Here is a 57,671-nt window from a genome sequence, read left to right on the forward strand (position 1 = left end):
ATATCTGGGAATTGCTCTAACAGTCTCAACCAATTCACTAAAAGGTCATCAAAGTCCATCACGTTGGCAACTTTTTTCTTTTTATTATAAATAAAAGCAATCTCTTCACATTTTTCCGCAATAAAATCAGGGTAAGAATAATACACTTCAACCACCTCACGAATATCTTGATTGGTGTTTCGGGAATAACTAATCATACCTTGAACAATACTGGCCTTAGGAAAATTCTGCCCTTTAACATTCAACGCCAATTCTTCCATCGCGGCCTTAACCAAACTGATTGAATCAGCTTGATCTAAAATATTGAAGTTTCGATTATAATCTAGCTTGTCAGCGTATTTACGAAGAACTCTATTGGCAATACGATGAAATGTACCGCCCCACAAATGATCAGGGTTAAATCCTAACAAATTTTCTACTCTGGCTAACATTTCATTGGCCGCTCTATTGGTAAACGTAACCAACAATATACTTTCAGGTTTTATCCCACATTCTACTAAATAAGCCACACGAAAAACTAAAGTGCGTGTTTTTCCTGACCCGGCGCCCGCCAAAACCAAACAAGGGCCGTCCGATTCGGTAACGACTTGATATTGTTCTTTATTTAGTAGTTTTTTATACTCAATCATTTGGATTACGAGATTACAAGATTATTCCTGTCACGTTGCCATTTTTGGGGATTGCAACGAATATACCAACGAACTTGCTCTAATTCCTCCTGACTTCGAATTATCCGATCGTAAAATCTCCCCTGCCAAAACCTTTCACCAACTGTCCCCCTTATTTTATTAATTTGTTTAGCTGACTGCATTTTAAATCGTCCAATCATTTTGGGCAATAACATATGGCGACGAATCATTCGACGACACGTTGTGTCGTCTGCATACATTCGTAGAGACAATTCATGAATTGTCTCTACATCACGGTCGTCGCCATTAACAATTCTAATTATCCCATGAAAATGATTGGGCATAATTATATATTTATCTATTTCACATTGTGGATAATGCCGAAACGCATCTTGCCAACATTGCTCAACAATTTCACCAAAGTCATTTAGAAACATCTTTTCATTCCTAACTTTCCCTAGCCACTCAATCATATAAGATGTACACATCGTAACATAATAGAATCCATCAGACGAATAATTCCAATACGGCAAACGTGTTGATTTAATTCTATACCTGTTTTTATATAATTCCTCACTCATATTGGTATTATTTTACCACAAAAATAGCCAAAACAAAAAAAGGGCCTAATGTAGACCCTTATAATATTCAACAACCTAAGTACCAAGCTTAGTGGCAATGGCACTCACATAAGTATCGATATTTACTTCTCCGAAAACAGTATGCTCAAACAACCGTCCATCAAACAACTTCCGAGTATCATCAGTAACTGAATGTCCGATACAAATCAAGACCTGCCGTTGTTCTTCAGTCAAAAGATCATAAACACGCCTTGAAAACCCAGGAGTCATCGGGCGCAAACACAGAAAAATCAAGTCAAACTTTTTTCCCCTAAAATGTTGAATCGCGGCTTCATCAGTTGGCAGTGGCCACAAAAAATCATTTTCAAATTCTATACCATCTCTTGTAAAAAACCCAAACAATGTTGTTATCGCCTGAAAAAAACTATCGTCTGGTGCCATTTCACTAGTTGTAAAAAACAAAACCCTCTTTGTTTCTTTCATGGGGGCCTCCTTTGCCTTCCAATAATAGAGATTAACAAAGAAGTTGAATTTTGTCAATATATAAACAAAGAGTATCAAGCATTGTAAAATAAAAAAATCCCACCATCGGCAAGATTATATCCGCTTTATCCACGTGTAATCCGTTCTATCCGCGCTGACTAAATTCACAACCACAATAGTCCTGCCTGTGGAAATCTTCTTGCGAACTTAATTCACAAGATTTTTTGAAGCCTTCGTTCTTACGCCAAATCGTATCAATGAATTTTAGATTATAAAACTCTGCGAACTCCTGGCCGATCTGATTTATCATTTCCGCGGGTTTATGTGGACTAATAGTTAAAGTTGAAGCAAACGCGTCAAAGCCATCCTCCATCGCTCGTTGCGCCACCTCACCAAGTCGATGCATAAAACATTTGCGACAGCGCTCACCCTTTTCTGGTTCATTTTCCAAACCTTTAATTAACTCTAACCATTCATCATGTACGTATTTTCCTTCAATTAATTTAATCCCCAATTTTTCAGTGTAACGCTTAACCTCATCTAAACGTAGTTTATATTCCTCTTCTGGAAAAATATTTGGATTATAAAAATAAACAGAGACCTCATGTCCCTCTTTTTGCAATTCATTAATAACTTGCCCGCCGCACGGAGCACAGCAAGAATGGAGTAATATTTTCATAAGATCAAGGATCAAGGGGCAAAGGTCAAAGAAGGATTAAAGCATAAAGATAAAAGAATAAAGAATTACACTAATCTTTTTTCTTGATTCTAGTTCCTTCCTTTCCATGAATTATTGAACCTAGGATTTTAGTTAACTCCAAAGCCTCTTGTGCCAACCTTTGTCTTTCTGCTTCTATTTTTTTATCATCCTCAATTACATACAAAAGACTCAGCCAGTGACGACTTTCTTTTGCTTCTTTCCGACATATTTTTAATCTATGTAATTCATCTTTTGGACTTACTGATTCCCAACCTTCAATATAATTTGCGCCAACTGAACCCGAGGACCTAACCAATTGTTTTCCATCTTCAATATTGGCCGTTGTTTTTTGTAATTGTCTAACTAACGACCTACAATCCTGACCAAACTTTAAACAACGGTCATATAATTGATTTTTTGCTGAAAAATTATTCTGTTCCATATGTCCCACGTTCACTTTAAGCTTTATTCTTTACTCTTGGCTCTTTCTTTGCCCTTTACCCCTTGCTCTTTGCTCTTAATCCAAACCTGCTTAAAGATCTGCAACGTCAAAGTTGATAAGATAAAAGCCAACGCCGGCACAATTGAATTCATAAACGGTTTTGGTAAGCCGGCAAAATAAAAAAACACAACTATAACAACATAGGTTAAAATCGCAATCACAATTTTCCGAAACCAACTGGTTTCCCATGCCTTGTCAGCTTCAACTCGGCGGTTACGTTTTTTGATTTGGATTATTTCCTTTTCCAGATCCATAATTATATTTAATTCTTATTCCTGAACCCTAAAACCTTAAAGCTTCCCTAACTCTTGAACCTTGAATCCTAAACCTTTAATGCAGATAGCTTTCCTTATAAAGCCAAGCGCTAAGGGTAGTTACAATTGTATAAATTGCTGCACCCAAAAAGCCGGCCCACCAAATAGTTATATCAAAGCCTTGGATAAAGGTTGCTACAAACCAAAAGACTAAAGCATTAATCACCAAATTGGATAAACCCAAAGTGATAATGTTAATTGGAAAAGTTATCAACTTTAATATCATCCCCGGAACAAAATTAACCAAACCAATTACCACCACTAATATCATGGCGTAATAAAGGCTGGCCACTTCAATTCCCGGGATAAAATAACCTATGGCCAATAAACCAACTGCGTTTATAAGCCAACGAAGAATCATGTACATATTAAATAAATCAAGAAAACAAGAAATCAAGAAAACAATTATAAAATACGTCCATAATTATTGCTTTTTTGCTTTTTTGCTTTTTTGCTTTTTTACAATTTTTGTTTTAATATAATCTTTCACTAGTCGCTCAACCCAACCGTGCTCATCAAGTAAGTCCAGGAAATAACGAGCTTCTCTGCTAACTTTGCGACGATTAAATAAATAAACAAGCTTAGCAATCCAATAATATACTATTATTAAAATTATTATTGTGTAAAGCACCCACCAAAACCAGTTGTTCTTCAAAGACCAAAACTGAATATTCAAGCGAACAGTATCATAACGAACATTTCCGTATTGATCCTCAACTTTTAGCTTAATGACATGTTCACCTTTATCAAAAAAATAACGAACCTTCTCAGACAAATAAATATCCTTGTTATCGATCGTCCATTCGTAATTTAATCCCTCATGATCAGGCAGAGTAGACACAACATAAAATTCATAAGTTTGCCAACTCAATTGAGAATATTTAATGTAAGCCTCTTGAAGTGGCTGAACAAAAGTTTGCTGGGCCAACCCAACATTAAAACTAAAAATAAACAATATTACAATTACAACAATTTTTTTTGTCATTTTTATTCCCTCCTTAACTTCTTAGGTTTTTTTGGTTCACGTTTTAATTTTCCATTTTTTTTATCGCTTTTTTTCGGTGCATTGTGTCTGAACTCATAAGAATACAGAAAGATTAAAGCAATGAACACTAAAACAATTAACCATAACCAATAATTATATACGGACCAAAAAGCTACTACCACAGTAACGTTATCATAAATATAATTTTCAAACGGCCCCTTGACTTTCAAGGTTACAAAATAATCACCCGTTCCACGAAATCTGTGATCATCATTAACATTAGCATCACTACCATCACCGTAAAGCCAATGATATTCCAAATTATCAGTACTTAGATCTTGGATATTTGTCGAAAAATCAAACTTAAACGTGTTCCAATTTATCTGCTGAACATTAATTTTCACTTCTTGTAACAATTCCACAACTGGAGAATTATAAAATTCTTCAACTAATTCTGCCTTTTCTGGCTCCGGATCCTTGGGGGTAAAAATTTGGCTAATCAGACTTGGCTTCTTGGGTTCAGGTTCTGGAGCTGGAGCAGGTACTGGAGTAACTTCAACTACAGGCTCTGGCTCGGGCTCTGGTATCACCGGCTCAGGTTCATCTTTGTATTTATTAGGATCCAGCGGATAAAGATCATCTGCATCAAGCACACCATCACCGTCAGTATCTCTATTGTCCTTGTCAGTTCCAAGTTGCTCTTCCTGACCATCAAGCAAAGAATCATTATCATCATCAGTATCTAAATCGTCCCCAATTCCATCCTGATCATTATCACCTTGAACTATGAACTTTTGAGTAATTATTGAATTGTTAGTTAAATTGTCATCATTAGGAATTATCGACAACAAGGTTACCATTACACGAAAATCATTTTTAGGAACAGTAAAATCAACATACACCTCATCATAATATCCATCAGCCAAAACTGAAACTTCTGCGCTACCAATCATTTGTGATTCATTATTGATATAAAAAGCAATATACCCCAAAGCATCTTGATTACCATTATTATAAACAGAGGCATATACCCTAAGATCTTCACCAACTAAAAGATTATTGGTGTTTTTAGAAAACCTAATCTCATTGGCATTAAGACCTAAATCAACATCATGATCAGCGGCATGTATCCCAAACAAAGGACAAGTCAAAAAAACAATTGTAAAGAAAATGAATAATTTTCGCATACTAAATAACTTTAAGCTCACTTAGAGCATCTTTGAATAATTTTAAAACCTTACGTGCCTCTCCATGCTTCAAGTCGTAGCGGACATTATGCACAATCTGATTTCGGACTTTGTGTGCCCACCATACTTTTTTTAATCTTGGAAATTTATAGGAAGCTAATTTTAATCTTTCTGCCATGGTAGCTCCAGTAAAAAACATTACTTTTAACGCCTCGTCCAACAATTTATCAGCTTCAATTACTGCCAGTTTATAATTCATCTCTTTGCCATAACCCATCAATTCTTGTATCTTTCTCCAACGCTCTCGGAAAAACTTACGATCTATTTCACTTGGTAACCTATTCTTTCGAGCAAACATTCCGACTACCAAAGCTAACACTAAAATTATCACAATTCCGACAAGAACAGTATAATCAATCACTGTGAATTCCCAAGCAATACTCATATAGCATGTAGTCTGTAGTATCTTCTGTGACTGTTTAATGATTATAGTTTATTAAATAATTTGCTCAACTTGGTGCGCAACATTTAATAAGGTTTGCTCATCAAAATGCTTGCCCAAAAACTGTAAGCCAACCGGCAACTTTTTTACTTGGCCACAAGGAATTGAAATTCCAGGCAACCCAGCAACATTAGCAGAAACCGTAAAAACATCGGACAAATACATAGTCAGCGGATCGTCAAATTTTTCACCAATATTAAAAGCTACTGTCGGTGAAGTTGGAGTAACAATACAATCAACCATTTCAAAAGCTTGATCAAAATCTTCTTTTATTAAACGTCGAACCTGCTGAGCTTTTTTATAATAAGCATCATAATAACCCGAAGACAAAACATAAGTTCCTAACATAATCCGTCGACGCGCTTCTTCTCCAAAACCCTTTCGTCGACTTTCCAAATACATTTCTAATAAATTCCCTGCCTCAGCTCGATAACCATAACGCACTCCGTCATAACGAGCTAAATTAGAAGATACTTCCGCTGGCATTAAAACATAATATGTAGCTAAGGCGTACTTGGTTCTTGGTAAACTGATGTCAACCAACTCAGCGCCAAGCTTAGACAATTTACTAATAGCCTTTTTAACAACTTTTTCTACTTCAGGATCCATACCCTTGATAAAATATTCACTTGGGATACCAATTTTTAAACCTTTGATATCTTTTTCTAAATTGTTAATCACCAGAGGTTGTTTATCCACAGTTGTTGAATCAAACTTATCTAAACCAGCAATTTTTTCGTATACATAAGCAGCGTCTTTGACCGTCTTCGTCAAAGTTCCAATCTGATCAAAACTAGAAGCCATCGCCATGAGACCATAACGAGAAGTACGTCCATAAGTAGGTTTAAATCCAACAACTCCGCACAATGATCCTGGCTGTCGAACAGATCCACCCGTATCCGAACCCAAAGCATAGATTGCCTCATTGGCTGCCACAGCAGCTGCACTACCACTAGACGATCCACCGGGAACCTTTTCTAAATTATGTGGGTTTTTGGTTGGCCCGAAATGTGAAGTTTCTCCGGAACCGCCCATTGCAAACTCATCACAATTAGTTTTTCCTATAATAACCGCGCCTTGATCTTTTAGCTTTCTAATTGCGGTCGCATCATATGTTGCAATGTATGTCGATAAAATTTTCGAACCTGCAGTTGCTTTTACTCCATCAACCATAATATTATCTTTGATCGCGACTGGAACACCTTCTAGAACATTAAGCTTGCCGTCTTTTTTGAATTTTTTATCAACTTTCTCAGCCTGTGTATACGCTTGATCTTCTGTTATGGTAATGAACGCATTCAAATCATTATCTTGCTCTCGAATAGAATCAAAACAGGATTTAGCCAATTCCACAGCGGAAAACTGTTTTTTGCTAAGTCCTTCGTGAGCATCTGCAATTGTAAGAGTATTGAGTTTCATTATAATAAGTCTAATAATTTTTAATCCTTCTCAACAAAGACTGCTTTCACCTTGACCTGTTTTTTGCTTAGCTCCGGAGCCTCAGCCAAAACTTTTTCCGGATCACAAATCTGAACAACTTTATCTTCGCGAGTTATATTATTCAAATCAAAAACGTGGGTAAGTGGTTCCACGTTATCTGTGTTTAATTCCTTGAGTTGTCCAAAATAATCTAAAATAGTAGAAATCTGCTCAGCATATTTCTCTTTTTCTTCTTCAGTAATACCTAACCGAGCCAAATTGGCTAGGTGCTCAATATGTTCTTTATCTATAGACATAAATTCACTTAAAATTATACCAAGATTATACTCAAAATGCAACAAAAAAATCCTTACTTTTGAAGTAAAGATTTATTATTAATAAAACCCATAATACTTTTTAGCAATCCACAAAAGGCCTTTAAAAATCCAGACTGAGAAAACAGCACCAAAAAAACCAGCAACTACCATAAGTACAAATTCTTGCCAGTTTTGAATCAAAGCTTCATCAATACAACTTTTGAGCTTTTTCCCAATATTCATGCCTCCTGACTCCTAAAGAACATGCTTATTTGCAACATAACTAAGTTATTTTCAGGCTCTAACAGCAAAGTTCCAAGAGTAAGACCTGTGCAATCTAGAACAACATTCAACTGCTCAGAGCTTTCTATTAACTGACAACTCTCCCAACGACTTGCCCAACCTCGAGGTGCCCGATGCCAAAGTTCAATTCCTTGATCAAGAAACTTCACTGCCCAACGATAGTCCAAAAAGAACATATTTTCCTCCTTTAGAATAACCGTATTATAGTGATTTAATAAGAAATGTCAAATGCTCATACCTTGACAAACTCATAAATTTAGATATAATGTAATGTTCATTAACATTCAACCTATGAGGTGAGAAATGAATTATAACAAGAAGAAAGATGAAAATACTAGGTATAACATTGTTAACTTTCTAGACAACTGCTTTTGGCTGAGTTCTTTAGCCTGGGGATTGCTTACAATTTTGTGCTTTGTCCAGGTTTACTTTTTTGAACTTGATGAAAAATTCTTTGATCACTGGTGCTATGCCTACTATATCTTTGTGGTTTCCTATGCGATTAGCCGCAAAGCCAAGTACACCCTATATCCGACCAAAACGGAAACTCGCTACAGTGAATACATTGTTGTGGGTTGGTTCATTATAACTGTGGTCTTTGGAGCTTTAACACAGTTCCATTATCACGGTAAACTTGATTTAATGATTGAACTATTTGAAGTAGATGCGGTTATCGCTAGTGTTCTTGGACTTGGCTCAGCCTATAAACGCTGGATCATTCCCATGATGAAACTCAAGCAGTTCAAAGAGAGACTGGAAGGTGAGGAACTCACTGAAGATAAGAATGATTAAACACGAAAGCTGCCTACGTAACGACGTAAGCAGCTTTTTTATTGTAAAATATAGAGATTAGTAATTGAAGAGAAAAAAATCGGCTTATTTTCATCCTCAATTTCTAAATATTCTCGAATACTAACTACATGGCCTTTAAGAACATGATAGCCATCAGCCATGAAAAACTCTCGACACAAATCATCAAAATCAACAAACGAATAATCAACTACCACTCTTTGATGTCTGACGATTTCTAAATCAGATCGATGCATTGCACTAAAAGCTTGAATAATACCTTGCCTTTCTGAAATAAATAACTCAGCAAGCTGACACAAAACATTATCCATGGCTGGTTCAATCACTAAGATTTTCCCCTCATCAGTCAACATTCTTCTTGCTTTGTGTAGTGCCTCTATCTTGCGATCTAATCCACCTTTAAAGTGATGTAAACAACTAGAAAAAACTACTGCATCAAAACTTTCGACCAATTCAACATCAAAGTAATCAGCTCGGATCATTTCAACTTGAGGAAATCTATCCTTGATTTCCTGATATCGGCGTTGGCGTAATTCGATGCCTGTTAACTGTGTATTCTCACATAGCAAAGCTTGCATCTCCCGGCCGGACCAACAGCCCACTTGTAAAATTTTCTTTCCGGCCGGCGAAACTAAACTCTGAATTACCTGAGCTTCCAGACTAGAAGGTGAAATTTTCATTAGTTACCTCATTTTTAATGGACACTTCATTATAATTGAACTCCCAAAGTTTGTCAATGTAGAGACATTTTCACAATAGTCATTCCGGACTTGATCCGGAATCCCAGGTCTCCTTATAAAGATTTTTAAGACTCCGGATCAAGTCCGGAGTGACGCTTTGGGGTATATTAGATAAAACAAACAAAAACACCAACTCGAGTTGGCTTTAAATATGAGGATTCTATTATTTGACTAATTTTAAAAATTTATTCTCGTTTAATATATCAATCTTCAGCTCTTGAGCCTTTTTCAACTTAGATCCTGGATCCTCGCCTGCTACCACATAATCTGTCCGTGAACTTACTGAGGATGAAACTTTTCCGCCGGCGGCCTTAATTAGAGTTTTTGCTTCTTCGCGAGACAATCCTTCCAGGCCGCCGGTCAAAACAAATGTCTTACCGGACAGACCGGGCACAGCCCGTGGAGTCTCGCGTCGGGTGATAACTACACCCAACTCTTGTAAACGTTCAAGCTGTTGAAAATTTTCCGCTTGATGGAAATAATCATACACAGCTTGAGCAACTTTTTGTCCAATGCCCTCAATCTCTGCTAAATTTTCTAGCTTGGCTTTTTTTATTTTTTCGATAAAATCAACAATTGTTCGAGCACTAAATTCATTCGCTAAAAGACTGGCAGTTTCTTCACCAATATGTCGAACACCTAAAGCAAAAATTAATTTTTCTAAACTAATACTCTTACTATTTTCAATCGCCTGAATTAAGTTGTCAGCAGACTTCTCCGCGAACCGCTCCAGCGTTTGTAAATCTCCAGATTTTAATTCAAAAATATCTGACAATGAAGTAATCATGCCCTCACTCATTAGCTGCTCAACAATTTTCGTACCAAAACCATCAATATCAAAACCTTTTCTGGAAACAAAATGAGTCAGCCTTTCTTTGTCCTGAGCAAAACACTTAGAATTTGTACAACGAATAGCGGCCTCACCCTCTTTCCGTTCCACTTCAGAGTGACAAATTGGACAATTAGTTGGTGCTTTAACTTTTTTCTCTTTACCAGAACGAAGTTTTAGTAGTGGCTTGATTATTTCTGGAATAATATCACCTGCCTTGCGCAAAATAACCGTATCACCAATCCGCACATCTTTCCTATTAAGTTCATCAATATTATGCAAAGTAGCCCGGCTGACTGTAGAGCCTGCAACCAGCACCGGTTTTAAATGCGCCACCGGTGTTAGAGCTCCAGTTCTACCAACCTGCCAAACTATATCTTCAACCACAGATGTGGCCTCCTCTGCTGGGAACTTGTAAGCTGTTGCCCAACGTACATACTTGGAGGCTCTGCCCAATCGTATTTGCCAATCTAAACGGTTAACCTTTATGGCAATGCCATCAATCTCATATTTTAATTTCTCTCGTTTATCATGCCATGATTCACAAAATTTAATAGCCGCTTCAATGCCCTGAAAAGTTTTATATTCTAGATTAATTTTAAAGCCAAGTTTCTGCATTAACTCAAGCATTTGTGACTGTGTTTTAATTATTGTGTTTTCTGTGCTTTCTGTGTTTTTGTGCTTTAGAGAATAAACCGCCCAACAAAAAATATCCAAATCGCGATCAGCCGCAACTTTTGGATCCAACTGACGAACCGTTCCAGCTGCTGCATTTCTAGGATTGGCAAAATTCTTACTTGTCTCGCTTGTCTTGCTGTTTAACCTTTCAAAACTTTTAGTAGGCATAAAAACTTCAGCACCGACCTCAATATCAACCGGCTCTCGAAGCTTAAGAGGTAAACTTTTAATCGTTTTCACTGTATGCGTTACATCTTCGCCGAAAATTCCATCACCACGAGTTACCGCTCGTTTGAATACACCTTTTTCATAATGAAACGACATATTCAGACCATCGATTTTTAATTCACAAATATATTCAATCTGTTCATCAGCTTTTAATTTTAAGAAACGTTTGACTCGAGCATCAAATTCACGAACTTCATCATACACAAAAACATCATCCAAAGAAAACTTTTTGATTTCATGTTGAACTTTTTTGAATTTACCTAAAGCTCGTCCACCAATCCTTTGAGTTGGTGAATCTGAAGTAACTAAATCCGGGAATTGAATTTCGATTTTTTCAATTTCATCTTTTAAACTATCACGTGCCGCGTCCGACATAACCGGTTCATCCAAAGTATAATAAGCATGATCAGTTTCTCGTAACTGGTCTTTTAATTTTTCTAGTCTAATTTTGAATTGTGCCTTTTTCATACATCAATATATTAACTAATTTTACCCAAAAGGTCAAGGAAATACTTGACAAAACGCAAAATGTATGCTATAATGAAACCTGTTCGTTGAAAATTGTTACTATAGTTAAATTAATTATAGTAACAGGAGTGCCCGACAAAAGCCTTAGGGTGTCAGGCCAAGAATGTTCATTAAAAGACTGAAATTAAAGAAACCCCAACAAATGGAGATCGTCATGACCTGGACTTAAATTCATTTAGCCCCATCGGACCACAGTAGGTTGTTAATTCTTAGGAATAACAACTGAAGGTCACAGAGATGGGGCCTTTTTTTACAAAATAATAAATATCCCACCCGCCACAATCAGACCAATCGCCATGGTCTTTTTTAGTAACACTTTTCTACTATGTCTTTCCAAAATAATTTTAGGATAAAAAAAGCTCAGGAAAGTAGCTGCAAAAAACACCAACATTGGTTTAGTCGCCATTAAAGCTGAAACCAATGAAACCGAACCCAAACTAATGGCTTTGGTGAAAAAGATTAGGGCCAATCCAGATAAAATCGCAACAAAGCACAAATGAATAATTCCCACTTTTGCCTTTTCCCGAATATGAGGATGATGGACCACTAACAAAACTAAAGGAACAACTATTCCACCAATTCCAAACCAGAATAACATTGGCCAAAAATCAATACCTGAACTTACATACTTAATTAAAATATTTCTCAATGCAAAAAACATCATTGCAACAAAAGCAAAAACATAGAATTTAAATAATTTACTTTTGGCCTCCGATTTTCGATGAGTGATTAAAACCGCCCCAGTGATTATAAGTAAAATCCCAATATAGTTCATAATACTTAAGCGTTCCTGAAAAACAAAAAACGCAATAGCCGAAATCAACAACGGTTCAGTCGATAACATCGGGGCCAGTCGAGAAACTTCAACCTTTTTCATGGCCATATAGTAAAAACCCAGGCCCGTAGAATAAATAATTCCTGCCAACATTGCCATAATTACCATCCAAACCGGAATAATTACGCCACCATTCAGAACTGCTACTAAAATGAACAGTAAATAAATTGTAAATCCAAAAACCGTAGTAACTAAAATAGGGTCTCGTAGTTCATGCCCAATTATATATTTATCCATGATGTTCACCACAGTCCATAAGAGCATGGCAATTAGAGTAAAAATGATCCAAAGCATATTATAATTGATTACTGATATTTACTGATGTACTGATAGGATAGCTCAAATCATCAGTAAATCAGTATTATTCAGTACTCATTTTTTAATCACACTCTCACTAAACAAAACATAATCAAACAAACCAAGCGTTGGCGAATATCGAGGCATATCAACCATTAATCGATGACTAGCTTGGCCTTGTTTGCCCAAAGCTTCAATACTTAAAGTATTAGGAAAAGCTTTGGATTGGCCTGATGCATTGTCCAATGAATATAATTTTATCGTTAAATTATCAGCGGTACTATAAAGCGCCTTGACTCGCACTCTATAATTACCAGAACTGCTAATATAATTATTCAAAGCTGAATTTGAAGGTTGTCCGCCACTATAAAGAAATTTTTGAACTGCTAAATCTTCCAACTCCCAATCAAGTGGCAGGACTGGCCATTTAAACACAAAATTATTCGGCCATTTAATTATGGAAACCTCCAACCAAGTGGTTGATCCTTGCCAATCAAAATAAACCGATTCAATCTGACTGGTCTGAGTATTTTTTTCTGGAGTAAACAGGTCAAACTGCACTGTTTGATTAGTTGGTAGATCTAATTTTAATTCTTTAACTGCCTCACTATCAACATCCAAATCACAATCAATATCATCCACGTTACAATCCCCAGCCATTGGTAATCTATCCAGTTTTCTAATTGAGTATAGTGCTTTTTCGATTCCACTCTCAGCATTATAAAAAGCTGATTGAGCCGTGGTAATCAAGCCGGTCTGAACAATAGAACTACGTACCAGATTGGAAAGCACGATCGTGGAACTTAAAATTGCCGCAATGGTTAAAAGCGAATAGATCAATACATTTCCTTGTTGTGATTTAAATTTTTTTTCCATTTTTAACCTTAATAATTTTTCACTTTATGAACTTTACAAACTTTCAACTTTACAACTTATCTCGCATAATAACGTGAACTAATCGTGGTCTGTAAAGCTAATGGTTTTTGGTCCTCCTCATGTACCGCAACTGGCAAAGCTTTTAAATAAATTGTTATTTGCGGTTGTTTATCACTTTTGTACTGCTTAGTTATATTATCAAACTCAAGCGGGTCTTCATTCGGAGCAATTCTAAAACTTAAACTTTGAATATCAAAATTATCCGCTGAAATTATTGATCTCTGATCATCAATTGACTGAATTAAGCAAGTTTCTATTCCTAATGCACAACCAACAGTTTCAGTTCCAAATGCAACTTTTTGGTTTTGTGAATTTATCAAATGGAGTTCATCCTGCAATTCATTTATAGGCAAGTGATATGCTGAATAGTCAATCTGGCTCAAACGAATCTGCTGAGCAATTTGCTCCATATTGTACTGTAAATCAACCATAGATTTTTGCATAACCATACTTTTTCTTTGAGAAATAGTTACTGATAAAAAAATATCACTAACCACAAGCATCATGGTCATAAAAACGGCCATTACCACCAACATTTCAATTAAGGAAAAACCTTTTTTCATAATTATTTAACTTCCCTCGCGATATAACAACTTTCCGTCAAGTCATACCCCCCGCCTACCTTACCATTAAACGCAAACGGCTCTGACAAAGTTACATTTTTGTTTGGTTCTCTAGAATACTTAGTTATGTGAGCAATTGTCATACTGTAATTTGAAATCGTACCTGATACACCTGGAACAATTACCTTTTTAGCACCTCTTTTAACAGCGACTTCTTGCATTTGATCCAAGAATTTCTCAATTAAATAATTGATGTCTAAGTCTGCTTCTCCAGGCACATCAAAACCCCGAACCAACAAAACCTTATCGCCATTTCTATCTTCTAGTTCAAACATCAAAACTGATCCTATAAATTCAGCATCTCCCAGTTCATCTTTTACCACAAACTTATAAGGAACAACATTAGGATATGTTTTCAATAAAGGATACTCAGCCGTATAACAAACATCCGCAATATATCCAGCCATTTCGCCAACAAATCCACGATCAGGAATTAATTTAACATCCAGTGGCGCGCCAGTTTCTACTTTAGAGAAATTAGCTACCTCAGCTCTAAGCGGATCAACCTGAGACTTGAACAATTTAGAAACATCCACCAGTTTAGAATTATCCTTAGCTCCAGTAATTTGTTTCCAAGCTTCTTCAGTCCAATAACCTTCTTCGTTTTTCTTTTGCGTATTTATTACATGATCTTTAATAAAGTTATCCACAATATTAATAATATTCAAAACTCCTTGTGCTGTCACTTCCCCTTCTAGTCCACTGATTAAATTTTCTAAAGTTTCAGGTGAAAAATTAACTGTGAATAATTTTTTCAGAATAATCTGTCGCAAAACCGGGTATATTTCTGATTTACTAGCAAAGCGTCGATCAACCGATAGTAATGGTATCAATAGAGCATCCAAGTCCTGAGCAGCTTGAACATCTGCTAATATTTTTTCATAATTTGAATATTGCATCTTGATATATTTATTATCCGGTTTCTTGACCAGGATTTCCTGGAGTTCCTTGAGCTTCTCACGAATTCGTACTTCGGCTTTACTTTTCAATCCAGTTATATCTTTTGGATTTTCTGAGGCCTCAAATATTTCTGCTCGCAAAAGCTCAAAATCTGCCTGTACTTTTTCAACATTAACTTCAAGTCTAATTCTAGGAACAGACACCTCAATAACTTCATAACCAGCAGGCAGTTCTGTAATTTCACCAGCACTAAAATCGCTATTCCAATCTTCAATAATTTTTTCCATCCTTGGTCGACCACTATCGAATCGGTGAGTACTTTTACCAGTCATTAGACGTAAAATCTCCGTTTCAAATGTATTATATTCTTCAAGTTCTCCGATTGTATCTTCAGAATAGAGTAGTTGTTTTATTTTATCTAACCGTTTCTCCAACTCCTCAACATTGGTTATCCCTTGAGCAACTTGTTCTTCAGGCAAATCAATACCTTTTTGCTCATGCAGAACAATATTCCGATAATATTCAAATATTATTTTAGTTTTTGACAATCCAAATCGTTTCACATACTCAATTGAGATGTCAAAACTTTCTTGATCTAGTTCAACAGTTGGCTCATAACCACCAAATATATTACTCATAAACTGACTTGTTCTATCATAATCATTGTGAGTGAATGCGTTTCTCTTTTCGTTTGATTTCTTAGGTAAAACATCCAAGAACTCCTCTACTTTTTGTTCACCAAAAACTAATTTCCAAACTTCTTTTCCGCCGAAACGAATAAACGAAGTAGAATCTTTTTGAGCGACCTGTTTCAAACTCTTTTCTATTTTTTTCAATACTTCTGAGTAATCACTTGAATTATATATAGCAGATTCAATCTCAGAAACCGTCCACTCATCTTCCCTACTTCCATTTTTTGATAAATTATCAGCAAAATTATAATATTCAATAATTTTCCTAACGAAATCAAGCTGACCTTTTTTTTGAAAGTCATATTTTTCTAATAATCCTTGTATCAGCTTAGCTGGCCAACTTATAATTATACCGAGTAACTCACTTCTGCCTGCCTCATCTTTTAGCACAGCTGGGTCTTGATAAACATTATTTAAACTTTCTTCAAGTCCTGGTTCTTCCTCGAAATAATTTTTGTGCGCCATTACCATTTTTGGGAATTCCAGGAAATCTCCATTTTCTGGATTTGCCATTAATTTCATTAAAACCCCATTTGGTTTATTGCCTGCATCATTAATAATATCAAAAAACAGGTCTTCCCTTCTTAATCCCAGCTCATTACAAATTTTATTAAAAAATATTACATGGTCAGCATCATCAGGATCAAAGTCCTCAAACAAGCGCTCAATATGTGCCCTGATTAACTCCGTCTTATCAAGACCAAGCTTTTTTGCAATCCCCACTAACTTGACTAGAACCTCTTCTTTTCCACCACTCAAATGATAAAAAGCTGACAATTCATCTTTCGTCCAATTATGTTTTTCCTTCAATTCCTCGCATATTTCTTCATTATACACAATCGCCTTGGGAAATCGAATCATATTCCGAGGAGAAGCTATCTGATTTAAATAGGAATCCTCATCTACTAATATTTTGATAACTTTTTGTTTTTCTTCAGGCAATGTAACTAAATATTTCTGCAATACATCCTCAGGTAGTTCACGGCCCAATAAAGCTATCTGATAAACTGCTGTTGAAATTGTATCTCCACGTTTTTCTCTAAATGCATATTGCAAAAACATATCCAGCGCCTCAGGTCGGCCCAATGCTCTCATAGTAGGCATAGCCATTGACGGATCACCTCTTTCGTCCATTAAATTTTCATTATTCAAAGAATTAAGGACTAAACCAGTAAATTCGGCAACTTCATCTTCAGCCACTAAGCCAGATTCAACTAAACTCGGGGCTAGGGTGTTCCAATGATGACCTCTCTTTCCTCGAACTTCAAATGCCGTTATGTTACCTGGAATCAAATCTCTACGAATTTTCATTTGTTCTACCTTTCGACCAACATCTTCTTTTAATCTATCCCCTTTCAAGGTATCCAGTATTTTGGTACTCAATTGCTCAGCCTTTTTACCAGCACTATAAGTAGCCATCAAGTCAAGCCAGTCACTAACAGTAACCTTGGCTCCTCTCGCATAACTCAATGAATTCAGAATTTCTCCTAAATCATAAAGTCCGTGTGTTTGATATAAATTGGCGAGTTCTCTTTGTAATTCCTGAAATCTTTTATTTTCTTCAGGTGTTTGCGCATGTACACTCTTTGAAAATGCAAGGTCCATAAACTCACGAACCCACTCCATAATTTCCGCCTTCTTCTGGTCGGTAAATTTTCCCAAAGTTGGTAAAACAGCGTGCTCTTGCAAACTTTGAGAATACTCTAACCAAGCCCCTTCAAGTGCATTTTCTATATTTAATTTATGGTCCCTTACGGTTTGGTCAAAATAGGTTACACTAATACTTCTGACAAGTTTTTTTTCATTTTTACCAAGACTGAGCATGGTGACATTAACTTCCGACAGTTCGCCTCTAGCTTCTTCGATTTGATTTTTCAGTTCCTCAATTTCTAAATTTAACTTTTCAGCTTTCTGACCTGAACTGGCTAATTCTTTTTTATTTCTGAATTTACCTAGGAACTGAGTCGACAAATCTGCAATTCTCCTCCTAGTTTGCGTTTCTTGCTTTTCCAAATCAATTAATCGTTTTCTGTCTTCTGTTAATTCAAGTTTTCTCTTTTCATGCCACTGAACAATCATGAAAGCTTCATCCTGAAACTGCTGTAACATGGTATAAACCTCTCCAAGGTCAACCCGTTTTTCCTTTTCTATTTGAGTCATCAATTCATACAGGTCATCTGAATAAGAATTTAACTTGGAAACGACTTCTTCTTGGTCCATGTCTATCGCTTCCATACTGGTATCAACCTCCTGTCTCAGATTCATTATTTTCTGAAACATCTGATGATCCAAGCTTTCTCTCAATTCTAAGCCTTCTTTTACTTTTTTCAAATGATCAACAAGACCACCAGAACCAGTCTCGGCAGTTTGCTCAGGCCTCTCGCTTTTAGCCTCTGGAGAATCTTCTCCAATTTTTTTAGCACTGTTTTGTGTCATATTATCTCCAATTATATAAGTAATCGACTAAAGAAATATTCCGCCAAGCTGGACCCTGCTTCCAACGAACCATAGAAAAAACCTGAATACCTATTTGCTTATTGGGACAGGCTTGACCAGACACACAGATACCATCTCCACCACAAGCAGTTGTTGATTCACAAATTGGACGATTCTCAACCATGCGATAATAATTAGTTGGCTCGTCAGATTCAACTGAACTATAAAAACCCTTATCATCAAAATACAGCCGACACATTTCATCTTCCTGACAATCATCGAAATCCATCCCTGTCGATTTCAGGGTCCATTCACCATCATAAGGACTAATATAAACAATAAATCGATAATCAAGCCCATCCTGTAAAAAAGTATTCCAGTAAACGCAATTTTCTTCATCATCTGGATCAAAACAACCCTTCAACCAATTAGAATCGCGGGTATTACGAACAACCTCAACTCCTTCGCGAGCTAAATTCAAGGCTGTATTTCTATTGATTGATTCAGAAATTGCGATAAAACTTTGTGTAGAGCGTGACAAGAAACCAACTAACGCAATCGCAATAATAGCCACTGCGATAATGGCTTCAATCAAAGTTTGACCTTGTTTATTTTGGCTTAACATAAAATTAATTTCCCGAAGTTACCAATCCCGACTCTAAATCAACAACTAAATATCGTATTTCCTCAGATTTTTTTGATTTTAAATGAAATGTATAACCACCACTCTGTTCACAGTCGCCACCAGCTAAACAAGTATTATGTCCTTGCTGGTCCCAACGAAAGCAAATTATCTTATTTAGGAAGTTTTGAAACTCTACACCTTCAGTCAAATTAATCACTTGATCAATTTCGTCGCCTGTATTGAAGTTGCAATCTGCATTATTATCAAAAAATAAAGTATATGCTTTACCACTAGGTTCTATTTTTAAACCGTACATTTCCGAGCTTTGATGGTTGTTCATCTTTCCAGACAATGCGTTGATCTTCTGTTCGTTTAATTTTTGCTCCAAAAGATTAACTTCGTTCGCTAGACTTTGCCTTTGACTTTGATTTGAAAAACTCAAAACACCCATAGTTGTGATTATGGCAACTATAGCAATAGAAACGATCAATTCGATCAAACTAAATCCTTTTTTCATACTACAAACCTAGGTTTGTTAAATACCAAGCTAATAGTTGTTGTCCCCAAAATAAAGCTACAAAGGTGGAACCCGTCAGAAACACACCAAAAGGCACCGGGCTTTTCATAGTTTTTATTTTGAAAGCTAAAAGTATTACACTAATCACAGCACCAGAAACATAAGCTAAAATTAGAGCCACAAAAATTATTGGCCAACCAAGCATAAATCCCATTACTGCGCCTAAACGAATATCACCACCGCCAACCCATTTACCCTTGGAAACCCAATACTGCAGAGCAAAAAAACCACCACCAATCAGACCAGCTACTATCAAATTAATTAGAATTGAAAAGTAATTTCCTGAATGACTTAAAATAAAAAAGTTTACCAAAAAGGCAAACACCATTAACGGTATAGAAACTGCATCAAAAATTAAATAATACCGTAGGTCAGTTGTAAAAATAATAATTAATCCCGCCACAAAAACTAAATCTCGAAAGAACATAGGATTTGCCATAGCTTGACCCACTTGATGATGATAAGCTAAAAAAACAAACAGCAAACCCGTCACCAATTCAACACTTGGATATTGCCAAGAAATCTTCTGTTTACAACCACGACACTTAGCCTTTAACCAAATAAAACTAAAAATTGGAACTAGATCATAGTTCTTTAATTTTTGGTGACAGTGAGGACAGTTCGACCGCTTTTTCCAGATTGATTTTTTTTCTGGCAAGCGATAAATCACCACATTTAAGAAGCTTCCAATACAAGCTCCAATTATGAAGATTAAAACGTAAGTTAACATAAATATATAAGTTCCAAGTTTCAAGATCCAAGTACCAAGTTATCACTTGAAACTTGTTACTTGTCGCTTGTTATTTAGACTTTTTCTACCATTTCAACTAACCGATTCGCATAACCCCATTCATTATCATACCAAGCTAGAACTTTGACTAAATTACCGTCAACCACTTTTGTAAATTTAAGATCAACAATTGCTGAAGCGGTTGTCCCGATAATGTCACTTGAAACTAATTCATCTTCGCTAACTTCAAGCACTCCCTTAAAATGAACCATTTTTGAATATTTTTTGAAGGCTTGATTGACCTGCTTTTCAGTAACATTTTTCTTTAACAAGGCCACCACGTCAACTAAGGACCCAGTAATCATTGGCACTCGGATGGACATACCATCGAATTTGCCTTTTAAATTGGGTAATACTTTACCAGTGGCAATTGCAGCACCAGTAGTAGTTGGAATAATATTACCAAGAACAGAACGTCCACGACGCCAATCTTTTTCATAAGCCAAATCAACCGTTCTTTGAGATGAAGTAACTGCGTGAATAGTTGAGAGCATGGCTTTTTCTACACCGAATGCACTTTCCAAAACTGCCATAATTGGTGAAACACAATTTGTAGTACAAGACGCATTTGCAAAAGCTTTTTCTTTTTTTACATTATTATCATTAATACCCCGCACCACCGTCATTACACCTTCATCTTTTATTGGAGCAGACAAAATTACATTTTTCGCTCCAGCGGTTAAATGCTTTTTGACCTCGTTGGTTTTGCGAAAGGCACCAGTACACTCCAGGGCGACATTAACCTTATGTTTTTTCCAGGGAAGTTTTGCTGGATCGGCAATTGAATAAACTGGAAACTTCCTACCATTAACAACTAAATGCTGACCACTAACACTGATTTTTTTGTCAAACTTTCCGTGAGCGGTGTCATATTTCAAAAGATAAGCTAAATTATTTATATCAGCCAAATCATTTATAGCTACAATCCTTAGATTCTTTTTTGTTAACGCAACTTTAAATGCAGCTCGGCCTACCCGGCCAAAGCCATTGATTGCTACTTTAGTCATAAAATAAAATATTAATTATTAATTACCAATTGATCAATCACCTAAAATCTAAATAAACCTAAATGAACAAATTCGAAAATAATTTCAAACCTTTGGAAATTTTTATTTTAAATTTATCTGGGACTTAGAGTTTTGATCCATTGATTAATTTCATTAGCTTTATTATAACAAATTTTACCCATTTTGGCGAAAAAAACAGAGGTGTGGATACCTCTGCTTTTATGTAATATTTTGTCTACTTAATCAAGTTGAAATTTTCTTATAAACACCTTAGCAATCTCACTCTCTAAATTCTCAGCAAATTCTATTTGCACAAACTGATCAGAAACTGGAATAACAATAGCGGTACTATCTACATAATATTTAAATCCAATCTTGCCAGCAATAGAGATCAAAGAGGACTCTTCATCAGCGAAATTATTACTGTCCGTAACTGTAACAATAACGTCCCCGACATCCTCGGAATCATCTGGACGAATCTGGCCGTCAGCAAAAAAATGCACCTGTTTAACATATGGTCTATCAAAATAAGTCCAGGAATTTGGAAAATAAGTAGTCACTCCATACTTAGCAAAACTTAGCCAATCATCTTCAATCTCTAAAATATCTTCATCAAGTTCTGCCTCTAAATCATCTGCATCTATATTCCCACTCATCCAAGAAAAAGCCTCACTCGACTCTGATGGTGTAAATGCACTAGTAAACTGCGCGGGAAGGATATCTTTCAGTGCCTCCTGGAATATCACTCTAGTAATTCTAGTTTCCATATACATGGCACCAAACAAGACACCAAAAGCAATGAATACACAGAATATTAAAACTGTGATCATGATCGCAAGACCTTTGAAATAATGAACTTCAGTTTTCAATAATCGAATTCTAATCTGATCATCTGTTAATTTTTGCTCTAACTGTTTTTTTGTTTTTTCTACTGGTTTCTTTTTTGTTGTTTTTGTTGTTTTTGTCGTTTTTTTTGTTTTTGCTGGCATAAAGTACAAATATAAAAATTAAAAATAGAAAGCTTAAAGCACTTACTTTCAACTTTCAACATTTAACTTTTAACTGCCATTATTATACCACATTATTTAATTCAAGAAAACAATACTCTGGATAAAATAATCCACTTCCGGTAATATTTCATCAGGAACAAAGGCCATTACATAAAAATCCTCCCGAGGATAAACGATAACCAAATGACTATCTTCCTGGTCGGAACCTTCATTATCTTGAAAATATCGATACAGAATATACTTTTGGTTCAGAATATTTTCCTTAACAAAACAATTTCTAACTTCACCCAAATCTAACAATTTCAGTTTTTTGAACAGTTGCCCATCACATTCCCCAGATTGATTTTGGGACAATACTTCTTGAACTGCCAGGTTAGCATAATCAACTTTCTCAGCCAAAGAAAAATCATAAGTCGCCACCGTCAACTCTAGAGACTCAGTCTCCTCTGCTTTACTAAATTTACCAAAATAGCGAAAGCCTTCATAATCTTCAACCTGTTTATCGTCCTTATTTTCCAAAGAAAAACTTCCCCAATTTGCAGGGCTTTTGAATTGAAATTTAAAATCACTGTTTTGATAAATTCGCCACTGCTTAGTAGCCTCTGTAAACTTCAAAGCTTTTTGGGCAGTTTGCTCATCGGAAACTGAGAATTGATCAATCTTATCATTGGTGGTATTTATCTGCTGAATTAAATTAAAAACACCTTGTTCCACATTTTTCAGATCAGTATAAATATAATTTACAAACATTAGAACAAAAACAAAAAGTACAACCAGCACTACAATTAGAACCCCAGACCAAGTAAATTTAATCTTCTTGCTTTTTTTTCGTTTAGGCATTTATAATCAGAATTAATTTAACTAAGGAGTAATTTTCTCCCATAAAGTTATAAAAAAATCTTTGAATCGTAATAAATCTCTACCTGTTACAACCACAACTAACAACATCAGAAAAGCAAAACCAGCTGCATGAACTATCTGTTCTGTTTTTTGTTTGATTGGTTTACCTCTCAATTTTTCAACTATTAAAAACAAAACTCTACCGCCATCTAATGCTGGCAAAGGCAAGAAATTAATAATCGCTAAATTCAATGATAATAACGCAGTAAATTGCAAAATGTAAACAAAGCCCATACGCGCAACCTGTCCGGTCATGACCGCAATACCTACCGGCCCTGCTACATCAATTCCCAAAGGCTGACCAACAATTGCATTTTTGATTACTGTATAAAAAGCTACAATAATTTGCACAAACATTATTATCGTGGCCTTGATTCCCAACCAGATCGATTGATACCAAGGATACGAAACTGTTCCGGTCTTGGCCAAACCAATACCTACCGCTTTTTCACTCAATTCTTCTATCTCTACTGCTGAAACTGTAAATTCCATTTCCTCATCAAGTCTTTTAATTGTAAAGTTTAACGGCTCCTCCTCATTCTGATCAATATAATCTTGCACAGCTTGAACTTCTGTAAATTTTTCTCCATTTATACTAAGAACAACATCACCCATCTTTAAACCGATTTCTTCAGCTGGAGAATCTTCCAAAATCGACATGATCTGTACTTTCGGATTTTGAATGTGAGCTTGTGCCAAATCACCGTCAATAACTTGCGGTGCGCCAATCATAAAAGCAATGATCAAGCAAACTGCAGCTAAAATCACATTCATAGTCACACCAGCACTTAAAATTGTAGCTCGCTTCCAAGCTTTTTTGCCACCGAAACTATCTGGATCGGCCTTACTTTCTCCATCTTCGCCTTTAATTTTCACAAAACCACCAAGTGGAATCCAGTTCATGGAATAAATTGTATCGTCAGATTTAATTTCTTCAGTGGCTTTATTTCCCCAGAAAAATTTGCGTTTACCATTAACTTTGCGCCAGCCAAAAATTCTAGGTGGGAATCCAAAACCAAACTCGTCACATTTAACTCCCAATTTACGGGCAGTCCAAAAGTGGCCCAATTCATGGAAAAAGACCATCACTCCTAAGATAATAATGAAAACAATTAACGTGAACATAAACGACATAATATCCAATACACAATACACAATTCATAATAAAACTTGTTTATTGTTTATTGTTTATGATTTAATTTTTATTAATTTATATTTATTGTTTATTTTATTGGGTATTTGGTATTTGTCACTGGTTATTCTAACTAATTTTATCAAACCCTATCTTAAACGCGCTCAATGATAAACCAGCTACCTTACGCTTCCCAGATACATCAACAGCACTATGATATTCAAATAATACACATAACTTTTTGGGGTCTTCAGATAAATCCGTAAAAAAACCTATTACACGAGTTTTGTAATCACTATTTGATGACCTGGACTTAAATTCATCACCAACTTTATATCCTTTATATTCGTGTAGTTCTAATAAAACCTCCTTAATTTGACCAACATTTTCAGTGTTTTCATATTTGGATTCAACTGGTCCGGCAATTTTAATTAAACTAGCCATTTCAAAAGTATGCCATGAATTAAAAACATCTAGAAAAACCTTAGCAAGTAGTTTAACAGGTTCCACCGTCTCGATTCGTCCAGGTTGAAAATCTCCTTCTGGGGTCATAACGACTACCCGATCACCCTCCTTCATTTCTGTAATCTCCACAAATTCATTTTCTGGCGATATCTTCATCTCCTTGGTTTCAATAAACTCAACTATTTCCTCTTTTTTTGTAATGTAATCGCGCATCACTTGAAGCGCCTCTTTACTTCCAGCTTCGGCCTTTTCTTTCAAGTCAGCAAATCCAAATCCACCTGAAATTACTTCTAACTCAGACATTATTTTATCAAAATGCGCTTGCTGAACTTCGTTGAAGTTAGCATGCAAGGATTTTTCGGTTAAAGATTGTTCGGGATTTAACATAATTTTCAGTAAACGGTAAACGTTAAACAATAAACCTTTAATTACTTATTGGATATTAGGTATTGGGCATTTGATATTGGTTACTCCTTGGCGTTAGTATTTATTTTCTTGAAATTTCTAGAAAAATCAGCTATATACCAATGACCGACCTTCCTTTTTCCAGCCTTATCTAAATCATAATCTATAAACTCACCTAAAATTTTTAACTTTCCGTGAACAAGCACAAATCCTATCAAACGATTTTTCCAGTTTTGGACCTTTGATTTAAACTCGTCACCAACTTTATACTGCTCAAACTCATGAAGCTCTAATAAAAGTTCTTTGTCATCAACCTCTTCCTCACCAACAACTGTGTATTTTTCACCAACTGGTCCGGCGATTTTAGCTAACCTTGTTATCATATATCCACGAGTAACATCTTCCTCATCCATTTTAACGTTTACGCCCAGAAAAGCATCCGGACTTGAGCAGATTGTCCCTATTTGAAATTGTCTTGCTCCATCTAAAATTAACACGCTGTCACCATTTTTAAGTTCTGTTATCTCCACAAATTCATTTTCTGGCGATATATTCATTTCCTTTGTTTCAATAAACTCCACAATTTCTTCTTTCTTCGCGATGTAATCTCGCATCACCTGAAGAGCTTCCTTACTTCCAGCCTCAGCTTTTGCTTTTAGCTCAGCAAAGCCTAACCCACCTGAGATCACTTCTAACTCAGACATTAGTTTATCAAAATGAGCTTGCTGACTTTCATCAAAGTTTGCATGCAAAGATTTTTCGATTAAAGATTGTTCTAGCTTAAACATAGTTAATTATCTAATTTTTTTACACTTTAACAAAAAAGGTTCAGGCTCATTATAGTACACAAAATACTTCCCAGTCGCTTCATCAACATTATCAATAGTTTCATATAACAATTTAACCACACCACGGTCCAAAACAAATGCAATCAATCGCACTTTATAGGGAGTATTTTTTACCGCAAACTCATCACCAACCTTGAAATCTTCATATTGATGAGTTTCTAACAAAAGAACATCCAACTGTTCTTCAGTTGATACAGGGTTGCCATATTTAAGACCAAATGGACCAGCTATTTTTGCTAATGTTAGCAATGGACACCTAGTAATTCTCATTCCATCAAAAGCTACTTTTGCCCTTTTACTATCACCAAAATCAAAAAAATCTTTTATTTCACCTATCTTTCCATGTCTCCATGAACCCTCCTGTAAAAACGTAACCGTATCATTAACTTTTATTTCAGTAATTTCTACAATCGGATTCGCCTCGAAATCTGGCATTTTCTTGGTTTCAATAAACTCAACTATCTGTTCTTTCTTGGCAATATAATCCCGCATCACCTGAAGAGCTTCCGTACTTCCAGCCTCAGCTTTTTCTTTTAGCTCAGCAAACCCTAATCCACCCGAGATTACTTCTAACTCAGACATTAATTTATCAAAATGCATCTGCTGAACTTCGGTGAAGTTAGCTTTGAGTGCGTTTTCTTGTAATTGTTGTTCTGGGTTAATCATATAATACGAATGAATTAAGATACGAATGCCGCGAATATTCGAATGCCACGAATAGAATCCAAAATATTTATTCGCATATTAGCATCATTCGCATGAGAGTATATTCGTATCAATCTTATGTAACTCAATTTTCTCACCAAAAAACTTATCTGCTGTTTCCTGAAAATTATCGCTTAGATCTGTCACTAAATATTTGGTTTGTGAATTTTTACTTAAATCATTATCAATTTCCGGATGCCTCTTTAAATAATCTTTTAAACTCTTGGCCACAATCTCACCAGGATTAGGAACCAAGCAATTCGGCCCCATTATTTGTTTAATTTGTTCTATTAATAATGGATAATGAGTACAAGCTAAAACTAAAACTTGAACCGCTTGCTCTCGCAATGGTTGAATATATTTTTCTAAAATAACTTTGGTTTCAGGTTCATTCATCCAGCCTTCCTCAATCAACGGCACCAGCAATGGACAAGCTTGTTGAACTATATTGAGTTCATGAACCTTTGACCCTGAACCTTTACCCCTTCCTTGCCCCTGAATCCTGACTCCTTGACCCTTTAATTCTACCACATAAATGTTCGAATTAACAGTTCCTCGCGTGCCAATTATTCCAACTTTACTACAACCAAGCCCTGCCACATACTCTGCCATCGGCCGCACCACTCCCAGTATATTAAATTCGTCATTCCGGACTTGATCCGGAATCTCACGAACAAGGCCGGGTAGCCACTCTTGCTGCAATCGTCTCAACGCTTTCGCACTGGCAGTATTACAAGCAACTATAATTAATTTGCAACCATTTTTAAATAAATAATCACACGCCTTTCTGGTCAAACCAAAGATAGCCTCATCAGATCTATTTCCGTAAGGAACATGAAGTGTATCACCCAAATACATATAATCGTATTTCGGCAAACTACGTTTAATTTCTTTTAATACGGTTAATCCACCTAAACCGCTATCAAAGACACCAATCATAGAAAAACAAGATATTAGACAAATATTGACTACTATTAACCTAATATTATAACCTTACTTGCCCAGAGTTCATCGAAGGGTATTTTACTATTTTAGCAGAAATTACAGTAACAGTAAATATACTTGACAAAAACAACTTTTTGAGTTAAACTTGCTTGTAATCACAATGAGGTGTCTAAATGATTGAAATACAAATCGAAGAAAGACCTAGTCCTGAACTAAAAATCGCCTTTGTACAAAAACTGGATAACGGCAACACCGTATTGAAAGTTCTTTTACTATCTGAACACTTGGACATTCTTTTTGAAAAAATACTTGAACTCAAACCTGGGTACAGTTTTCACGAATACACTCAGGAAGTAAAAAGAAGAATTGAAGGAAAGAGTGTAGATGACGCAATCAAAGAGATCCGATTTTTCAATCAATCAAGTCCAACCGTTGTACATCATTTGAGAAAAAGGGAGGAATAACCATGCTAACAGTTATGCTTAAGTCCCCACGACCTGAATGTCAAGTTTACATCCGTGAATTTCACAAGCCTGACAATCCAGCCTTGTTCGTTACCATTCGGGTAATGGACCCACAAGATCAAATCTTGCTTGAAAGCCGGGCTACGATTTTACCAGGATACACCTCTGCTGACTTGCGCTATGATATGGAAACTGCCATGAGAGATTTGCCTCCGCATGACGGCAAAGGTGCTACGATTATAATCAATGATCTTATTCTCAGCATGCCAGAAAAATTACGGGTAGCCTAAACTAAAACACCACAACAGCCCAACGATTTGGGCTGTTTTTCTTTTTTAAATATTATGTTAAAATTTTAGTAGACCCATTCATTTAACGGAGACTAAAAATGGCTAACTCAACAAATTCAGCAGAACAATTGAAGGATGTAGTTTTAGTAGGATCTGATCATGGCGGATTTGAGTTAAAACGGAAAATTCTGGATTTTCTTGAACTTAACTATATTCCTGTCGAGGATGTTGGCACTTATTTCAGCGAACCTTGCGACTATCCTGATATTGCCAGACTGGTAGCCGAGCCAATCTCTACTGGAACACACACTCGCGGAATTTTAGTGTGCGGAACTGGACTGGGTATTTCAATTGCTGCGAACAAATCCCCAGGAGTACAAGCTGCGGTCGGCTACAATGAAATTGCAACTCAAATGGCTCGCGAACACAATGATGCTCACATCATCTGTTTTGGAGAACGTACTATGGACCATGATGAAGTTTTAAGGTGCGTAAAAATCTTTTTGGAAACGCCCTTTTCAAATGGAGAGAGACACATTAAAAGACTTCAGAAGCTCGAATAGTCTTTATGTTTTCCAAACAAAAAAACCACCAACTACATTGTAGTGGTGGGTTTTATTTTTCACCGCAAAGGCTTATCAAAAACCTCTGATCTTGTTGATTTCCCTTTCAATCAACAGTTGCGTATCCGTAGCAACTGTTTCTTTTGGCAGCGACTTCAGCAAAGTAGAATCAGGACTGCGAGTGAAACCCATGAACTTAGTATTCTGTCAGCAATTAGCTAAAATTAAACAAAAAAATGAACCATTAGGTTCATTTTTTATATTATATTACACCTTAAATCTTTAATCTGTCCGTATTATCTCTAAAATCTCATCACGCTTTTCTTTCATCAACTCTTCCGTCTTTGCTTCTAAGTTTAATCGCAGAAGCGGCTCGGTATTACTTGGACGAACATTGAACCACCAGTCTTCAAATTCAAAAGTTCCACCATCAAACGCCTGAGTCAAATTATCACCAAATCTTTCTTTTAACTTGGCAATAATCTCATCCTTGTCTTCAACTTCTGAATTAGTCTCTTCAATCCGATAATATGTTTGAAATTCTTTAATTGTTTCTGAAAATGACTTACCTTCTTCACTTAACATCTGCAAAACAATTACGGTCGCGATAATTCCACTATCCGCTCGATAATTGTCCTTGAAATAATAATGACCTGAATGCTCACCAGCAAAAACCGCGCCAGTTTCTTTCATGTCCTGTTTAATATATGAGTGTCCAACCTTACTTGTAAAAGCTTTTCCACCCATTTTTTCCACAACTTCAGGAACGGCCTTACTCACAACCACATTACGAATTATTGTAGCGCCTGGATTTTTTTCTAATAATTTTTTCGCCACCATAGCCGTTATCCAAGAGCTGTCAATCATATCCCCTTTTTCATCAACAAAAAACACTCGATCTGCATCACCATCAAAGGCTAAACCAAGATCAGCGTTAGTTTCTTTCACTTTGGCGATTAAGTCCAAATTATTTTCAATTTCAATCGGACTGGGCTGATGGTTTGGAAAAGTACCGTCCAACTCAAAATATAGAGGAATAATTTCGCAGGGTAAATCATTAAAAATTGCCGGGACAATTTTTCCAGCCATTCCATTTCCAGCGTCAACTACAATTTTTAGAGGTTTTATTTTTTCTTTATCAATAAAAGTGTAAACATGCTCGGCGAATTCTTCTAAAATCCCATCTTTTCCTTCAACTTGCCCCAAAACTTCAGAATCAGTAAATTCGTTTTTCAAAACTAATTCTTTCATTTCAGTTAGTCCGCTTTCCTTTCCAACTGGCTGGGCTCCGGACAAACAAAACTTAATCCCAATATAATCCTTTGGATTGTGCGAGGCTGTGATCATGGCGCCTGCCATTTGATATTTTCCAGAAGCAAAATAAACTGTATCAGTGCTGACAAGACCAAGAGTTATTACCTTTGCTCCCTGTTTTGTTGCTCCACGAATAAAAGCCTGACTCATTTGTGGTGAAGAAATTCGCATATCCCAACCCAAAACTAATTCTTTGATTTGAAAATGAAGAACAAAAGCTTGTCCTACTCGTTCCATTATTTCTTCATTGAATTGGTCAGGATAAATGCCCCGAAAATCGTAGGCTTTAAAAATTAATTGATCAATCTGCATAAAAATTATTTTAATACACCCTTAAATATTAAATACAATGCCCCAAATCCAGCGGTGCTTATAATTAAATTAATTAAAAATCCAACAAAAGGCAAGGATATTGCCACTACAACAATAAATACTCCGAGTATCATTGGCCAAAATAATTTATTATTTTTCACGTCTTCTTTCAAAATCAAGGCACCAATTGCCAAAGCCACAAAAACTTTAACCACATAAAAAGCAATCAAATATAGTCCCATAGCAATTAACCCCAATGGCATTCCAACCATAGTCGCCATTAATAATAAACTAACCATCGGAGTAAAAATAAGCCACCAAAAGCCATGATTAAAACACTTTAATGGATCTTTGCTAACTGTTGCCGCTAAAAGCATGGTGATTTTTTTCATAACCCTAATCATCACCATTGCCAAAACCAATAATCCAAAGAAGTAAAATAGTCTCCCAAATATATACAGATAGTCAAAAGTTTTCCTCCAATCAACGCTGACTTGCTGGCTTAATTGCTTAGTTTGCCCAGTAATCTGCAAAGAATCAAAGTTAACCATTGTTTTTCTGGTTGGAGAATATTCCAAATTACCACCAACACTTAATCCTTCTGCAAACTCTACCGACCCCTTTGGATCAATATGCAAAAATAAATTACCACCAATATTTTGATCAAGCTTAGCAGAAACACCAAATAAATTTATATCGCCTTGATGTTCTGACTGTAAATCAAATTTATTTGCTCCAACCATAATATCCTGACCAACAGTCCCTGAAACGATAACTGACTCTCCTGCTCCAGTAAAGTTTTTTCGGACCTCTCCCGTAATCACTATTTTCCCAGCCAAGAATCGCAAATTGCCTTTTACTGTGCCATTAATTGTCAAATTTTCGGCTGCTCCAATCAAATCCCCTTCAATAACACCATCAACTACAACTGTTTCAGCTAAAATATAAGCATCTTTTTGTAATGTGCCAGAAATATCAACGGTCTCCCCAGTTTTGAAAAAATTATAGCTAATAACTTGTTCTTTTGGAATAAATACGTTTTCCATCTCTCCGTAACTAGCTAAAGTCACCGCAGGCAAACATAAAACAATTAGAATTAATATCAGCCAAAACTTTTTCATAAATTTGTACTTTTTAATTATTAATTTACCCACTTTTCAACTTTGACGTTTAGGTATAAGTATTATACAATATTAGCAGAAAAATACAAAAATTTAGGAAAGCACGGAAAACACAAGAAAACACAGAAAGCATAAAAAAACACGAAAACACAGAAAGCACAGAAACCCTCTACAATAAAGGTTTCGTGATTTCGTGATTTCGTGATTTCGTGATTTCGTGATTTTGTGGTTTAGTGATTTCGTGATTTTGTGTTTTCGTGAAACTTATGATCATCTTTTCTGAGAATCTAATTAAAACTCTTGAATATTCCATAATTCTTTGCCAAAAAGAGCAAGGTCCACTAGTTACGCCCTCGCATTTACTAAAAGCCCTAGAAAAAACTAAAGGGGGTTTAGCATTTGGAATACTTAGTCAAATTAAGCCTATAAACCAAGAAGCTTATACTTTTACAAAAAAAGACAACAAACAACTACCAGAGTTTAACAATGATACAAACATCGTACTAAAGAAGGCTGCCAGTATTGCATTTGAATATGGTCATCATTATATTGGGACAGAACATGTTTTAGCAGCATTGCTAGAACTCCCTGTCAATAAAATTGCAAAATACAAATTGCCAGCTGATAGAATAAAAAAACATTTAGAAACAGTGCTAAACAGTAGTTCCCATATTCCGGATTTTTCAAAAATATTTAAATCCAACCATTCCGACATTGGAGCAATACAAAATGAAGCTGATAGTCAGTCAACTCTTCAGCGTTTTACTATTGATCTCACTGCGCCAAAAAACCACAAGGACCTAAACCCAATCATTGGGCGCCAACCAGAAATTCAGCGCTTAATTCAAGTTCTTAGTCGAAAAGATAAAAATAACCCCGTTATACTAGGCGATGCTGGAGTTGGAAAAACAGCTCTAGTTGAGGGCCTAGCCAGAAAAATATTTGAAAAACAAGTTCCACCGTGTCTCTATAATAAACAAATTCTAAGCCTAGATTTGGGATTGTTAGTAGCCGGCACAATGTATCGTGGAGAATTTGAGAACCGACTTAAACTGGTAATGCAACATGTGGAAGATAATTTAAATATAATCTTGTTCATTGACGAATTGCATAACATTATTGGAGCAGGTTCAGCACAAGGCTCAATGGATGCTGCAAATTTACTCAAACCGCTATTATCACGAGGACGATTGCGTTGTATTGGAGCAACCACCTCGGAAGAATACAAAAAACACATTGAATCTGATCCGGCCCTGGAACGAAGATTTCAAGCTGTAAATTTATCAGAACCATTACCTGAAGAAACATTAGAAATACTACAAGGAGTAAAAAATAATTATCAAAATTTCCACGGCGTTAGTTTCACTAATGACGCAATTGAAGCTGCTGTAGAATTAAGTGTTCGCTATATTCAAGATAAATTTCTACCAGATAAGGCTATAGATTTAATTGATGAATCAGCAGCAAAAGTAAAAATTCAAAATCAAGGCAAAGATAAACTTTTACAACAAGAGATTGAATTAGAAAATGAACTCAAAAAAATTTATAAAGAAAAAGAAAAGGCCTTAATTTCAGAAAATTTTAATCAGGCTCTAAAAATCAAGAAACAAGAGGAAGCAGTCCAACAAAAACTGAAAAAAATTCAACAAGCCAGACAAACAAAGCTGGGACAAAAAAATCTAAAAGTCACCAGAAAAGACATTCTTGATCTAGTATCACAAAAAACAAATATTCCAATCAATGAACTAAACAGCTCTGAATTCAAGCGCCTGAATTTAATCACTAAAAAAATAAAGAAAACTATAATTGGTCAAACTCAACAAATCGACCAAATCATGAAAACTATAATCCACGCAAAACTTGGGTTCACTGATGAGAATAAACCACTTGCGTCAATCTTACTTCTTGGCCCTAGCGGAGTTGGCAAAACCTACTTCGCGCAAGAACTAGCAAAAGCTTTATTTAAAAAATCAGAGGCTTTCATTCAACTGGACATGTCAGAATTCAATGAAAAATTTCAAGCCACAAAACTAATTGGATCACCTGCCGGCTATATAGGCTTTCGTGAAGGCAACAAGTTCACAGATTTAGTCAAAAAAAATCCTCACAGTTTAATTTTACTCGATGAAATTGAAAAAGCTCACCCAGATGTACTTGATCTATTATTACAAATCCTTGATCATGGTCATTTAACTGACAGCACTGGAAAAAAAGTAAACTTCAAAAACACTATTATTGTCATGACTTCCAATGCCCTAAGTGATAAATTACAAAAAGGCACTATTGGATTCCATTCAACTATTCACGCAGGACAACAAGATCATGCTGAATTAATTAGTGAATTAAAAAAGAAATTCAAACCGGAATTAATAAATCGATTAAATCAAGTTGTCATTTTTAACTCTTTATCTGAAAAAGATTTACAAAAAGTGACTAAATTAGAATTACAAAAGCTACAACAAAGATTAAGTAAAAATAGTTTTGACATAGAATTTAATTCACCAGTTATAAATTTAATTGGTCGAATTTCACACCAGCAAAACAGCGGTGCTCGAGGTGTACAGGCTACTATTAAAACTGAGATTGAACATCTCCTTCTGGACAAAATCATCTCTAAACAAAAAAATAAATTTAAAGTTACAAAAGAAAGAAATAAAATTGTGATCCAATAAAATGCCTGACGAAAAAACTTCAGACAACAACCAAAGTCAGCCGGAGGTAACGGAAAAAGAAACTGAAATTACTTCAAACCCAACACCAAGCTCTTCAGCTAGTAAATCTGACACCAAAGACCCAAAACCCGGCGAGAAAAAGGGTAAGTTTAAGTTTGAAATAGAAGATAGGGTTGAAGAATCTGGAGACAAAGGGCCAACTGTTGATGAAAGTATCGAGGAAGATACTGAAACAAAGGAACAAGGCACTTCGACAGAAGAACCAACACCTGATCAATCATCATTTGAAGATGAAGATTTTTTACAAGCTGCCAAATCTAGTATTGGAAACGATAAAATGGGAACAGAACCAAAGAAAGCTTCTAAACCCAAGAAAGACTCTGACGACAAAGAAGTAGAAGGTGAAATAGTTGACGAAGAGGCAGTCCTTGAATTGGGTCCGGATGCTGGTAAAAATGCTGGTTCTAGCGAAGCGCCAGGGGCACCCTCTGTAAAAGGCTCCAGTGTAGGACCAGCACCAAAAACTGCAACTCAACAATCACCAGTACCTTCCCCGCAAGAAGAAGGTAAAGAGGGAGAAGAACAAGAAAAGGAGGAGGAAAAAGACGAAGAGAAAGACGAAGAACAAGAAAAGGAAGAAGAAAAAGACGAAGAGAAAAACGAAGAACAAGAAAAGGAAGAAGAAAAAGACGAAGAGAAAGACGAAGAACAAGAAAAGGAAGAAGAAAAAGACGAAGAGAAAGACAAAGAAAAAAACAAAGAACAAGAAAAAAAACAGAAAGCAGAAGCAGAACGATATGCTGAACAAACTGGTGGTCAAACAACTGGCGGCGCAGAACATCAAAAGGCCCTAAAAAGACAAATGGATCGACAAAAAAGAATTGATGATCAACATAAACAAGAACAACAAGAAGAGCTTGAAGAATCCAAACAAGATAGACAACAAGAACAATCTGGAGGAGAAGGTGATCAACAAGGTGCACAACAGAGTGCTCAAGGTAGTCAACAGGGAAATGAACGAAAACCAAAGAAAAAAAAGTCCTCAATCAAAGACAAACTTGCTAAGGCTAAGAACATGCAACGAAAGCTGAATGGAATGCGTAAAAAATCAGCAAAGCAATTAGCCAAACAAGCTGGGACGGCCATGAAAAACAAGGCCAAAGCAGCCGCAAAAAATGCCGCAGCTGCGGCGAAAGCTAAAGCTCAAGAAGCTGCTCAGGATTGTGTGGATAAGTTTAACCCCCTAAAGTGGTTCAAAAACCTAAGTCCAGGTGGCTGTATTCCTAAATTTGGATTCAAAGGTGGCTGCAGCATAAGTAGTTGGTTTGCTAAAAAAACAGCAGGATTTGGGAAAATGCTACGTACAGCAATGAAAATAGCTCGCATTGCTCGGTTTTGCTGTTCTTGTTGTTTGCAAATTACCGGTCCGCTATTACCCTACCTAATTGTAGTTGCGGCTATACTCGCCGCTGGCTTAGCGCTTGCTAAAATTATCGACATTGAAACCCTCCTTAGTTTATTCACATAAAAATTAAAAAAATAAAATAAAAAAACTTATGCTTAACATTCAAAATCTACAAAATCTGAATTGGCGAAAAATAGCCATGATTGCTGGTTTTATTATCGTCTGCTTAATCATTGCGTTTGGAATATATTTAATGTTTTTTAAACCTGTAATTGTCCCAGAAGACACAACCAAAGAAGTTGATATTGGACAACTACCCTCAGCAGATGAAGGTGATCAACCAGGTGTCATTGAAGAACCAGTTCCAGGCGAAGCTGTTCTCGTAGATCCAGTAGAAGATGATGCCGTTATAAAAATTCCAGCAGAAGTAAGTTTTGAAGATCTGCCTGATCAATATGCCCAGGGAGACATAACTGCTGTCACCAACTTAACCTATGAGCCATCTTATGCCTTGACCATCGACTCTACCGGAAACAATGCAGTTGTCTACCATCCTGAATCAGGTAAGTTTTATAAAATTACACCTTCTGGCAATCAAATCCTCATGACTAACAAGATTTATAAAAATGTAGAAAACATTGCCTGGTCACCCAAGACTGAAAAAGCAATTATGGAATTTCCTGACGGGACAAACATTTTATATAATTTTGACACTGACAAACAAGTAACACTCCCAAAAAACTGGACCGGCTTTGATTTTGACAGCTCTGGGAATCAAATTGTTTACAAGGATGTTAATCCAAACGAAGACTATCGCTTCATGGGCATTGCCAACGCTGATGGTTCAGGACAAAAATATCTAGAATACATGGGTGATGAGCAAAATAATTTTATTACAGACTGGTCACCAAACAACAAAATGGTTGCGCAATATAAATCAGGAAAATCAGGTACTTCTGCTGAACTATTTTTCTTGGGTCAATACGATGAAAAATTCAAATCAATTACCGTAAATGGTTACGGACTAGAAACTGCCTGGACTCCAGATGGATCTAAATTAGTATATAGTGCTCATAATGCTTTCTCTGACCACAAGCCACTCTTGCATGTTGTCGATGCTGCTGGTGAAAAGGTTGGTTACAATCATCATAGTTTAAAACTCAATACCTGGGCCAGCAAATGTACTTTTGCCTCTAAAGATATTATGTATTGCGCTGTTCCCAAGGAATTACCCTATGGGGCTGGTTTAGTACCAAGAATTGCCGATGAGACTGCTGATTATATTTACAAAGTTGATATTAAAAACGGAGTAAAGAGTTTTGTCGCCGAACCAGAAATCGGCTACAGTTTTGATCAACTACAAGTATCAGATGATGGCTCAAAACTATACTTTACTGACAAAACTACAAAAGGATTACATGTAATCAATCTCAAGAAACCATCAGGAATAGAAATACCTGAAGGCGAAAGTTCATCATTCTAAAATAAATATAAAAAGATGAAAATTAAGTATTCAATTTTACTTCTAATTGTGTTGGTGTTTATTAGTCTACCTTTCACCCCCAGCACTGCAAAAACTAGCGGGACTCCGGGAACCACCTTTCCCAATACATGCGCATCCATCATGGCCGACGTCCCACTAGGTGACGCAACTTTTGATACAAGCGAAGGTGGTAGCTCTTATGTTACCGCTGGCTGGTATAAAACCGATATTGCTTCCTGGCAAAGCGCCAATTTATCCAGTATTACATTTGCTGGTAAAACTACTGATGTTATTTTCGAACCAATTCAAGTCAACAATGCTGCAAAACTTGCCTGGGCACTTTTTGGTAATGCAGTATCCCTCTGTCCTGAAGTTGCACAAGGTCTTTATCAAATACATATATATGATAATTTTGCTTGTAGAATGATCACGCCCTCAGCTGTTAATGGAGCAAAAATACTAAGCCAACACGCCAGTGGTTATGCCATAGACATTAATGTAAACGAAAATAAATATGTATCAGGGCCGTGCAAGCCAGAAAATTGCAATTATTCGCCATGTATTTTACAAGCCGCAAAAACTGCTGGAATTAGTTGGGGAGGCGGAACAATGGACCCTCAACTTTATCCTGGCACTTGTGACGGTCATCATTTTGAATACAAAGCTGGAGGGTCTAATATCATTGATACTGCCATAAACTTTTGCCAACTACCTGCGGCAGTTGCTGCTCTGTATCCGGGATCCCCAGTTCAAACAGGAGCTGGAGCCGTTCCTGTAGTACCAATGTTTCAACCCCCAGCGCCCCCACCTCCTCCATCACCAACTGAAGTCAAAGTGCCTGTCATTAACGTTAAAATCCCTGGTTTAACTGATTGGTCAAATCAAACAATTCAACCAGGAGAAGCATTTGCCAGCACGTGGATTGCTGATTATCTAATAGCAATTTATAAATATGGAATTATTATTGGTTCAATCCTTGCTATTTTAATGCTTATGAGTGGTGGCATATTATATATAACCTCCGCTGGATTTCCTGCCAATCTCCAAAAAGCAAAATCTATAATGTTTGGAGCAGTTGGTGGATTGGTAATCTTGATGTTCACTAACATAATCCTAACTACTGTTAGTCCAAACTTGACTACTATGCAAGGACTAGTTACAGAAACTGTCCCCGGATTAAACAATCTCGAAGCTTCTATGGCATTAAATGGTTCAAACAATTTTGGCTCATTTGAAGGTATGTCACTACCCACTGGAGGCGCTTTCCGTTCAATATTATTCGGAAAAGAAGTCTGTGGAAACAAAGATGGTTTGGACCTACCCACTTATGAACAAAGAGTCAAAAAACTAATGCCGATCGTCGATGCTTGGAAACAAATTGGTTTTGACCAAGGTGGTGCTATATATGTAAGGGGCTATGATGCAAATTGCAGCACAGACTATGAAGTTAGACAGGAAGACTACCAACTTAATGCCATAGCAAATATTTTTGCAGCATATCCTTCTGCATTTAATGCACAAGACAGGGCAAATAAATGTTTTCCTGTTGTACTAGAATTATCAAAAAATAAAAAAAGTTATTCCTCTGATGCCAAAAAACTTAGAGAATCACATAATTTAGCTTCAAAATCTTGTCTACCATATATAAACAGTATCTACCAAAAAACAATCCTAGCTGGAGCAAATAAAGCTGGTATGATTTGTGGTGATTGTATTGGTTTTTATAGTTTACTATTTAGAAAATGTTTTGATAGAAAAAATAATAACAAGATGAACACACAACTTGGAGCTGGGAGAGGATGTCCAGATCCAGATAAATCAATATTAAGTAAATATGTTTATCGATTCAAAACACACGAGACAGACGTAAACACCAAAATAGATGAAATGCTGGCAAATCTAAGATTTGGTGACGTATTACATTGGTCCACTGGAGAAAAATATGGAAGCTACAAAAGTGGGCACTATTTCCTGTATACTGGTGGGGTTGGTCTAGCGTATGAAATCTTGGAAATGGGTTCTGGTGGTCGCGCCGACCTTGTAAATAAATCAGGTGGTGGTAAAAAAGCTGTTGCTAATATTGGCATGCCAAATTTAGGATGGTCTGGAGTTAGAGCTATTAGTGATGCTAGGGATTTCCTAATAAGATCTTATGGAGGACACCGAGAAAGGAAAGCATGTGCATGGAGACCTCTTGATGATAGTCATTACGATTAATAATCTATGCCTAAATCATCCACAATCTTAACCTGTACCAACTACGACGACCAATATCCAAAAAGGAAAAACTGTATATAAATATCTTAAATAAAATGAAAACACAAAATAGCAAAAAATCCCCGCTACACGGGGCAAAAATCATACTTCTACTTCTATTTGTCACTGTCTCCATGTGTCTGCCCTTTTCAGGTTCCGCCGAAGAAACAACCAGTAAAGCAACCCAGCCTGTAATAAATATTCCTATTCCAACCCTTCCTAGTCTGACTGAAGTTCAAGTTGCCCCAGGCCAAGCTTTCTCTGCACCCTGGATTGCTGAATATTTAGTTGGAGTTTACAAGTATGCAATCATGCTGGGTGCAATTATTGCTGTTTTGGTCATGATGGCAGGTGGTCTCATGTATGTAACCTCCGCCGCCAATGCCAACAATATTAAAAAAGCCCAAAGTATGATAGGTGGAGCTGTGTTTGGTCTAGTTGTTTTGATCATGAGTTATATGGTTTTGGGGGTAATAAATCCAAATCTTAATGAGCAAAAAGCTTTAGTAATGGAGACTGTGGAAGAAGTACTTTTGGATAATGTATTACTTGAGGCTGAAACCTCCTCTGCTGATCAACAATATGCTTTGGCCGTAGGTGCAGGAAAACCGGACAGTGGTATTTTACCAGGAACTTTCGGTGAAGGATATTTGGGATTTGAAGGTTATGCTTATGGTCCCGATAAAGACGCAGAGTGTATAAGTGATTATTTTTTTAATGGCATTTTGACTTATGGAACAAAGGCCTCTAAATATTCAACCAAAATTACCGCATTTGGACTAGATAAGTTTTCTGAACTATCCACCCCAGAACTGGAAGTTCTTCCTCAAAAATTTATAAAGAGAAGAAAAGGAAACGCAAAAAAAGACAGAAAACCATTGACCAAAGAAGAACACAGAGCATACAAATTGAAAAAAATTACAGATGCCTCTAAAACCGGAGGATTTAAATTTTATAGTCATAAAAAATCAATTCCAGGATACGCAAATTTCACTATGGCCTTGATGATGAGTCCTGACCCTGAAGTCAAAGGCTATTTACAATATATGTGGGATTACGCTGCTGGTAAAGTACCAAATTTACAAGGAGAATTTGGGCCAGACGGAATTGCCTCCTCTAACTTATCAAGCCAAGGAGCTGGGTTTAAAAGAAAAGGCCCAAAAGGAGTGAGACAAGCGTCCCCCGTCTGGGACCCCCATACTTTGGGTTTAGCAACTGACTTTATGACCGAAAGTAATAACATGAATAAATCAACTAAATGCGGATATAAAAGTAAAGGAAAATGGAAATCTTGCGCAGGCGGTGCATCAAAAAAAGTCTGTGCTACCTACAAAGACACACTTGATAAAATGAAATCTGGGTATTATGGTGACTTTTTCAAAAACGACCCTTATCAGATGTATGACAGAATGGATACACGGTTGGACTTATGCTTAAATGGGTCTTCTCCAGTTTGGTCATTTCCAAATGGATGGGTAGATATTGCCATGGAAAATGATTTTTGGCCAGCAATCTGGGGGTGGGGAAACCCCTATAGATCTGACGCAATGCACCATGAGTTTTATGGTCCTTGCTTCAGTCTTAAAGTTAAAAAATTAAAACCTGATGTTTACGGTCCATAATGAACAAAACTAAAACAATCTTCACCTGTACAAAATGCGATGCTCAGTCCCCTAAATGGTCCGGGCGATGTTTGAGTTGTGGGGCCTGGGGTACGGTTGAAGAGGCAATAGGTCAAAGTGAAAAGGTAAAAGTAAGAAAAGTAATCGCCTTTGATGACAAAAAACTAGTAGACTTTAATCAGATATCTTCAGAGAATTTTCAACGGACAAAACTTGGGCTTAATGAAGTCGATCAGATTTTTGGCGGTGGGATTGTTCAGGGCAGTATAACGCTCATAGGTGGCGAGCCTGGGATCGGCAAGTCGACTTTAGTACTACAAATACTAAAACAATTAGAGGGATCAGAAAAGACTCTTCTTTATATTTCAGGAGAAGAATCAGCACAACAAATTAAACTTCGAATGGATCGTTTAAAGTACACAGCCAATAGCTTAAAATTCCTATCAGAAACAAATGTGGAGCAAATTTGCGCCGCAATTCGGGATTTAAAACCAAAAATTGCTATTATTGATTCAATTCAAACAATCTATTCAAATGATGTTGAATCTGAAGCCGGAAACGTGGCTCAAATTCGCGCCTGCACAGTGAAACTTCTCGAAGTAGCAAAAACAACCAACACTCCGGTTATAATCACCGGACACGTAACCAAGGACGGCTCTGTAGCCGGCCCAAAGACGCTTGAACACCTCGTTGACGTTGTTATTTATCTTGAAGGCGATAAATTCCACGGTTATCGAATTTTACGTACTTCAAAAAACAGATTTGGCTCAACAAATGAAATTGGGGTTCTGGAAATGACAGCTGAAGGCTTAATTGAAGTAAAAGATCCAACTAAAGCGTTTCTTTCCAGTTCTAGCCAAAACATTCCTGGCTCGGTTATTAGTTGCTTTATGGAAGGAACCCGAGCATTTTTAGTTGAAGTGCAAGCTCTCGTAACTACCACAGTTTTTGGATTTCCACAAAGAAAAACCTCCGGTTATGATTTAAATAGATTACAAATGATTGCCGCGGTTTTATTTAAGCGCGCTGGGTTGAATCTGACCAATCAAGACATTCACCTCAACATAGTCGGTGGATTTAGAGTTACGGAACCGGCAATTGATTTAGCAGTAGCAATGGCTATAATATCTGCCCTGAAAAACCTTTCTATTCCAAAAAATACAATTGTAATCGGAGAGCTCGGTCTTGGCGGTGAGATTAGAACCGTCTCCAACATTGAAAAAAGGATTATGGAAGCTGAAAAACTAGGATTTGATAAAATTATCGTTCCGAATGTCCAAATTAATAAAAATTTCAAAATTCAAATTCAAAAAGCAAAAAACATTGTTGAACTTTCGAAACTAACATAATATGAAAAAATCATTTAAAATATTATTACTTGGTTTATTGGCTATTACTTTATTTCTGCCCTGTACGCCTAGCATTGCCCAACAAGCAGTAGTCGCCGAAGATCCCAGTCAAGAAGAAGATATACTTGAACCTTTGATAGAATCAGAAAATTCAGAATTAGGCGATGATTCAAACAGGTTTGAATATTTTCGAGGAGAAGTACTTTTAGCCACAGATGACGACTATCAAAATGAACATTTCCCGAGCCAATTTGTCAAAATAATGCCTTTAGAGGGAAGTTTCAAAGATCAATTACTTACATTTGAAAATAAAAAAATATATTTTGATGATGTTTACATATCCGTAAACATAGGTGAAAAAGTCGTGGTTTTATGGCAAGATTTAGCTATTCCAGAATTTCGAATCGATAGCAAATATAGGCTAAACTCCATCCTTTGGGCGGTGGGCCTATTTTTATTGGGAATAATTGCTTTAACTCGATGGCAAGGAGTTCAATCCATTATTAGTTTACTTGCGTCCTTAGCTGTCCTAGTTTTTTTCATAGTACCTGCAATTGCAGAAGGCCAAAACATAATGCTTGTTAGTCTTGTTGGCGCAATTGTAATCTTAGCTATTTCTATGTTTATTGGACATGGAATAAATCAAAGTTCAATGATCAGTTTTATAAGTGCCAGCATATCCCTTGGTTTAACAGTCGGCCTGGCATTCCTTTTTGTTAAGTATGTAAACTTAACAGGTTTTGGCAACGAAGAAGCTTTCTTGCTTCGACTTGGACCATTGTATACTTTAGATTTAAAATCATTATTTATGGCAGGTGTTATTATAGGAACAGTAGGTATACTTGATGATGTCGCCATAGTTCAAACAACCCTAACTGAGCAAATTCACAAAAACAATCCTTTATTAAACTTCAAACAACTTTATAAAAACAGCTTTAAGGTTGGAAAAGAACACATCGTATCCATGGTTAATACATTAGTAATCATCTATGCCGGTGTTGCATTACCAATTCTAATATTTTATCTTCACGACAATCCCTTTAATGTCCCGCTATGGGTTAGACTAAACGCAGATTCACTTTTAGAAGAAATTGCCAGGGCCCTGATTGGTAGTTCTGTCTTAATTATTACAGTCCCTTTAACAACCTTATTAGCAACATACATTATTATAAAACGCAAAGGAGAATCAAAAAAATCTGAATAAAAAAGCTGGATCGCGTGTTAACGAACCAGCTTATGGTCTCTTACGATGCTTCCACAGCACCCGCACTTATCCGAATTACATTTTCCTCATCTGAGTCAATAATCAACTCATCAACTGTGTAGGCAAATCCCTCGACTAGAACGTCCCTAAGCAACTCTCTGAGCTCAGCGTCATCTTCTGATAGATAAACAGCGTGCCGACGCCATACAATCAACAGAACCTGCTCAAACCGACTGCAAACATTCTTTACAGTCCGAATCAGACCAAGAACTTCTATATCATGATTAAAGGCCAAGCCAATTGCATCTAAAACATGTTTGAGAATACACTGACGGTGATACAATTCACCACGAAAACTTCTAGCCTCATCTAAATGTTCAGATCGAATATATCCTCTGCACTGGGGACAAAACCGAGACACTCCTTCCATAGCTACTCCTCTTGAGTTAACCTAATGTTAATGATTGTGCTCGCTGCCAAATATAAGTTCATTATGAAACTATCTTTGGTAGCAATCCCAATTCAAAAGACTGTGAACAAAATAATATCACAGTCTTTTTTCTGTGTCAAGTTGATATTTAAACAAATTTTTTCTCAAATTTTTCGTAAAGTGGATTTAATTCCTTCCATTCTTCTTTAAATTTACCACGTAGATAAGTTAATTCCGACTCCATAGAACGTAAAAGCTCTTTTAGCCCCTCTTTATCACCTTCCTCAATTTTTTGAAGATAACCATCCCTTAAAAACTTAGCTTCGTCAGGGGCATATTTTTTGTTAACATAATCAGTTAACTCTTGTTTAATTTTACCAAGATCAATTGTTTTTTCAGAAAAATTTTCTTGCATATATAAATTTTTATACCGGTCCCATGGTATGTACCATGGGACTGCGTTTATTTTTTTATTTCTATTTTCAACGCCTTTTTATATCCACCACGACCAAAATTTAACCATCTTTGTACCCTAGCAATGGTTGACTTACCGCATTTCAATCGTTTAGCAATCTGTGAATAATTCTTTCCATCAGATAACAACTCCGCTATCATTAAACGCCTAATTAACATAATTCTTTCTTGTCTATTTAACAAATCCTTTAGAAAATCCTTTTTTTCTTCTTTTGTTTTTAATTCAGTCAAAATATAACAAAATACATCCATAAGTCTATCTTGTGTTTCGTAAGGTATAATTTTTTCATTAAATCTAGCCATTGTTTTAGGACCAGTCCCATGGTACACATCATGGGACCGCTTTTCATAATTATTATAACATTAAATAACAACCTACTCAAAATGCAAACTCAACTTTTGTTTATCCAAAGCTTTTTTTAACGATTTACTCAAGTTATTTTTAACAATTAGCTCTTTTGCTTCAGTTTGGGCGACCTGGATCAGGGCAGCATCAGTTAAACTGGCAATTTTTAAATCTGGCAGACCAGATTGACGAACGCCGTAAACTTCACCTGGGCCACGTAGTTCCAAATCCATTTCAGCTAATTTAAATCCATCGCGGCAATCTTCTAAGTATTTCAGGCGTTTTTGGGTTAAGGGTGAATTGTTATCACTAAAGAGAAAACAGTATGACTGATGCTGTCCTCTGCCGACTCGGCCGCGGAATTGATGTAATTGCGCTAAGCCAAAACGATCAGCTCCCTCAATCATCATGATTGAGGCGTTGGGTACATCAATTCCCACTTCGATAACAGAGGTTGAAACCAATATATCTAATTTCTTATCGGAAAAAAGCTGCATAACGTCTTGTTTGTCCTTTGATTTGAGACGACCATGCATTAAACCAATTTTTAGAGCTGGAAACACTTCTTTGTCCAGTTTTTCAAACTCTTGTTTGACTGATTTAACTCCCAGTTTGTCTGACGGATCAATCAAAGGACAAATCACAAAGACTTGCCTTCCTTCTATAATTTGCTCCTGAATAAAGTCGTATGCTTTTTGCCGATCACCCTCATAAACAACTTTGGTAATTATTGGTTTACGGCCGGGCGGCATTTCCGTGATTACGGAAAGATCCAGGTCGCCATATAGGGTTAAAACTAAGGTTCGTGGAATTGGCGTAGCAGTCATTGATAAAAAATGTGGTACATAACCTTCTTGTTGTTTTTTATTAACCAAAGCTTTGCGTTGTCCTACTCCAAACCTGTGTTGCTCATCAACAATAACCAAACCCAAATCTTTAATTTCCACACCTTGCTGAATTAAAGCATGAGTTCCAACAACAATATCAAATTCGCCACTTTTCAACAATTCAAGCATTTTCACCTTTGATAACTTATCCACAGCCAATTGCCTTTTACTACCTGTAAACAAAGTAATGCTAAACTTAAGTTTTTTGAACACTTGTTGCAAAGTTTGGAAATGTTGCTCAGCTAAAATCTCCGTTGGAGCCATCATCACCACCTTGTATCCGTTCAAAACACAATTCAGCATAGCCAAGGCTACGACTATAGTTTTACCTGAACCAACATCACCTTCCAACAAACGATTCATGGGTCTTTCTCTTTCTAAATCCTTGATCATTTCCCAAGAACATTTTTTTTGTGAATCTGTTAATGTGAATTTCAAACTATCCACAAAATCCTTGGTTTGTTTTTCTAAAAACTTAATTTTCAAAGCTTTGTTGCTTTGAAGTTGCTGTTTAACTTGTTGAATAGCAAGCTGAACTAAAAACAGCTCGTCAAACTGTAATCTTTTTCTAGCCTGATCTGATTTTTCTTGTGAATCAGGAAAATGAATATTTTGCAAAGCGTGATCAAGATTTAAAAACTTATATTTTAGTTTAATTTCCTCGGGCAAATACTCTTCAACTTGTTCAATCACCTTTGTGCATTGACTTAACAAAAATCGCATTTGCTTTTGGGTTACACCTTGTGTTAAATGATAAATTGGCACAATTCTAGCTGTATGAACGGTCTCAGTGCGAGCTTTTTCATAATCGGGACTAACCATCTGCATTCTAATTTCATCCAGCTTACCAGACAGAAAAACTTCATCACCAACTTTTAGAATCTTAGAAATAAACGGCTGATTAAACCAAACTACTTTCATTGAACCACTATCATCAGCGACTAAGGCCTCGGTTAACATTTTTCGTTTACGATAACTTCTACGATTAGCAATAAGTTGTACTTTGCATTTGACTGTTACTGCTTCACCTGGCATTAATTCATCAATAGATTTAATTTCACTATAGTCCTCATAGCGAAAAGGAAAATAAAAAATCAGGTCTTCAATTGTTTCCAAGCCAAGATTTTTTAGTCGTGAAGCAGTAGTCTTGCCAACTCGAGTTAATTCACTAATTGAAGTATTCAAATTCATAACTATATTTTAGCATGAAATTTAAACAAAAAAAACCGAGCAACTTATCTAACCTGCTCGGGCTATGTTTAATTAACGCTAATCCATGTTGGCTGCTCTGGTGACGTGCTTGTTACTCCGTCCCTGACTTACTTGAACTGCTGAATCCCAATTGTTGGCAAAGCACCATACTCTAACCTTAGGCCCCCTGGGTGATTCCTTACGCTCAAAAACTACTTGATCCCCAACCTTGGGAAAATGCATCGCTGGCCTAAATGGGGCACCCCGAAAAGAAAATGTCCAGCTGGCTGAAAGCGCTGGCACTCCTTGACCAACATTGGCAAATCGACCTGATCGATAGGAAAAATACACCAATTTCCCACCGCTTTTCGGCTTAATAAAACCCCAGCCAGTATTATTCCCTACTCGAACATACTTCTTAACAGCACCTCTCTCCATGTTCATCTTGTCCTCCTATCCTTCAGAACAAATTAGTATATCATATATTCACAAGCTTGTCAATATTAAAAAAACCGTGCAATACATGATCTCTACTTTCGCATGACTTCACGGTGAACTGTATTTAAAATAATTATCGCGAATGGTTTACCATGAAGTTACCTTCAAGGAATGGCTCGCCATGAAGTTATACGAGCATAGCGAGTATATACTTCATGGTGCACCCGACAGGATTCGAACCTGTGGCCTCTTCCTCCGCAAGGAAACGCTCTATCCAGCTGAGCTACGGGTGCTAAAATTGATTATGATAACTGCTCTATCCAGCCCCGAAGGGGCCCCTTTGGGGCTGAGCTACGGGTACCTAAAATTGAATATTAATTATGAATGCTCTATCCACCTACTTGTCCACCGTAGTTTTAACGAAGGTGGAAGCTACGGGTGCCTAAAATTGAATGTTAATTATGAATGCTCTATCCAGCCCCGAAGTTAATGGAATAAACTGAGTCCCGATGATTTAACAAAGTTAAATATCGGGATCCCGACGAACGTCGGGACTACGGGTGCTAAAAAAAATTATTTAAAAAGAAACCAGAAATCAAACCTCCTTTTGTTTAATTCCTAATTTCTTTTGTGTACTAACGCAGACGAAGAATTCTTTCAAAAGTTTCATCAAAATCTTCTTCTTCTCTTTCTAAATCTTCATCAATGTAATTAAGCAAAGCCTCCCTAACTTTTAAGGGATTCACATCTTCAAGTGGAATTGGCAAACTTTTCCGAACAGCTTTCCTGAAATCCAAGTATAAATACTTGATTGTTGGCGGTTCATAAACAATGGAGAAGCTTTTCAAAACCTTGTAGGAAAAAAATTGTGTATCCACTATAAGTCCATCCTCACCAACCACGACTGGAATCTTTCTAGCTGTTTGAAAATACTGGAAGATCACAATAAATCCACCGAGTAAAAGAATAAGTGCAAACAGAAAATTAGATGTCCAAACAGCATAAAACAAAAGTAAAGCTAGTATAACTGAAAACACAATATACCAGATTCTACTTCTTTTCTGCTGTACAAATTCTGGAAAATCCCAACTAATATGAATATCACCAATATCGGCCGGCATCTTTGGAGTTGTTAAATCGATCAAAAACTTTTTCATATTTTTATGTTAGTTTTTATTTTTGGCATTTGCCAGAGGTAGAGACAATTCATGAATTGTCTCTACCTCTGGCGGAAGGGGTGGGATTCGCCCGGCATACGCCGGGCGCCCAGCGCATGCTGGGCGAACCCACAGAACTCTTCCATAGGTTTAGCAAATATAAAGTACGTTTAAATTTCTATGCTTTCCTCTAAAACTTCCTCAAAACTATCAAATCTTTTCCTGATATCCTTTCTTCCATCGCTACTCTTCAAAAACCGCTCTCTTTTTGATACTATCTTTTTCAAAAAGTATCCTTCATAGAACAAGATAATAAACGGCCTACGATGTTTAGTTGATTTCACTTTCCCTTGTTTATGTTCTTTCATTCTTCGAACTATATCATCCGTCTTTCCGACATAAAAACTCTTGTCCTTTTTACTTAACAAAACATAAACGAAAAACATATCTTAAAATAATGATTTTTTCATGGCGGAAGGGGTGGGATTCGAACCCACGGAACCCTTTGACAGGTTCAACAGTTTTCAAGACTGCCGCCTTCAACCGCTCAGCCACCCTTCCATGAAATGGCGGAGAGGGAGGGATTCGAACCCTCGAGACCCGTTAAGGTCTAACACCTTAGCAGGGTGCCCCTTTCAACCACTCAGGCACCTCTCCGTAATAACAATCAATATTAAAAAGTTCAAAACCTCAAACCAATACAGACATTATGTTAACACAAACTTAAGAACCTGTAAAGGTTAGACTCTAAGGTATTTCCCTATGGCGATTCCACTGCTGACAATGTTCAACAAGATAACTGCAGCCAACTGAGCAAGAAAAATCTCTACAAAATTGGCTTTATAATAATCAATTAAACTAAAATTATAAGTTTCCAGAAAACCACCCAAATATGGCGTTAATGCAACGAAAATTCCATATAGAACTACAATCGTAATGATAATAGCAAACACCGCAAACAATATACTTTCCACTAAAAATGGGGCTCTAATAAATGAATTACTAGCTCCAACTAAACGCATTACCGCTATTTCTTCTCGGTGAGTGTAAATTGTTACCCTGATGGCATTGAATACAATTAAAATTGCAATTACTGCAAATATGATTGTCAAAGACAAGCTGAATTTACTGACTTTATCACTCAACGAGCTAACTCGTGCAATAATTTTTTCATGATCTGTGTAATTCTGATATTTAATGACTTCTTGATTTTCTGCTGAATTAAGGATTGTTAATATCTTCTTGTAATCTTCTGTATTTTGAGCTCTAATAACTAAAGCATCTAATAGTGGATTCTCCTCAACTTCTTTTACTGCTTCCAAAATTGCGGAATCGTTCTTGTGTTTTTCTTTGAACTGAGCTAACGCCTGGTCCTTGGCAATGAAAACCGTTTCCTTGACCTCACTAATATTGCGTAGCTTTTCTTGAAAATTATCAATCACTGCTTGTGGAGTATCAGTTTTGAAAAATACACTTACATCAACTTTATCATGTACTGAGTCAATAACACTATCAGAGACTGCATTTAATGAAATTAATATATTAACCGACAACAAAGCCAAGACTAAAACTGTAATTGTTACCAATGAAAGCCAAAAGTTACGCCAAAAATCTTGAAAAGCGAATTTTATAATTCTGAGAGAAGAATGCTTCATATTTTATTTTTGTTTTTATCTAATAATTTTAAGATTCGAGGTCTCAACTACTATCATGGTAAATTACAAAACGTACCGACCGACTTTTTGATCACTGACGACTTGCCCTTTATCCAAAACTATAACCCTCCGTTTAAGCATATTCACAACATCACGATTATGCGTAACTAACAATACAGTTGTTCCCAATTCATTAATCTTTTTTAACAAATCAACAATCTCACGTGTATTTGTTAAATCCAAATTTCCGGTTGGCTCATCTGCTACCAATATTTTCGGACGATGAATTAAAGAACGAGCGATCCCGACCCTTTGCTGTTCTCCTCCTGACAATTGACGTGGATACATGTCTGACTTGTGAGCTAAGTTTACCACTTTTAATATTTGTGGAATTATTTTTTTTATTTTTTTGTGAGTTGCACCACAAGCTTCCAATGCAAAGGCAATGTTTTCAAAAACAGTTTTTTGCGGTAAAAGTTTATAATCCTGGAAGATTACACCAATCTGGCGTCGAAGTAGAGGAACTTCCTTGTGATGAATGTTTGAAATATCCCAACCACTCAAACTGATTGAACCATTTGTTAGCCTTTCTTCCGCTGTCAAGAGCTTAACTACAGTAGTTTTACCACTACCACTTTGCCCAATAACGGAAACAAATTCGCCTGGCCGAATATGCAAACTAACACCTTTTAGCGCGTAAATATCTGGTTCGTAAAATTTAGTCACTTGACGCAACTTTATCATAATTTTTATTTTATTTTTGTTACTAAAATATTATGTAATACTCCCCAACTAAGCTTTCCTAACTGCTGAAACGCAACCTTGTCTAAATCAATAACCCTTTCAGGGAAAATACTACGATCCGGACCATAATCATTAATGGTTACAATAATTTCTTTTTGGGTATCCAAATCTTTTACTTTTAACTTACTCCCCTTAGGATAATCAGGTGAGGCAGCACACAAACAATCTTTGTAACCATACCAGGAAGCATCACCTATCTGAATAATCTCTTCATGTTCTAGAACAACCATCTTTGCGTAGGGTAAATGAAGAACTGATTTCATAATTTCCCGATCTCCCACTTCAGACGGTAATTCAACCCATTCACTAATCACACCGTTCCAAAAAAATATTTGCTTCAACATCTTAGTCTCTTCGAATGTTTTAATACGAATCAATAATGGCTTTTCATTTTGAAATGCTTGTTTGTTAAAAATATCAAACTCATAAACGTCACTAACCGGTTGCCACTCCTCTGGATAAGTAAAATCATCTTTATTGTATTGTTTAACAACAACCCTAGTTTCCTCAGCTAGAACTTCTGGATAAATTCCTAAACGAAAATTCTCATCTTCGCTAACGACTGTATATCCCTTAATAATAGTTGGTTGATCAATATTAATGTCAGTGATAAAAGTAGTTGCGCCAACTTGACCAAAGGGAATTAGCAACCCAACGACCAGAAAACAAAAGACTACAAATTGAACCTTACTCATAAAAATTATTTTTCGTCTAATGCGACAAACTTATATATTCGTGCCTTTTCTCTATATTCACTCAAATAATCATCATACCCCTTAAATGCAATTAGAATATGCTTAGCTTCGACCTCTTCTTCAACTTCAATACCTTCTTCATTTTCAGCCCCTTCTTCCGGAACCATACGATTAACTAATTTAATGATGTGAAAACCAAAATCAGTTTGGACTAAATCACTAATCTGTCCAGGCTCTAAAGAAAAAACAGCGTCTTCAAATTCAGTCACCATAACTCCACGAGGGAAAAACCCTAAATCACCACCATCCTGAGCTGAACCGGGGTCATCACTATACTCCTTCGCCAATTCCTCAAAAGTCTTATCTCCCTTTTCTACTTCTTTTAGAACTTTTTCTGCCGCTACTCTTGACTGCTTAACCGCTCTATCAGACGTAGACATTTTTTCAATCAATTTTGCTCGTAAGGCTTCTGGATAAAGGATCCGCTCAGAAAATGTTTCCATATCCCAACCAAAAAAATCATCAACATTTTGAGCCAGCTTCTCAGCACTACCCACTTCCTCATATAAAGCATCTAAGTTTAATTGTATGTCTTCCTGTGTGGCCTTAACATCATAGCCCTTGGCCATTTTTTCAAGTATTTTCTCCATTATCATCTTTTCTAAAACCTCTTTTTCTACTGCACTCTGATCAACTTCGCCAAAACGCTTTATATTAAAATTCGAAACTCCCTTAACCTCAAATTGCCAATCAGATAATTTGATAATTGAACCGTCAACTATTGCAGCTGGATAGGGCAGAGATTTTGTTAATGCACTTACAAAGCCATTATCCCAATTATATTTGTATGCACCTAGGCCAACAATAGCAAAAAAGCAAAATACTACTATCAGAATGCTAACAATGATAATGACAACACTTTTATTTGGTCTACGAATTAATTTTTTTATTTTTTGAAATAAAGTCACAACTTTATTAAGGTTATTCTTTTCTTCCCCCCCACCAGCCTTTACTGAAGATTCTTCTTGTGTAGATGCGTTAGAAGACTCGTTGACTGATCCGTCATTTCTAATTTCAGGAAAGGAAGGTCTTTGTGTAGGTTCCATAGTAAACTTTAATTTAATTATTAAATATAAAGACAGTGTTTAACTAAAGAAATACTGCCACCAAGCAAATAAGTTGACTTGCTTATTGTTGGTCTTATTATTATTTTCATTTGAATTAATTTCATCAGCTATTGATGCCTCGGCTATCTTATTGACCGGAATAATAACTACCTGCTCTTTTGGCTTTTTCAGATTAAATTTCATTCTGGCTTCCTGCTCAACAAAAAACTCGCTACCATAAGCATCAATCGAACTTAAAAAGTTCTTTTTCTTTAATTTTAGCTTTTCTAGTTCATTTTCAAGTTGGCTGATCTCCCTATCCAGTTCAACTCGCTTTACATATTCTCGAACAATCCCCAAAACAAAGATTACTGAAACAACAATCATCAATACTACAAAAAACCGAGAGAAAAAGCTCTGTTTTCTTTTTTCTTTCAACTTCCTTCTCATATATTGAAATCTCTGATAAACATAGTTTCGTCACGAAATTCTCAAATTTTAAACAAAACTGCATCAGAAAATATGATTAGCAGAGGTTCCTTATAATTATATCACAATTGATTTTTATTTTGAAGTTCGGTTTGCGGTGAGCTTTTTCTCAATTCCTCTTTAACTTGTCGAAATATTCTAATTTTATCAGATCGCTTTAAAAGTTGGATTTCAGCCATAATCAACCCCACTGGATCAGTACATTCACTTCCTACACTAAACTGCTCTGATTTATGTAAATACTCACTAATCAATGACTGCAATTTTAATGGTTTACTAATTTTATATAACTCAACAGGCCCAACGTCTTCTTTTAAAATAAGTTTAAGATTTCCATAACGGAAAATTGTTGGCCCCAAACCTCTAATTACAGCATTTGCCTGTTTAATCTTAGAATATGGGAACTCATTTATAAAACGTTCAAAAAATCCAACTTGTTCATAGTCAATAACTCTCTGATTAGTGATAACAAATCGGTTTTTCCGATACAAAAATATTAATCTCAAAATATAAAAAACAACGGATACAATAATTCCCAAAAATAATATTGCGCCCCACCATCCTTGCAAAAACAAATAATACATCAAGAAAAAATTCAATACTAAAATCAAAAAACAGATAATTAAGTGTGGGATAATTACTATTGGGTGGTGGTAAACGACCTGTACAATTTTTTCCTTTTCTCTTAATTGTACATCTTGTTCTTTTGTCATATTATTTCTTCTTTTTTATAAGTGAAGTTATAAATTCCACATATTTTTCATTGGCCCCTTCCAGCATAACACTACCTAAATTATGTTGTAATCTCTGCAAACTATTAGGGTTGCTCAATAAACCTACGAGAATTGTAACCATTTGATCAGCTGTGATTGTTTTTTGATCCATTAAAATTACGGCATTTTTGCTGTCAAAAAATCGCGCGTTTTCTTCCTGTTGATTATCAGGTATAGGCACCAAAAGCATTGCCTTTCGTAGAGCCGTCAATTCAGTTAAAGTTGACATACCTGCCCGACAAACAGTCAAATCTGCTGCTGCATAAGCATGCACTAAATCTTTGTATAAATAGCCAATTGAGTGATATCTATTAGCTTTCTCCCCAAATTTTTCTTTATCTACCCACTCAATTTCCTGCCCTTTACCAGTGATATGAATAATTTGGCAAATGTTAACCAGTTCAGGCACAGCTTCAAAAATTAACTTATTTAACTTAGTAGCGCCCAAACTACCACCCATTATTAACAAAGTTGGCAAATCGGGCTGTAAATTAAATAACTGCATTGCTTTTTCTTTGCTGCCAGAAAAAATTTCCTGACGTACAGGATTACCCGTCAATTGAGTTTTAGTTGAACTAAAATCCTTAACCGATTTTTCAAAAGTAGCGGTGACTTTACTAGAGAATGGTGCCATTATACGATTTGCTAAACCGACCTTGAAGTCTTGTTGATGAATTACAGTTTTTTTCTTTAATAACCAGCCTGCCAAAACAACTGGCACGCACACAAAACTACCCGCTGATAAAATTATATCTGGCTTAAATTTGATAATAATTTTCAAGGACTGAAACCATCCTACAAGAAATTGAAAAGGTACCAAGAAATTCCAACCAGAAAAATAACGTCTCAGTTTGGCTGATTTTATTGCTTTATAAGGAATGTTTTGTTTATCAATGATGTTTTTTTCAATACCAGTCTCAGTTCCAACCCAAAGATAGTCAGCTTGTATTTTCTGCTTTTCTAATTCTTGTTTAATGGCAATCAAGGGACTGACTGAACCGATTGTCCCTCCGCCTGTTAAAATTATTTTCATATATTATTGAAGGTAATTGATTTTTACGTGCTACATGATTCATGATATGTGTTTTTACCCATGACAAACCGCTGAACAGACAACTTTTTTAATTCCAGCAGCTTTACATGTTTTAGCAATTTCACTAAAAGTGGCGCCTGTTGTTAATACGTCATCAATTAATATTACTTGCTCAGGAATAACTTGACGTATATTTATTCTAAAGGCATTTTGTAAATTTTGCAACCTTTGTTGTCGGTTCAGTTTAGCTTGATGTAATGTGTTCTCCTGTCGCTGAACGAGTTCCTGTTCTAACTGGCAATTATATTTAACCCTCAACTGTTTAGCCAGCTCTGAGGCCTGATTAAAACCTCGTTCAGCTAAGCGTATTTTATGCAAGGGTACGGGCACTAGCTTTTGAGCATAAAAAACTGAATTTAAACCTTGCTTTTGAATTTGCTTAATTAGAAGTTGACCTAATAGCTTTTTCAACTCCTCTAAATAATTATATTTGAACTGTTCGACTAATTGACCCGCGATATTATTAGTATAAGTACAAGCAATTACTATCTGATCTATAGATGTCTGCTCCTGACACTCAGGACAAATACCTACTTCATACTGCCCGCTATTACAAATAAAACAAGGAAACTGCTCAAATAGTTCAATTTTAGCAAAACAGGCGGAGCATAAATACTCCCCCTCTTTTTGACAATTCAAACACTCCTTAGGAAAAACATAATCTAATGCCTCTGCCCAAAGAGTTTTAAGTCGAGAGCTTATACTAAACATATGAGCCTAATCCTGGTCTCGCCAGAAAGCTCCATCAATCGCCCACTCTCCATCTTGTTTAACTAATTCTAATACAATATCCTGGTTAAATGTCTGACTACTATTATCAGTTTTTTCCAGACGTTGTGTTTTTACTATTATTTCTACGAAATTCTCTTCTTCAACGCTAATTTCTACTACCGGAGCAGAAGTTTTTATACTATAAAAATAACCTTTTGGATCATGCTCTTTTTTTAACTGTGGAAGATAAGTATTTTTTACCCAACTAGCCATAGACTGAGTCATTATTGAAGCCAATTCCTCAAAACCTGCATATTCCGATTGATTAGAATAAGAACCAAATCTCTCCACAAAGGTAGTTGCCACAGCTCTAACCGAGACAGCCAATTTTTCTTGGTCACTAGGAAGTGTCACAATTATATTATTGGTATCAGCATCTTCTTGTCCAATAATGGTCTCGACTGGTGTTATTTCATTATCAGCTTTTTCCTGTTCGACACGTTTAACTTCAGACATTACAAAAAATATAATTATCAAGGCAATTACTAAGATTCCCGCTCCTGCAATTAAAATGACTTTTTTTCTTTGTTCCATAATATTTATACTTAATTTATAATCTATTTATTTAATACTAGCCTCACGTTCAGCAGCATCCTCATCCTCCTGCTTTTGTTCTTTTTCTTGTTTTAGTAGTTGTTTAGGATCAGTAGTAATCATACGGTCCTCTAATGGTGAAGCCACCACTTTCATAGCTGCATGCCGATTACCTGCAAAGAAAATACCTTCACCTATATTACATTCCAGCAATAAATATTTCTCTCCTTCAGTTAATTGAAACACTTTTTGAATCAATTCCATAGCCGAAGGTGCTTGTTTTAACAAAATTTTAAGTGCCGAATTAGTAACAATGGCCTGACCATACTGAGAAAGTAAAAAATCATTCACGTCCTGGGTAATGGTAGTCACACCAAGATAATATTTTCGACAACGTTTAACAAGAGCGTGAATAAACTTAGCTGAATCCTCGTGTTGCATTAACCACCAAGCTTCATCAATCACCAAAATACGTTTCTTTATTTCTGAACGAACTACGTTCCAAATATAGTTAACAATATTGTAAATGGCCATTGGTCTAAGCTCATCCTCTAGATCTCGAACACTGAAACAAACTAATTGATTTGCCATATCTACATTTGTTGGTGAATTAAACAAGCCAGAAAAAGTACCAGTAGTATATTTCTTTAATCTTAGAGCTAAATCTGCTCCGCCCTCCATACCATCCAAGACATCATATAGATCTTGCATAATTGGCGGTTCAATTTTAGACAAATCTGATTCAGGAGTAATATCTTTTTTGGCGTAAGTTTCAATCAAAGCGCGATCCATAATTGAATCTTCTTGATAAGTCATTTTACCAATCATAATACGCATTAGACCCTTTAGAGTAATCACTGCGCTACGAATCACATCAGCTGCTGACATGTCTCCCATTTTTCTTGGCAAA

The 57,671-nt window shown here is 36.2% G+C and carries 61 protein-coding genes and 3 tRNA genes (2 of these 64 cut by a window edge); 11 read left to right on the top strand and 53 right to left on the bottom strand.

Annotation, left to right across the window (positions count from 1 at the left end):
• From HN643_04090 to HN643_04155, 14 genes are all read right to left on the bottom strand, one after another.
• Positions 1-629: the start of a UvrD-helicase domain-containing protein gene (locus HN643_04090; GenBank protein MBT7500821.1), read on the bottom strand. 1,336 nt of this gene lie to the left of the window's left edge; the window shows 629 of its 1,965 coding nt (coding positions 1-629); the start codon lies at positions 627-629; its stop codon lies off the left edge, out of view.
• A gap of 5 nt (positions 630-634) precedes the next feature.
• Positions 635-1,102: a transposase gene (locus HN643_04095; GenBank protein ID MBT7500822.1), complete on the bottom strand. Its 468-nt coding sequence runs from the start codon at positions 1,100-1,102 to the stop codon at positions 635-637.
• 183 nt (positions 1,103-1,285) lie between these two features.
• On the bottom strand, positions 1,286-1,693 hold the full coding sequence (locus HN643_04100) for a hypothetical protein (protein MBT7500823.1): 408 nt from the start codon (positions 1,691-1,693) through the stop codon (positions 1,286-1,288).
• 145 nt (positions 1,694-1,838) lie between these two features.
• On the bottom strand, positions 1,839-2,372 hold the full coding sequence (locus HN643_04105) for an epoxyqueuosine reductase QueH (GenBank protein ID MBT7500824.1): 534 nt from the start codon (positions 2,370-2,372) through the stop codon (positions 1,839-1,841).
• Between the two features lie 70 nt (positions 2,373-2,442).
• A complete protein-coding gene (locus tag HN643_04110) occupies positions 2,443-2,835 on the bottom strand; it encodes a four helix bundle protein (GenBank protein ID MBT7500825.1) in 393 nt (130 codons plus the stop codon).
• A 23-nt stretch (positions 2,836-2,858) separates the two neighbouring features.
• Positions 2,859-3,149 carry a hypothetical protein gene (locus HN643_04115; GenBank protein MBT7500826.1) on the bottom strand — a complete coding sequence of 97 codons (291 nt, stop codon included), beginning with the start codon at positions 3,147-3,149 and terminating at the stop codon, positions 2,859-2,861.
• A 76-nt stretch (positions 3,150-3,225) separates the two neighbouring features.
• The gene (locus HN643_04120) at positions 3,226-3,576 is read right to left on the bottom strand and encodes a phage holin family protein (GenBank protein ID MBT7500827.1); all 351 of its coding nucleotides are present in this window, start codon (positions 3,574-3,576) and stop codon (positions 3,226-3,228) included.
• A 57-nt stretch (positions 3,577-3,633) separates the two neighbouring features.
• On the bottom strand, positions 3,634-4,194 hold the full coding sequence (locus HN643_04125) for a hypothetical protein (GenBank protein MBT7500828.1): 561 nt from the start codon (positions 4,192-4,194) through the stop codon (positions 3,634-3,636).
• A gap of 2 nt (positions 4,195-4,196) precedes the next feature.
• A complete protein-coding gene (locus HN643_04130; GenBank protein ID MBT7500829.1) occupies positions 4,197-5,381 on the bottom strand; it encodes a hypothetical protein in 1,185 nt (394 codons plus the stop codon).
• A 1-nt stretch (position 5,382) separates the two neighbouring features.
• Positions 5,383-5,826 carry a hypothetical protein gene (locus HN643_04135; GenBank protein MBT7500830.1) on the bottom strand — a complete coding sequence of 148 codons (444 nt, stop codon included), beginning with the start codon at positions 5,824-5,826 and terminating at the stop codon, positions 5,383-5,385.
• Positions 5,827-5,877: 51 nt separating this feature from the next.
• Positions 5,878-7,302: an Asp-tRNA(Asn)/Glu-tRNA(Gln) amidotransferase subunit GatA gene (gene gatA, locus HN643_04140; protein MBT7500831.1), complete on the bottom strand. Its 1,425-nt coding sequence runs from the start codon at positions 7,300-7,302 to the stop codon at positions 5,878-5,880.
• A 20-nt stretch (positions 7,303-7,322) separates the two neighbouring features.
• Positions 7,323-7,619 (bottom strand): Asp-tRNA(Asn)/Glu-tRNA(Gln) amidotransferase subunit GatC, encoded by a 297-nt coding sequence (gene gatC / locus HN643_04145; protein MBT7500832.1) that lies wholly within the window; start codon positions 7,617-7,619, stop codon positions 7,323-7,325.
• Positions 7,620-7,697: 78 nt separating this feature from the next.
• Positions 7,698-7,862 carry a hypothetical protein gene (locus HN643_04150; protein ID MBT7500833.1) on the bottom strand — a complete coding sequence of 55 codons (165 nt, stop codon included), beginning with the start codon at positions 7,860-7,862 and terminating at the stop codon, positions 7,698-7,700.
• Positions 7,859-8,098, bottom strand: a complete 240-nt coding sequence (locus tag HN643_04155; protein MBT7500834.1) for a hypothetical protein — start codon at positions 8,096-8,098, stop codon at positions 7,859-7,861. The genes HN643_04150 and HN643_04155 overlap by 4 nt, the downstream gene beginning before the upstream one ends.
• Positions 8,099-8,225: 127 nt before the next feature.
• Between HN643_04155 and HN643_04160 the strand changes: the two genes are divergently transcribed.
• On the top strand, positions 8,226-8,714 hold the full coding sequence (locus tag HN643_04160) for a hypothetical protein (protein ID MBT7500835.1): 489 nt from the start codon (positions 8,226-8,228) through the stop codon (positions 8,712-8,714).
• Between the two features lie 38 nt (positions 8,715-8,752).
• On the opposite strand, the gene HN643_04165 is transcribed toward HN643_04160, so the two are convergent.
• The 17 genes from HN643_04165 to HN643_04245 all read right to left on the bottom strand — a co-directional run bounded on the left by HN643_04165 (position 8,753) and on the right by HN643_04245 (position 27,857).
• Positions 8,753-9,412 (bottom strand): class I SAM-dependent methyltransferase, encoded by a 660-nt coding sequence (locus tag HN643_04165; protein MBT7500836.1) that lies wholly within the window; start codon positions 9,410-9,412, stop codon positions 8,753-8,755.
• A 223-nt stretch (positions 9,413-9,635) separates the two neighbouring features.
• Positions 9,636-11,675 (bottom strand): NAD-dependent DNA ligase LigA, encoded by a 2,040-nt coding sequence (gene ligA / locus HN643_04170; GenBank protein MBT7500837.1) that lies wholly within the window; start codon positions 11,673-11,675, stop codon positions 9,636-9,638.
• Between the two features lie 310 nt (positions 11,676-11,985).
• Positions 11,986-12,864 (bottom strand): EamA family transporter, encoded by an 879-nt coding sequence (locus HN643_04175; protein ID MBT7500838.1) that lies wholly within the window; start codon positions 12,862-12,864, stop codon positions 11,986-11,988.
• 78 nt (positions 12,865-12,942) lie between these two features.
• Positions 12,943-13,743: a hypothetical protein gene (locus HN643_04180; GenBank protein MBT7500839.1), complete on the bottom strand. Its 801-nt coding sequence runs from the start codon at positions 13,741-13,743 to the stop codon at positions 12,943-12,945.
• Between the two features lie 56 nt (positions 13,744-13,799).
• The gene (locus HN643_04185) at positions 13,800-14,366 is read right to left on the bottom strand and encodes a prepilin-type N-terminal cleavage/methylation domain-containing protein (protein MBT7500840.1); all 567 of its coding nucleotides are present in this window, start codon (positions 14,364-14,366) and stop codon (positions 13,800-13,802) included.
• Between the two features lie 2 nt (positions 14,367-14,368).
• Positions 14,369-18,454 (bottom strand): hypothetical protein, encoded by a 4,086-nt coding sequence (locus HN643_04190; GenBank protein MBT7500841.1) that lies wholly within the window; start codon positions 18,452-18,454, stop codon positions 14,369-14,371.
• A 1-nt stretch (position 18,455) separates the two neighbouring features.
• Positions 18,456-19,079 (bottom strand): hypothetical protein, encoded by a 624-nt coding sequence (locus tag HN643_04195; GenBank protein ID MBT7500842.1) that lies wholly within the window; start codon positions 19,077-19,079, stop codon positions 18,456-18,458.
• Between the two features lie 4 nt (positions 19,080-19,083).
• Positions 19,084-19,596, bottom strand: coding sequence for a prepilin-type N-terminal cleavage/methylation domain-containing protein (locus HN643_04200; protein ID MBT7500843.1), 513 nt, complete (start codon positions 19,594-19,596; stop codon positions 19,084-19,086).
• Position 19,597: 1 nt separating this feature from the next.
• Complete coding sequence (locus tag HN643_04205; GenBank protein MBT7500844.1) at positions 19,598-20,386, bottom strand: prepilin peptidase; 789 nt, start codon at positions 20,384-20,386, stop codon at positions 19,598-19,600.
• Positions 20,387-20,460: 74 nt separating this feature from the next.
• Positions 20,461-21,453 carry a type I glyceraldehyde-3-phosphate dehydrogenase gene (gene gap, locus HN643_04210; protein MBT7500845.1) on the bottom strand — a complete coding sequence of 331 codons (993 nt, stop codon included), beginning with the start codon at positions 21,451-21,453 and terminating at the stop codon, positions 20,461-20,463.
• A gap of 239 nt (positions 21,454-21,692) precedes the next feature.
• On the bottom strand, positions 21,693-22,442 hold the full coding sequence (locus tag HN643_04215) for a hypothetical protein (GenBank protein ID MBT7500846.1): 750 nt from the start codon (positions 22,440-22,442) through the stop codon (positions 21,693-21,695).
• A gap of 96 nt (positions 22,443-22,538) precedes the next feature.
• On the bottom strand, positions 22,539-23,303 hold the full coding sequence (locus HN643_04220; GenBank protein ID MBT7500847.1) for a hypothetical protein: 765 nt from the start codon (positions 23,301-23,303) through the stop codon (positions 22,539-22,541).
• Between the two features lie 21 nt (positions 23,304-23,324).
• Complete coding sequence (rseP, locus tag HN643_04225; protein ID MBT7500848.1) at positions 23,325-24,449, bottom strand: RIP metalloprotease RseP; 1,125 nt, start codon at positions 24,447-24,449, stop codon at positions 23,325-23,327.
• Positions 24,450-24,624: 175 nt separating this feature from the next.
• The gene (locus tag HN643_04230) at positions 24,625-25,347 is read right to left on the bottom strand and encodes a hypothetical protein (GenBank protein ID MBT7500849.1); all 723 of its coding nucleotides are present in this window, start codon (positions 25,345-25,347) and stop codon (positions 24,625-24,627) included.
• A gap of 80 nt (positions 25,348-25,427) precedes the next feature.
• Positions 25,428-26,153 (bottom strand): hypothetical protein, encoded by a 726-nt coding sequence (locus HN643_04235; protein ID MBT7500850.1) that lies wholly within the window; start codon positions 26,151-26,153, stop codon positions 25,428-25,430.
• Between the two features lie 6 nt (positions 26,154-26,159).
• Positions 26,160-26,879, bottom strand: coding sequence for a hypothetical protein (locus HN643_04240; GenBank protein ID MBT7500851.1), 720 nt, complete (start codon positions 26,877-26,879; stop codon positions 26,160-26,162).
• 84 nt (positions 26,880-26,963) lie between these two features.
• Positions 26,964-27,857 carry a glutamate racemase gene (locus HN643_04245; protein ID MBT7500852.1) on the bottom strand — a complete coding sequence of 298 codons (894 nt, stop codon included), beginning with the start codon at positions 27,855-27,857 and terminating at the stop codon, positions 26,964-26,966.
• A 179-nt stretch (positions 27,858-28,036) separates the two neighbouring features.
• Between HN643_04245 and HN643_04250 the strand changes: the two genes are divergently transcribed.
• From HN643_04250 to rpiB, 3 genes are all read left to right on the top strand, one after another.
• On the top strand, positions 28,037-28,327 hold the full coding sequence (locus HN643_04250) for a hypothetical protein (GenBank protein MBT7500853.1): 291 nt from the start codon (positions 28,037-28,039) through the stop codon (positions 28,325-28,327).
• A gap of 2 nt (positions 28,328-28,329) precedes the next feature.
• Positions 28,330-28,617 carry a hypothetical protein gene (locus tag HN643_04255; protein ID MBT7500854.1) on the top strand — a complete coding sequence of 96 codons (288 nt, stop codon included), beginning with the start codon at positions 28,330-28,332 and terminating at the stop codon, positions 28,615-28,617.
• A gap of 98 nt (positions 28,618-28,715) precedes the next feature.
• Entirely contained in the window at positions 28,716-29,180 is a 465-nt protein-coding gene (gene rpiB / locus HN643_04260) for a ribose 5-phosphate isomerase B (GenBank protein MBT7500855.1), read from the top strand.
• A 282-nt stretch (positions 29,181-29,462) separates the two neighbouring features.
• Here the strand turns inward: rpiB and manB are convergent, their stop codons facing one another.
• Both manB and HN643_04270 read right to left on the bottom strand, forming a co-directional pair.
• The gene (gene manB / locus HN643_04265; GenBank protein MBT7500856.1) at positions 29,463-30,806 is read right to left on the bottom strand and encodes a phosphomannomutase/phosphoglucomutase; all 1,344 of its coding nucleotides are present in this window, start codon (positions 30,804-30,806) and stop codon (positions 29,463-29,465) included.
• A gap of 5 nt (positions 30,807-30,811) precedes the next feature.
• Complete coding sequence (locus HN643_04270; protein ID MBT7500857.1) at positions 30,812-31,927, bottom strand: hypothetical protein; 1,116 nt, start codon at positions 31,925-31,927, stop codon at positions 30,812-30,814.
• A 266-nt stretch (positions 31,928-32,193) separates the two neighbouring features.
• Here HN643_04270 and HN643_04275 point away from each other — a divergent pair, with 266 nt between their 5' ends.
• From HN643_04275 to HN643_04305, 7 genes are all read left to right on the top strand, one after another.
• The gene (locus HN643_04275; protein ID MBT7500858.1) at positions 32,194-34,599 is read left to right on the top strand and encodes an ATP-dependent Clp protease ATP-binding subunit; all 2,406 of its coding nucleotides are present in this window, start codon (positions 32,194-32,196) and stop codon (positions 34,597-34,599) included.
• A 1-nt stretch (position 34,600) separates the two neighbouring features.
• On the top strand, positions 34,601-36,127 hold the full coding sequence (locus HN643_04280) for a hypothetical protein (GenBank protein MBT7500859.1): 1,527 nt from the start codon (positions 34,601-34,603) through the stop codon (positions 36,125-36,127).
• Between the two features lie 28 nt (positions 36,128-36,155).
• Positions 36,156-37,487: a hypothetical protein gene (locus tag HN643_04285; protein ID MBT7500860.1), complete on the top strand. Its 1,332-nt coding sequence runs from the start codon at positions 36,156-36,158 to the stop codon at positions 37,485-37,487.
• A 15-nt stretch (positions 37,488-37,502) separates the two neighbouring features.
• On the top strand, positions 37,503-39,704 hold the full coding sequence (locus HN643_04290) for a M15 family metallopeptidase (GenBank protein MBT7500861.1): 2,202 nt from the start codon (positions 37,503-37,505) through the stop codon (positions 39,702-39,704).
• 95 nt (positions 39,705-39,799) lie between these two features.
• On the top strand, positions 39,800-41,365 hold the full coding sequence (locus HN643_04295) for a hypothetical protein (GenBank protein MBT7500862.1): 1,566 nt from the start codon (positions 39,800-39,802) through the stop codon (positions 41,363-41,365).
• On the top strand, positions 41,365-42,714 hold the full coding sequence (gene radA, locus HN643_04300) for a DNA repair protein RadA (protein ID MBT7500863.1): 1,350 nt from the start codon (positions 41,365-41,367) through the stop codon (positions 42,712-42,714). The genes HN643_04295 and radA overlap by 1 nt, the downstream gene beginning before the upstream one ends.
• A 1-nt stretch (position 42,715) precedes the next feature.
• Positions 42,716-43,918, top strand: a complete 1,203-nt coding sequence (locus tag HN643_04305; GenBank protein MBT7500864.1) for a YibE/F family protein — start codon at positions 42,716-42,718, stop codon at positions 43,916-43,918.
• A 40-nt stretch (positions 43,919-43,958) separates the two neighbouring features.
• On the opposite strand, the gene HN643_04310 is transcribed toward HN643_04305, so the two are convergent.
• The 20 genes from HN643_04310 to HN643_04405 all read right to left on the bottom strand — a co-directional run.
• Positions 43,959-44,348 carry a hypothetical protein gene (locus HN643_04310; protein ID MBT7500865.1) on the bottom strand — a complete coding sequence of 130 codons (390 nt, stop codon included), beginning with the start codon at positions 44,346-44,348 and terminating at the stop codon, positions 43,959-43,961.
• A 148-nt stretch (positions 44,349-44,496) separates the two neighbouring features.
• Positions 44,497-44,763, bottom strand: coding sequence for a hypothetical protein (locus HN643_04315; protein MBT7500866.1), 267 nt, complete (start codon positions 44,761-44,763; stop codon positions 44,497-44,499).
• A gap of 47 nt (positions 44,764-44,810) precedes the next feature.
• Positions 44,811-45,074, bottom strand: coding sequence for a helix-turn-helix domain-containing protein (locus HN643_04320; GenBank protein ID MBT7500867.1), 264 nt, complete (start codon positions 45,072-45,074; stop codon positions 44,811-44,813).
• A 123-nt stretch (positions 45,075-45,197) separates the two neighbouring features.
• A complete protein-coding gene (gene recG / locus HN643_04325) occupies positions 45,198-47,246 on the bottom strand; it encodes an ATP-dependent DNA helicase RecG (protein ID MBT7500868.1) in 2,049 nt (682 codons plus the stop codon).
• A gap of 78 nt (positions 47,247-47,324) precedes the next feature.
• Positions 47,325-47,690, bottom strand: a complete 366-nt coding sequence (locus HN643_04330; protein MBT7500869.1) for a hypothetical protein — start codon at positions 47,688-47,690, stop codon at positions 47,325-47,327.
• A 210-nt stretch (positions 47,691-47,900) separates the two neighbouring features.
• Positions 47,901-47,977, bottom strand: a tRNA-Arg gene (locus HN643_04335).
• A gap of 342 nt (positions 47,978-48,319) precedes the next feature.
• The gene (locus HN643_04340; GenBank protein ID MBT7500870.1) at positions 48,320-48,841 is read right to left on the bottom strand and encodes a hypothetical protein; all 522 of its coding nucleotides are present in this window, start codon (positions 48,839-48,841) and stop codon (positions 48,320-48,322) included.
• Between the two features lie 170 nt (positions 48,842-49,011).
• The gene (locus tag HN643_04345; protein MBT7500871.1) at positions 49,012-49,287 is read right to left on the bottom strand and encodes a GIY-YIG nuclease family protein; all 276 of its coding nucleotides are present in this window, start codon (positions 49,285-49,287) and stop codon (positions 49,012-49,014) included.
• A gap of 23 nt (positions 49,288-49,310) precedes the next feature.
• Positions 49,311-49,402 (bottom strand) — tRNA-Ser (locus HN643_04350).
• Between the two features lie 6 nt (positions 49,403-49,408).
• Positions 49,409-49,498 (bottom strand) — tRNA-Ser (locus HN643_04355).
• Between the two features lie 83 nt (positions 49,499-49,581).
• Entirely contained in the window at positions 49,582-50,496 is a 915-nt protein-coding gene (locus tag HN643_04360; protein MBT7500872.1) for an ABC transporter permease, read from the bottom strand.
• 63 nt (positions 50,497-50,559) lie between these two features.
• Positions 50,560-51,240 carry a cell division ATP-binding protein FtsE gene (gene ftsE / locus HN643_04365; protein ID MBT7500873.1) on the bottom strand — a complete coding sequence of 227 codons (681 nt, stop codon included), beginning with the start codon at positions 51,238-51,240 and terminating at the stop codon, positions 50,560-50,562.
• A gap of 5 nt (positions 51,241-51,245) precedes the next feature.
• A complete protein-coding gene (locus HN643_04370; protein ID MBT7500874.1) occupies positions 51,246-51,995 on the bottom strand; it encodes a hypothetical protein in 750 nt (249 codons plus the stop codon).
• Between the two features lie 5 nt (positions 51,996-52,000).
• Entirely contained in the window at positions 52,001-52,651 is a 651-nt protein-coding gene (locus HN643_04375) for a hypothetical protein (GenBank protein MBT7500875.1), read from the bottom strand.
• Between the two features lie 489 nt (positions 52,652-53,140).
• Positions 53,141-53,551, bottom strand: a complete 411-nt coding sequence (locus tag HN643_04380; protein ID MBT7500876.1) for a hypothetical protein — start codon at positions 53,549-53,551, stop codon at positions 53,141-53,143.
• Positions 53,552-53,652: 101 nt separating this feature from the next.
• Positions 53,653-54,303 carry a hypothetical protein gene (locus tag HN643_04385; protein ID MBT7500877.1) on the bottom strand — a complete coding sequence of 217 codons (651 nt, stop codon included), beginning with the start codon at positions 54,301-54,303 and terminating at the stop codon, positions 53,653-53,655.
• Between the two features lies 1 nt (position 54,304).
• Positions 54,305-55,396 carry an undecaprenyldiphospho-muramoylpentapeptide beta-N-acetylglucosaminyltransferase gene (gene murG / locus HN643_04390; GenBank protein ID MBT7500878.1) on the bottom strand — a complete coding sequence of 364 codons (1,092 nt, stop codon included), beginning with the start codon at positions 55,394-55,396 and terminating at the stop codon, positions 54,305-54,307.
• Positions 55,397-55,450: 54 nt separating this feature from the next.
• Positions 55,451-56,167 carry a ComF family protein gene (locus tag HN643_04395; protein MBT7500879.1) on the bottom strand — a complete coding sequence of 239 codons (717 nt, stop codon included), beginning with the start codon at positions 56,165-56,167 and terminating at the stop codon, positions 55,451-55,453.
• A 6-nt stretch (positions 56,168-56,173) separates the two neighbouring features.
• The gene (locus HN643_04400; GenBank protein MBT7500880.1) at positions 56,174-56,761 is read right to left on the bottom strand and encodes a hypothetical protein; all 588 of its coding nucleotides are present in this window, start codon (positions 56,759-56,761) and stop codon (positions 56,174-56,176) included.
• A 27-nt stretch (positions 56,762-56,788) separates the two neighbouring features.
• Positions 56,789-57,671 carry the 3' end of a DUF87 domain-containing protein gene (locus HN643_04405; GenBank protein ID MBT7500881.1) on the bottom strand. 1,022 nt of this gene lie beyond the right edge of the window, so 883 of the gene's 1,905 nt are visible here — the last part of the coding sequence; the start codon falls outside the window, past its right edge — the gene reads right to left on this strand; its stop codon occupies positions 56,789-56,791.

The sequence above is a fragment of the Candidatus Falkowbacteria bacterium genome (genome assembly GCA_018674305.1).
Lineage (GTDB): Bacteria > Patescibacteriota > Patescibacteriia > UBA11705 > JABHMO01 > JABMRF01.

Coding starts and splice junctions, on each gene's coding strand:
- HN643_04095 (MBT7500822.1), bottom strand. CDS start 1,102: ATGATTGAGTGGCTAGGGAAAGTTAGGAATGAAAAGATGTTTCTAAAT.
- HN643_04100 (MBT7500823.1), bottom strand. CDS start 1,693: ATGAAAGAAACAAAGAGGGTTTTGTTTTTTACAACTAGTGAAATGGCA.
- HN643_04105 (MBT7500824.1), bottom strand. CDS start 2,372: ATGAAAATATTACTCCATTCTTGCTGTGCTCCGTGCGGCGGGCAAGTT.
- HN643_04110 (MBT7500825.1), bottom strand. CDS start 2,835: ATGGAACAGAATAATTTTTCAGCAAAAAATCAATTATATGACCGTTGT.
- HN643_04115 (MBT7500826.1), bottom strand. CDS start 3,149: ATGGATCTGGAAAAGGAAATAATCCAAATCAAAAAACGTAACCGCCGA.
- HN643_04120 (MBT7500827.1), bottom strand. CDS start 3,576: ATGTACATGATTCTTCGTTGGCTTATAAACGCAGTTGGTTTATTGGCC.
- HN643_04125 (MBT7500828.1), bottom strand. CDS start 4,194: ATGACAAAAAAAATTGTTGTAATTGTAATATTGTTTATTTTTAGTTTT.
- HN643_04130 (MBT7500829.1), bottom strand. CDS start 5,381: ATGCGAAAATTATTCATTTTCTTTACAATTGTTTTTTTGACTTGTCCT.
- HN643_04135 (MBT7500830.1), bottom strand. CDS start 5,826: ATGAGTATTGCTTGGGAATTCACAGTGATTGATTATACTGTTCTTGTC.
- gatA (MBT7500831.1), bottom strand. CDS start 7,302: ATGAAACTCAATACTCTTACAATTGCAGATGCTCACGAAGGACTTAGC.
- gatC (MBT7500832.1), bottom strand. CDS start 7,619: ATGTCTATAGATAAAGAACATATTGAGCACCTAGCCAATTTGGCTCGG.
- HN643_04150 (MBT7500833.1), bottom strand. CDS start 7,862: ATGAATATTGGGAAAAAGCTCAAAAGTTGTATTGATGAAGCTTTGATT.
- HN643_04155 (MBT7500834.1), bottom strand. CDS start 8,098: ATGTTCTTTTTGGACTATCGTTGGGCAGTGAAGTTTCTTGATCAAGGA.
- HN643_04160 (MBT7500835.1), top strand. CDS start 8,226: ATGAATTATAACAAGAAGAAAGATGAAAATACTAGGTATAACATTGTT.
- HN643_04165 (MBT7500836.1), bottom strand. CDS start 9,412: ATGAAAATTTCACCTTCTAGTCTGGAAGCTCAGGTAATTCAGAGTTTA.
- ligA (MBT7500837.1), bottom strand. CDS start 11,675: ATGAAAAAGGCACAATTCAAAATTAGACTAGAAAAATTAAAAGACCAG.
- HN643_04175 (MBT7500838.1), bottom strand. CDS start 12,864: ATGCTTTGGATCATTTTTACTCTAATTGCCATGCTCTTATGGACTGTG.
- HN643_04180 (MBT7500839.1), bottom strand. CDS start 13,743: ATGGAAAAAAAATTTAAATCACAACAAGGAAATGTATTGATCTATTCG.
- HN643_04185 (MBT7500840.1), bottom strand. CDS start 14,366: ATGAAAAAAGGTTTTTCCTTAATTGAAATGTTGGTGGTAATGGCCGTT.
- HN643_04190 (MBT7500841.1), bottom strand. CDS start 18,454: ATGACACAAAACAGTGCTAAAAAAATTGGAGAAGATTCTCCAGAGGCT.
- HN643_04195 (MBT7500842.1), bottom strand. CDS start 19,079: ATGTTAAGCCAAAATAAACAAGGTCAAACTTTGATTGAAGCCATTATC.
- HN643_04200 (MBT7500843.1), bottom strand. CDS start 19,596: ATGAAAAAAGGATTTAGTTTGATCGAATTGATCGTTTCTATTGCTATA.
- HN643_04205 (MBT7500844.1), bottom strand. CDS start 20,386: ATGTTAACTTACGTTTTAATCTTCATAATTGGAGCTTGTATTGGAAGC.
- gap (MBT7500845.1), bottom strand. CDS start 21,453: ATGACTAAAGTAGCAATCAATGGCTTTGGCCGGGTAGGCCGAGCTGCA.
- HN643_04215 (MBT7500846.1), bottom strand. CDS start 22,442: ATGCCAGCAAAAACAAAAAAAACGACAAAAACAACAAAAACAACAAAA.
- HN643_04220 (MBT7500847.1), bottom strand. CDS start 23,303: ATGCCTAAACGAAAAAAAAGCAAGAAGATTAAATTTACTTGGTCTGGG.
- rseP (MBT7500848.1), bottom strand. CDS start 24,449: ATGGTCTTTTTCCATGAATTGGGCCACTTTTGGACTGCCCGTAAATTG.
- HN643_04230 (MBT7500849.1), bottom strand. CDS start 25,347: ATGTTAAATCCCGAACAATCTTTAACCGAAAAATCCTTGCATGCTAAC.
- HN643_04235 (MBT7500850.1), bottom strand. CDS start 26,153: ATGTTTAAGCTAGAACAATCTTTAATCGAAAAATCTTTGCATGCAAAC.
- HN643_04240 (MBT7500851.1), bottom strand. CDS start 26,879: ATGATTAACCCAGAACAACAATTACAAGAAAACGCACTCAAAGCTAAC.
- HN643_04245 (MBT7500852.1), bottom strand. CDS start 27,857: ATGATTGGTGTCTTTGATAGCGGTTTAGGTGGATTAACCGTATTAAAA.
- HN643_04250 (MBT7500853.1), top strand. CDS start 28,037: ATGATTGAAATACAAATCGAAGAAAGACCTAGTCCTGAACTAAAAATC.
- HN643_04255 (MBT7500854.1), top strand. CDS start 28,330: ATGCTAACAGTTATGCTTAAGTCCCCACGACCTGAATGTCAAGTTTAC.
- rpiB (MBT7500855.1), top strand. CDS start 28,716: ATGGCTAACTCAACAAATTCAGCAGAACAATTGAAGGATGTAGTTTTA.
- manB (MBT7500856.1), bottom strand. CDS start 30,806: ATGCAGATTGATCAATTAATTTTTAAAGCCTACGATTTTCGGGGCATT.
- HN643_04270 (MBT7500857.1), bottom strand. CDS start 31,927: ATGAAAAAGTTTTGGCTGATATTAATTCTAATTGTTTTATGTTTGCCT.
- HN643_04275 (MBT7500858.1), top strand. CDS start 32,194: ATGATCATCTTTTCTGAGAATCTAATTAAAACTCTTGAATATTCCATA.
- HN643_04280 (MBT7500859.1), top strand. CDS start 34,601: ATGCCTGACGAAAAAACTTCAGACAACAACCAAAGTCAGCCGGAGGTA.
- HN643_04285 (MBT7500860.1), top strand. CDS start 36,156: ATGCTTAACATTCAAAATCTACAAAATCTGAATTGGCGAAAAATAGCC.
- HN643_04290 (MBT7500861.1), top strand. CDS start 37,503: ATGAAAATTAAGTATTCAATTTTACTTCTAATTGTGTTGGTGTTTATT.
- HN643_04295 (MBT7500862.1), top strand. CDS start 39,800: ATGAAAACACAAAATAGCAAAAAATCCCCGCTACACGGGGCAAAAATC.
- radA (MBT7500863.1), top strand. CDS start 41,365: ATGAACAAAACTAAAACAATCTTCACCTGTACAAAATGCGATGCTCAG.
- HN643_04305 (MBT7500864.1), top strand. CDS start 42,716: ATGAAAAAATCATTTAAAATATTATTACTTGGTTTATTGGCTATTACT.
- HN643_04310 (MBT7500865.1), bottom strand. CDS start 44,348: ATGGAAGGAGTGTCTCGGTTTTGTCCCCAGTGCAGAGGATATATTCGA.
- HN643_04315 (MBT7500866.1), bottom strand. CDS start 44,763: ATGCAAGAAAATTTTTCTGAAAAAACAATTGATCTTGGTAAAATTAAA.
- HN643_04320 (MBT7500867.1), bottom strand. CDS start 45,074: ATGGATGTATTTTGTTATATTTTGACTGAATTAAAAACAAAAGAAGAA.
- recG (MBT7500868.1), bottom strand. CDS start 47,246: ATGAATTTGAATACTTCAATTAGTGAATTAACTCGAGTTGGCAAGACT.
- HN643_04330 (MBT7500869.1), bottom strand. CDS start 47,690: ATGAACATGGAGAGAGGTGCTGTTAAGAAGTATGTTCGAGTAGGGAAT.
- HN643_04340 (MBT7500870.1), bottom strand. CDS start 48,841: ATGAAAAAGTTTTTGATCGATTTAACAACTCCAAAGATGCCGGCCGAT.
- HN643_04345 (MBT7500871.1), bottom strand. CDS start 49,287: ATGTTTTTCGTTTATGTTTTGTTAAGTAAAAAGGACAAGAGTTTTTAT.
- HN643_04360 (MBT7500872.1), bottom strand. CDS start 50,496: ATGAAGCATTCTTCTCTCAGAATTATAAAATTCGCTTTTCAAGATTTT.
- ftsE (MBT7500873.1), bottom strand. CDS start 51,240: ATGATAAAGTTGCGTCAAGTGACTAAATTTTACGAACCAGATATTTAC.
- HN643_04370 (MBT7500874.1), bottom strand. CDS start 51,995: ATGAGTAAGGTTCAATTTGTAGTCTTTTGTTTTCTGGTCGTTGGGTTG.
- HN643_04375 (MBT7500875.1), bottom strand. CDS start 52,651: ATGATAATGGAGAAAATACTTGAAAAAATGGCCAAGGGCTATGATGTT.
- HN643_04380 (MBT7500876.1), bottom strand. CDS start 53,551: ATGAGAAGGAAGTTGAAAGAAAAAAGAAAACAGAGCTTTTTCTCTCGG.
- HN643_04385 (MBT7500877.1), bottom strand. CDS start 54,303: ATGACAAAAGAACAAGATGTACAATTAAGAGAAAAGGAAAAAATTGTA.
- murG (MBT7500878.1), bottom strand. CDS start 55,396: ATGAAAATAATTTTAACAGGCGGAGGGACAATCGGTTCAGTCAGTCCC.
- HN643_04395 (MBT7500879.1), bottom strand. CDS start 56,167: ATGTTTAGTATAAGCTCTCGACTTAAAACTCTTTGGGCAGAGGCATTA.
- HN643_04400 (MBT7500880.1), bottom strand. CDS start 56,761: ATGGAACAAAGAAAAAAAGTCATTTTAATTGCAGGAGCGGGAATCTTA.